The 57,302-nt window shown below is 49.1% G+C and carries 56 protein-coding genes, 4 tRNA genes, 1 pseudogene and 1 CRISPR repeat array (2 of these 62 only partly in view); of the genes and pseudogenes, 35 read left to right on the top strand and 26 right to left on the bottom strand.

The window, feature by feature from the left end; genetic code table 11:
- The 3 genes from NZM01_01370 to NZM01_01360 all read left to right on the top strand — a co-directional run.
- A protein-coding gene (locus NZM01_01370) for an ATP-dependent Clp protease ATP-binding subunit (protein ID MCS6958682.1) crosses the window boundary here: on the top strand, positions 1–311 show its final stretch. It extends 2,176 nt beyond the left edge of the window; the window shows 311 of its 2,487 coding nt (coding positions 2,177–2,487); its start codon lies off the left edge, out of view; its stop codon occupies positions 309–311.
- A gap of 96 nt (positions 312–407) precedes the next feature.
- Positions 408–971, top strand: coding sequence for a Uma2 family endonuclease (locus tag NZM01_01365; protein ID MCS6958681.1), 564 nt, complete (start codon positions 408–410; stop codon positions 969–971).
- 8 nt (positions 972–979) lie between these two features.
- Positions 980–1,561: a Uma2 family endonuclease gene (locus tag NZM01_01360; GenBank protein MCS6958680.1), complete on the top strand. Its 582-nt coding sequence runs from the start codon at positions 980–982 to the stop codon at positions 1,559–1,561.
- Between the two features lie 43 nt (positions 1,562–1,604).
- Here NZM01_01360 and NZM01_01355 read toward each other — a convergent pair whose 3' ends face one another.
- The gene (locus NZM01_01355) at positions 1,605–2,918 is read right to left on the bottom strand and encodes an EndoU domain-containing protein (protein ID MCS6958679.1); all 1,314 of its coding nucleotides are present in this window, start codon (positions 2,916–2,918) and stop codon (positions 1,605–1,607) included.
- Between the two features lie 399 nt (positions 2,919–3,317).
- The gene (gene purH / locus NZM01_01350; GenBank protein ID MCS6958678.1) at positions 3,318–4,829 is read right to left on the bottom strand and encodes a bifunctional phosphoribosylaminoimidazolecarboxamide formyltransferase/IMP cyclohydrolase; all 1,512 of its coding nucleotides are present in this window, start codon (positions 4,827–4,829) and stop codon (positions 3,318–3,320) included.
- Positions 4,830–4,950: 121 nt separating this feature from the next.
- Here purH and NZM01_01345 point away from each other — a divergent pair, with 121 nt between their 5' ends.
- The 9 genes from NZM01_01345 to aroF all read left to right on the top strand — a co-directional run bounded on the left by NZM01_01345 (position 4,951) and on the right by aroF (position 12,432).
- The gene (locus NZM01_01345; GenBank protein MCS6958677.1) at positions 4,951–6,204 is read left to right on the top strand and encodes a DUF1800 domain-containing protein; all 1,254 of its coding nucleotides are present in this window, start codon (positions 4,951–4,953) and stop codon (positions 6,202–6,204) included.
- A gap of 8 nt (positions 6,205–6,212) precedes the next feature.
- Positions 6,213–7,361: a DUF1501 domain-containing protein gene (locus NZM01_01340; protein MCS6958676.1), complete on the top strand. Its 1,149-nt coding sequence runs from the start codon at positions 6,213–6,215 to the stop codon at positions 7,359–7,361.
- A 75-nt stretch (positions 7,362–7,436) separates the two neighbouring features.
- Positions 7,437–8,087, top strand: coding sequence for a uracil phosphoribosyltransferase (gene upp / locus NZM01_01335; GenBank protein MCS6958675.1), 651 nt, complete (start codon positions 7,437–7,439; stop codon positions 8,085–8,087).
- 69 nt (positions 8,088–8,156) lie between these two features.
- Positions 8,157–8,822 carry a hypothetical protein gene (locus tag NZM01_01330; protein ID MCS6958674.1) on the top strand — a complete coding sequence of 222 codons (666 nt, stop codon included), beginning with the start codon at positions 8,157–8,159 and terminating at the stop codon, positions 8,820–8,822.
- Entirely contained in the window at positions 8,823–10,415 is a 1,593-nt protein-coding gene (locus tag NZM01_01325; protein MCS6958673.1) for an ammonium transporter, read from the top strand.
- An 81-nt stretch (positions 10,416–10,496) separates the two neighbouring features.
- The gene (locus tag NZM01_01320; GenBank protein MCS6958672.1) at positions 10,497–10,631 is read left to right on the top strand and encodes a hypothetical protein; all 135 of its coding nucleotides are present in this window, start codon (positions 10,497–10,499) and stop codon (positions 10,629–10,631) included.
- A gap of 43 nt (positions 10,632–10,674) precedes the next feature.
- The gene (gene rpsO, locus NZM01_01315) at positions 10,675–10,944 is read left to right on the top strand and encodes a 30S ribosomal protein S15 (GenBank protein ID MCS6958671.1); all 270 of its coding nucleotides are present in this window, start codon (positions 10,675–10,677) and stop codon (positions 10,942–10,944) included.
- A gap of 1 nt (position 10,945) precedes the next feature.
- A complete protein-coding gene (locus NZM01_01310; protein MCS6958670.1) occupies positions 10,946–11,377 on the top strand; it encodes a PAM68 family protein in 432 nt (143 codons plus the stop codon).
- A complete protein-coding gene (gene aroF / locus NZM01_01305) occupies positions 11,374–12,432 on the top strand; it encodes a 3-deoxy-7-phosphoheptulonate synthase (protein ID MCS6958669.1) in 1,059 nt (352 codons plus the stop codon). The genes NZM01_01310 and aroF overlap by 4 nt, the downstream gene beginning before the upstream one ends.
- On the opposite strand, the gene truB is transcribed toward aroF, so the two are convergent.
- The 7 genes from truB to NZM01_01270 form a co-directional block, all read right to left on the bottom strand.
- Entirely contained in the window at positions 12,421–13,299 is an 879-nt protein-coding gene (gene truB, locus NZM01_01300; GenBank protein ID MCS6958668.1) for a tRNA pseudouridine(55) synthase TruB, read from the bottom strand. The two genes, aroF and truB, sit on opposite strands and share 12 nt — an antisense overlap.
- Positions 13,300–13,301: 2 nt before the next feature.
- Entirely contained in the window at positions 13,302–16,307 is a 3,006-nt protein-coding gene (locus tag NZM01_01295) for a hypothetical protein (GenBank protein ID MCS6958667.1), read from the bottom strand.
- A gap of 86 nt (positions 16,308–16,393) precedes the next feature.
- Positions 16,394–17,518, bottom strand: coding sequence for a DUF4336 domain-containing protein (locus NZM01_01290; protein ID MCS6958666.1), 1,125 nt, complete (start codon positions 17,516–17,518; stop codon positions 16,394–16,396).
- Complete coding sequence (locus tag NZM01_01285; protein MCS6958665.1) at positions 17,519–17,986, bottom strand: low molecular weight phosphotyrosine protein phosphatase; 468 nt, start codon at positions 17,984–17,986, stop codon at positions 17,519–17,521.
- 4 nt (positions 17,987–17,990) lie between these two features.
- Positions 17,991–18,380 carry a hypothetical protein gene (locus tag NZM01_01280; protein MCS6958664.1) on the bottom strand — a complete coding sequence of 130 codons (390 nt, stop codon included), beginning with the start codon at positions 18,378–18,380 and terminating at the stop codon, positions 17,991–17,993.
- A gap of 34 nt (positions 18,381–18,414) precedes the next feature.
- Positions 18,415–18,618, bottom strand: coding sequence for a DUF751 family protein (locus tag NZM01_01275; protein MCS6958663.1), 204 nt, complete (start codon positions 18,616–18,618; stop codon positions 18,415–18,417).
- Positions 18,615–19,844 (bottom strand): diguanylate cyclase, encoded by a 1,230-nt coding sequence (locus NZM01_01270; GenBank protein ID MCS6958662.1) that lies wholly within the window; start codon positions 19,842–19,844, stop codon positions 18,615–18,617. Before NZM01_01270 ends, NZM01_01275 begins: the two co-directional genes overlap by 4 nt.
- A 70-nt stretch (positions 19,845–19,914) precedes the next feature.
- Between NZM01_01270 and NZM01_01265 the strand changes: the two genes are divergently transcribed.
- Together NZM01_01265 and NZM01_01260 are read left to right on the top strand one after the other, a co-directional pair.
- The gene (locus NZM01_01265; GenBank protein MCS6958661.1) at positions 19,915–21,390 is read left to right on the top strand and encodes an ABC transporter ATP-binding protein; all 1,476 of its coding nucleotides are present in this window, start codon (positions 19,915–19,917) and stop codon (positions 21,388–21,390) included.
- Positions 21,387–21,953: a DUF4126 domain-containing protein gene (locus tag NZM01_01260; protein MCS6958660.1), complete on the top strand. Its 567-nt coding sequence runs from the start codon at positions 21,387–21,389 to the stop codon at positions 21,951–21,953. Before NZM01_01265 ends, NZM01_01260 begins: the two co-directional genes overlap by 4 nt.
- A gap of 12 nt (positions 21,954–21,965) precedes the next feature.
- Here NZM01_01260 and NZM01_01255 read toward each other — a convergent pair.
- Positions 21,966–22,049 (bottom strand) — tRNA-Leu (locus NZM01_01255).
- Positions 22,050–22,092: 43 nt separating this feature from the next.
- Between NZM01_01255 and dusB the strand changes: the two genes are divergently transcribed.
- The 5 genes from dusB (at position 22,093) to NZM01_01230 (ending at position 28,096) form a co-directional block, all read left to right on the top strand.
- A complete protein-coding gene (gene dusB, locus NZM01_01250) occupies positions 22,093–23,082 on the top strand; it encodes a tRNA dihydrouridine synthase DusB (GenBank protein MCS6958659.1) in 990 nt (329 codons plus the stop codon).
- Positions 23,079–24,194 (top strand): LPS export ABC transporter periplasmic protein LptC, encoded by a 1,116-nt coding sequence (gene lptC / locus NZM01_01245; GenBank protein ID MCS6958658.1) that lies wholly within the window; start codon positions 23,079–23,081, stop codon positions 24,192–24,194. The genes dusB and lptC overlap by 4 nt, the downstream gene beginning before the upstream one ends.
- Before the next feature lie 563 nt (positions 24,195–24,757).
- On the top strand, positions 24,758–25,318 hold the full coding sequence (locus tag NZM01_01240; GenBank protein ID MCS6958657.1) for a hypothetical protein: 561 nt from the start codon (positions 24,758–24,760) through the stop codon (positions 25,316–25,318).
- A 294-nt stretch (positions 25,319–25,612) separates the two neighbouring features.
- A complete protein-coding gene (locus NZM01_01235; GenBank protein ID MCS6958656.1) occupies positions 25,613–27,571 on the top strand; it encodes an FG-GAP-like repeat-containing protein in 1,959 nt (652 codons plus the stop codon).
- 96 nt (positions 27,572–27,667) lie between these two features.
- Entirely contained in the window at positions 27,668–28,096 is a 429-nt protein-coding gene (locus NZM01_01230; protein ID MCS6958655.1) for a photosystem I reaction center subunit II, read from the top strand.
- A 16-nt stretch (positions 28,097–28,112) separates the two neighbouring features.
- On the opposite strand, the gene trmB is transcribed toward NZM01_01230, so the two are convergent.
- Genes trmB through thrC form a run of 4 tightly spaced genes read right to left on the bottom strand, consistent with a single transcriptional unit; the run spans position 28,113 to position 32,218 of the window.
- Entirely contained in the window at positions 28,113–28,781 is a 669-nt protein-coding gene (gene trmB / locus NZM01_01225) for a tRNA (guanosine(46)-N7)-methyltransferase TrmB (GenBank protein ID MCS6958654.1), read from the bottom strand.
- Complete coding sequence (locus tag NZM01_01220; protein ID MCS6958653.1) at positions 28,781–29,668, bottom strand: trypsin-like peptidase domain-containing protein; 888 nt, start codon at positions 29,666–29,668, stop codon at positions 28,781–28,783. Before NZM01_01220 ends, trmB begins: the two co-directional genes overlap by 1 nt.
- 54 nt (positions 29,669–29,722) lie before the next feature.
- Complete coding sequence (locus tag NZM01_01215; GenBank protein ID MCS6958652.1) at positions 29,723–30,883, bottom strand: 1-deoxy-D-xylulose-5-phosphate reductoisomerase; 1,161 nt, start codon at positions 30,881–30,883, stop codon at positions 29,723–29,725.
- A 42-nt stretch (positions 30,884–30,925) separates the two neighbouring features.
- Positions 30,926–32,218: a threonine synthase gene (gene thrC, locus NZM01_01210; GenBank protein MCS6958651.1), complete on the bottom strand. Its 1,293-nt coding sequence runs from the start codon at positions 32,216–32,218 to the stop codon at positions 30,926–30,928.
- A 192-nt stretch (positions 32,219–32,410) separates the two neighbouring features.
- Here thrC and NZM01_01205 point away from each other — a divergent pair, with 192 nt between their 5' ends.
- Together NZM01_01205 and NZM01_01200 are read left to right on the top strand one after the other, a co-directional pair.
- Entirely contained in the window at positions 32,411–33,070 is a 660-nt protein-coding gene (locus NZM01_01205) for a hypothetical protein (GenBank protein ID MCS6958650.1), read from the top strand.
- Between the two features lie 95 nt (positions 33,071–33,165).
- On the top strand, positions 33,166–33,471 hold the full coding sequence (locus NZM01_01200; GenBank protein ID MCS6958649.1) for a DUF3155 domain-containing protein: 306 nt from the start codon (positions 33,166–33,168) through the stop codon (positions 33,469–33,471).
- A 4-nt stretch (positions 33,472–33,475) separates the two neighbouring features.
- Here the strand turns inward: NZM01_01200 and metK are convergent, their stop codons facing one another.
- The 4 genes from metK to NZM01_01180 all read right to left on the bottom strand — a co-directional run bounded on the left by metK (position 33,476) and on the right by NZM01_01180 (position 37,299).
- A complete protein-coding gene (gene metK, locus NZM01_01195) occupies positions 33,476–34,696 on the bottom strand; it encodes a methionine adenosyltransferase (GenBank protein MCS6958648.1) in 1,221 nt (406 codons plus the stop codon).
- A gap of 45 nt (positions 34,697–34,741) precedes the next feature.
- Positions 34,742–34,909: a hypothetical protein gene (locus NZM01_01190; GenBank protein ID MCS6958647.1), complete on the bottom strand. Its 168-nt coding sequence runs from the start codon at positions 34,907–34,909 to the stop codon at positions 34,742–34,744.
- An 83-nt stretch (positions 34,910–34,992) separates the two neighbouring features.
- Complete coding sequence (locus NZM01_01185; protein MCS6958646.1) at positions 34,993–36,063, bottom strand: undecaprenyl/decaprenyl-phosphate alpha-N-acetylglucosaminyl 1-phosphate transferase; 1,071 nt, start codon at positions 36,061–36,063, stop codon at positions 34,993–34,995.
- 51 nt (positions 36,064–36,114) lie between these two features.
- The gene (locus NZM01_01180) at positions 36,115–37,299 is read right to left on the bottom strand and encodes a Coenzyme F420 hydrogenase/dehydrogenase, beta subunit C-terminal domain (GenBank protein ID MCS6958645.1); all 1,185 of its coding nucleotides are present in this window, start codon (positions 37,297–37,299) and stop codon (positions 36,115–36,117) included.
- Between the two features lie 171 nt (positions 37,300–37,470).
- Between NZM01_01180 and NZM01_01175 the strand changes: the two genes are divergently transcribed.
- The 4 genes and pseudogenes from NZM01_01175 to NZM01_01160 all read left to right on the top strand — a co-directional run bounded on the left by NZM01_01175 (position 37,471) and on the right by NZM01_01160 (position 40,968).
- Entirely contained in the window at positions 37,471–38,721 is a 1,251-nt protein-coding gene (locus tag NZM01_01175) for an efflux RND transporter periplasmic adaptor subunit (protein MCS6958644.1), read from the top strand.
- 82 nt (positions 38,722–38,803) lie between these two features.
- A pseudogene (locus NZM01_01170) lies at positions 38,804–39,118 on the top strand (calcium-binding protein).
- 156 nt (positions 39,119–39,274) lie between these two features.
- Positions 39,275–40,366, top strand: coding sequence for a glycerophosphodiester phosphodiesterase (locus NZM01_01165; GenBank protein ID MCS6958643.1), 1,092 nt, complete (start codon positions 39,275–39,277; stop codon positions 40,364–40,366).
- A 335-nt stretch (positions 40,367–40,701) separates the two neighbouring features.
- Positions 40,702–40,968, top strand: a complete 267-nt coding sequence (locus NZM01_01160; GenBank protein ID MCS6958642.1) for a TMEM165/GDT1 family protein — start codon at positions 40,702–40,704, stop codon at positions 40,966–40,968.
- Here the strand turns inward: NZM01_01160 and NZM01_01155 are convergent.
- Positions 40,965–43,196, bottom strand: coding sequence for a DUF1796 family putative cysteine peptidase (locus tag NZM01_01155; GenBank protein MCS6958641.1), 2,232 nt, complete (start codon positions 43,194–43,196; stop codon positions 40,965–40,967). The genes NZM01_01160 and NZM01_01155 overlap by 4 nt on opposite strands.
- 72 nt (positions 43,197–43,268) lie before the next feature.
- Positions 43,269–43,349 (bottom strand) — tRNA-Leu (locus NZM01_01150).
- A 68-nt stretch (positions 43,350–43,417) separates the two neighbouring features.
- Between NZM01_01150 and NZM01_01145 the strand changes: the two genes are divergently transcribed.
- Together NZM01_01145 and NZM01_01140 are read left to right on the top strand one after the other, a co-directional pair.
- A complete protein-coding gene (locus tag NZM01_01145; GenBank protein MCS6958640.1) occupies positions 43,418–43,819 on the top strand; it encodes a hypothetical protein in 402 nt (133 codons plus the stop codon).
- Position 43,820: 1 nt separating this feature from the next.
- Entirely contained in the window at positions 43,821–45,050 is a 1,230-nt protein-coding gene (locus NZM01_01140; GenBank protein MCS6958639.1) for an aldehyde dehydrogenase family protein, read from the top strand.
- Here the strand turns inward: NZM01_01140 and gatB are convergent.
- Positions 45,047–46,504 carry an Asp-tRNA(Asn)/Glu-tRNA(Gln) amidotransferase subunit GatB gene (gatB, locus tag NZM01_01135; GenBank protein ID MCS6958638.1) on the bottom strand — a complete coding sequence of 486 codons (1,458 nt, stop codon included), beginning with the start codon at positions 46,502–46,504 and terminating at the stop codon, positions 45,047–45,049. The genes NZM01_01140 and gatB overlap by 4 nt on opposite strands.
- Before the next feature lie 62 nt (positions 46,505–46,566).
- Between gatB and NZM01_01130 the strand changes: the two genes are divergently transcribed.
- The 5 genes from NZM01_01130 (at position 46,567) to NZM01_01110 (ending at position 51,049) form a co-directional block, all read left to right on the top strand.
- Positions 46,567–48,999: an AAA family ATPase gene (locus NZM01_01130; protein MCS6958637.1), complete on the top strand. Its 2,433-nt coding sequence runs from the start codon at positions 46,567–46,569 to the stop codon at positions 48,997–48,999.
- 46 nt (positions 49,000–49,045) lie between these two features.
- Positions 49,046–49,918 carry a lipoyl synthase gene (lipA, locus tag NZM01_01125; GenBank protein MCS6958636.1) on the top strand — a complete coding sequence of 291 codons (873 nt, stop codon included), beginning with the start codon at positions 49,046–49,048 and terminating at the stop codon, positions 49,916–49,918.
- 1 nt (position 49,919) lies between these two features.
- Complete coding sequence (locus NZM01_01120) at positions 49,920–50,546, top strand: HlyD family secretion protein (protein ID MCS6958635.1); 627 nt, start codon at positions 49,920–49,922, stop codon at positions 50,544–50,546.
- A 24-nt stretch (positions 50,547–50,570) separates the two neighbouring features.
- Positions 50,571–50,960 (top strand): 50S ribosomal protein L19, encoded by a 390-nt coding sequence (rplS, locus tag NZM01_01115; protein MCS6958634.1) that lies wholly within the window; start codon positions 50,571–50,573, stop codon positions 50,958–50,960.
- A gap of 16 nt (positions 50,961–50,976) precedes the next feature.
- A tRNA-Trp gene (locus NZM01_01110) sits at positions 50,977–51,049 on the top strand.
- Positions 51,050–51,721: 672 nt separating this feature from the next.
- On the opposite strand, the gene NZM01_01105 is transcribed toward NZM01_01110, so the two are convergent.
- Together NZM01_01105 and NZM01_01100 are read right to left on the bottom strand one after the other, a co-directional pair.
- Positions 51,722–52,012 carry a BolA family transcriptional regulator gene (locus tag NZM01_01105; protein ID MCS6958633.1) on the bottom strand — a complete coding sequence of 97 codons (291 nt, stop codon included), beginning with the start codon at positions 52,010–52,012 and terminating at the stop codon, positions 51,722–51,724.
- 15 nt (positions 52,013–52,027) lie between these two features.
- Positions 52,028–52,831 (bottom strand): ABC transporter permease, encoded by an 804-nt coding sequence (locus tag NZM01_01100; protein ID MCS6958632.1) that lies wholly within the window; start codon positions 52,829–52,831, stop codon positions 52,028–52,030.
- 55 nt (positions 52,832–52,886) lie between these two features.
- Here NZM01_01100 and NZM01_01095 point away from each other — a divergent pair.
- From NZM01_01095 to NZM01_01085, 3 genes are all read left to right on the top strand, one after another.
- Positions 52,887–52,978 (top strand) — tRNA-Ser (locus tag NZM01_01095).
- Between the two features lie 31 nt (positions 52,979–53,009).
- Positions 53,010–53,210: a DUF2555 domain-containing protein gene (locus NZM01_01090; GenBank protein MCS6958631.1), complete on the top strand. Its 201-nt coding sequence runs from the start codon at positions 53,010–53,012 to the stop codon at positions 53,208–53,210.
- Positions 53,211–53,243: 33 nt separating this feature from the next.
- Entirely contained in the window at positions 53,244–53,930 is a 687-nt protein-coding gene (locus NZM01_01085; protein MCS6958630.1) for a response regulator transcription factor, read from the top strand.
- Positions 53,931–54,357: 427 nt separating this feature from the next.
- A CRISPR array of direct repeats spans positions 54,358–55,644; the repeat unit is 36 nt; unit sequence GTTTCCAACAAGTCCGTGTTAGGCACACGGAAAGCC.
- Positions 55,645–55,824: 180 nt separating this feature from the next.
- On the opposite strand, the gene cas2 is transcribed toward NZM01_01085, so the two are convergent.
- The 3 genes in view from cas2 to csx18 are tightly spaced (at most 2 nt apart) and all read right to left on the bottom strand, a layout consistent with a single transcriptional unit that may run on beyond the window.
- Positions 55,825–56,097: a CRISPR-associated endonuclease Cas2 gene (cas2, locus tag NZM01_01080; protein ID MCS6958629.1), complete on the bottom strand. Its 273-nt coding sequence runs from the start codon at positions 56,095–56,097 to the stop codon at positions 55,825–55,827.
- A 2-nt stretch (positions 56,098–56,099) separates the two neighbouring features.
- A complete protein-coding gene (gene cas1, locus NZM01_01075; protein MCS6958628.1) occupies positions 56,100–57,068 on the bottom strand; it encodes a CRISPR-associated endonuclease Cas1 in 969 nt (322 codons plus the stop codon).
- Positions 57,065–57,302 carry the 3' portion of a CRISPR-associated protein Csx18 gene (gene csx18, locus NZM01_01070; protein ID MCS6958627.1) on the bottom strand. 65 nt of this gene lie beyond the right edge of the window, so only the last 238 of its 303 coding nucleotides appear in the window; its start codon lies off the right edge, out of view; its stop codon occupies positions 57,065–57,067. Before csx18 ends, cas1 begins: the two co-directional genes overlap by 4 nt.

Here is a 57,302-nt window from a genome sequence, read left to right as displayed (position 1 = left end):
TTGCCGAACTCATGCTCTCTGAGGTTTACAAGCGGATGGCAGAGAAGGGCATTACTCTCACAGTGACAGAGCGGTTTAAGGATTTACTGGTACGGGAAGGTTACAATCCCAGCTACGGTGCGCGTCCCTTGCGCCGTGCCATTATGCGCCTGCTAGAAGACTCTCTGGCAGAGGAAATTCTCACAGGTAAGGTGGTAGAAGGGGCAACTGTGGTTGTGGATGTGGATGACGATGGTAAGGTGTTTGTTACCAGCGAGAAAAAAACTGTAGAAGGTTCAGACAATAACCTGCAACTGCTTCCTTCTGCTTAGGTCTGTCTTCGTCTAGCTTCTCACCGATCGGTTATCTGCCGGTCGGTTTTTTCATTACAACCGCTATAGCCACTGAATTTATGAGACAGAAGCGATATGAGTGAACTTACAATCCGACAGTTATGGACGAGGGGAGATTTAGATTTACTGCCAGAAAACGGCAACCGCTATGAGATTGTAGAGGGAGAGTTGTTTGTGACGAGAGCACCCCATTGGCAGCATCAAACTACTTGCCTTAACTTTTGTCTGGCTCTGCAACAGTGGTCACAAGCTACGGGTTTAGGATATGTGGGCATGCATGTTGGTGTGATTTTTAGTGAAGAAAACGATGTGATCCCTGATGTAGTTTGGGTGACCAAAGAGAAATATCAGAGTTTGCTGGATGGGGCAGGACATCTGCGGGGAGCACCGGATTTGGTGATTGAGGTGCTATCGCCAGGGGCAGAAAATGCCAGACGCGATCGGCAGGTCAAATTGAAACTCTACTCTGTCTATGGAGTTTTGGAATATTGGTTAGCAGACTGGCAGGCTAGGCAGATAGAGGTCTACAGAAGGGAAGGGGGTGTCCTCAAACTAGCCATGACTTTGTATAACAACGACCTGCTTACTTCCCCTCTGCTACCCAACTTCACTTGCCCTGTGCAGGAAATTTTTGGTTAACTACAGTTATGACTACCAGCAAACTATCTAGCCCAAACCATGACCTGCGCCCTTGGGTAAGTGCCGACCTAGAGCTGTTGCCCCAGGACAGTAGCCGCTATGAAATTGTAGAGGGAGAGTTGTTTGTGACCAGAGCACCCCACTGGCAACATCAAACTACCTGCGGCAACTTTTACACCAAGTTAAAGTTGTGGTCTGAACGAACAAATTTGGGGTACGTTTGCCTAAATCCAGGCGTGATTTTTAGTGAGCAGAATGACGTGATTCCTGATGTAGTTTGGGTCAGCAAGCAAAAGTTTCAATCTCTAATCGATGAAGCCGGTCATCTACGGGGAGCGCCAGATTTAGTGATTGAAGTGCTATCGCCAGGGGCAGAAAATGTCAGACGCGATCGGCAGGTTAAGTTGAAGCTCTATTCTGTCTACGGGGTTTTAGAGTATTGGCTGGCAGATTGGCAGTCCAGGCAGATAGAGGTCTACAGAAGGGAAGGGGGCGTTCTCAAATTAGCCATGACTTTGTATAACAACGACCTCCTCACTTCTCCCTTACTCCCCAATTTCACCTGCGCCGTCCAAGAAATTTTTGACTAGGAAGGGGAGACCAAAGTGATCTCCCCGGGACTCTTAGGTCAAACTATGGTCTAACGTTGCAGGCAGGAAACTTGCCAGGTTCAGGGGTGGCATCAGGATAGAAAGTACGGATACCAGAGGCACGACGGAAGAACATGGTCTTAAAGTTCTTGCCATCATCGCTGACATCCAGAATACAACCATCACTACTAGCAGTGTTGCTGGAAGGGTTGTCCCGGAAGGCTTTGGTGACAAACTTCAGAATGTCTTCAGCACTGAGGGTATAGCCGTAGCCCTTGATAGCACTCTCGGAAATACCACCGCTGGCATTGCGCATCCGTACCCCGATCGTGTAAATCACTAGCGGCATAATTTCTTGCTTGCTACTATTATTCAAGAGACGACCGGCCAAACCCTTCTCCTGCAAGTCTAGGTAGCGACCGTGGAAGTGCAACCCTCCTACCTTACCCCCAGGCTCAGGTTCACCACAGAAGATGTGGTCAAAACCCTTAGTATTGGGGTCAAACCAGGCTTCTGCCAATTGGTCAAGGTATTGGTCAGGATTAGTGTATTGACTGGGACGATTACCAAAGACCCGATAACCCGTAAATTGCATGATGCGGTTGAGTTCCGCAGGATATTTTTTGAGGGCATTCTTGAAGGTGGTGGGGCTAACAGCAGTACCAGGAGCACCACAGATAGCAGCCATTTCCCGATCGAAGGCAGTCAAGGTAGGAGGGGGTGGGGTGGGGTCAGCATTACCGCCAAAAGCATTGTTTTCCGGATTATTCACCGTATCAAAGAACGGGCCGGTACCAGGAATGCCACTGCCACCTGGAGTAGGTGTTGGGGTAGGACTGGGAGAGGGACTACTAGAAGCAGCAACCCGAATGACATTGCCACAGCCACTAATAGCCGTCCAGTCCAAAACACCACTATTATTTAACTGCACATGGGTAGAAGCTTCGGGATTGGTTTGTTGATTGAAAGCAGTAATGGCATAGAATGCACCGTTTTGTAACCTTTTATTGCTGGTAGGAATACCTGCGATACTGCTAGCTACGCGGCAGGTGTTAGTGGATTGGAACACAGGCAAGTTGCCACAACCGCTGATGGCCACCCACATGAGCTGACCGTTGTATTCAATTCGTACATGGGTAGAGTCGTTGTAACTTCTGTTAATTTCACGGGCATTGTATTTGGAGTTGACAACCAGTCTTTGGGAGCTGGAGCTAATTCCGCTAATGGAACTAGCAACTTGACAATTGGAGGTAGCAGTAAATTGTGTACCAGTAGGTAGAGTCGTAGCAGCATAAGCTGGTAGGATGAGGCTGCCCAGGCACACAGGTAATGCCACCAAAGTAGTGTGTTTAAGCATAGGTCGCTGCAGAAAAAGACAATTACATAAGGATAATACCCAAGTCGCAACCTAGAAGTTAAGGTGTGTTTAAGTTTGTTGATCTCCAGTGTAAGCATAAGTCCCATCCCTAAATAAGGTACGGGTAGTATGCAGTTGACCTATTGAAGCGAAACAGACCTGCAATTCTGAAAAGCCCTGAGCCGTCATCCAAAGTACCTATAAGATTCCTACCTATCTGTCAGCAATAGACTCTAAGTATTCTAAGATTTTCACTAGTCAAGATGATTGAACAGCTACGTGTCTTTGAATTGAAGGGGATACCTCATAAGTATGCAGACAGAGGGAATTCCTTAGCCCCAAGTTGAAGGCTGCCTAAATTAAACACTGGCTAATTCAAAGCGGGCGATACATGGTTGGTCAATGCAAGAAGTGACGCACTTTCGTAAAGACCATGGCAATTCCTAGTTCATTAGCGGCTTTGATAGAATCCCGATCCCTAATGCTACCGCCTGGTTGCACGATCGCTGTAATTCCTGCTTGTGCCGCTGTTCGGACGGAGTCATCAAAGGGGAAGAAGCCATCACTGGCTAGAACCGCACCTTGGGCTTTTTCCCCTGCTTGTTTGAGAGCAATTTCTACAGCACCAACTCGATTCATCTGTCCTGCTCCAATCCCTACAGTGACACCAGCTTTGGCAATCACAATGGCATTGGATTTGACATGACGACAGACTTGCCACGCAAAGACTAAATCTGCCAAAGTGTGGGCAGAGGGAGCAATATCAGTAACTGTCTCCCATGCCTGGGTTGCAACAGGTATAGTGTCCGCTGTTTGTACTAGAAATCCACCACTGATGCACTTAATTAACTCCGACGGGCTTTGAGTGAAGTCAGATAAAAGGAGTACACGGAGATTGGGCTTTTGTTGCAAAATTGTCAATGCTGCTGGTTCTGCTCCTGGGGCAACTACACATTCCAAAAACGTGCGGGTCAATTCTTGCGCAGTAGGGACATCGATCGTTCTTGTCAACGCCACAATTCCCCCAAATGCTGATACAGGATCGGCAGCCAGCGCCCGCAAGTAACTATCCTGCAATGTTTCCCCCTGGGCCACACCACAGGGATTAGTGTGTTTGATGATGACCGTAGTGGGACGATCGTTAACAAATTCAGCAGCAAGGGCACGGGCAGCTTCTAAGTCTAACAAATTGTTGTAGCTGAGTTCTTTCCCCTGACATAGAATTGCAGATGACCAACCTTGATTACTCGTCTGATACCAAGTGGCTTGTTGATGAGGATTTTCACCGTAGCGTAGGGGTTGGGGGTTTGTTCCCCGCACTACAAAATCCTGGGTGCCAGAGAGATAGTTGCTGATAGCACGGTCATATGCCTGGGTGTGCTCAAACACTGCTATTGCCAGCTCCCTGCGAAATTCTAGGGTTGTGCCCCCCTGCTCTAAGTACTTAAGATAACGATTGTATTGACAGGGCTGACACAGGACGGTGACATAGTGGAAATTCTTCGCTGCTGCCCGCAACAGAGCTGGACCGCCAATGTCAATTTGCTCGATCGCTTCCGCCTCTGTCACACCCGCTTGGGCAATTGTTTGTTGGAAGGGGTAGAGATTGACAACCACCAAGTCAATGGGCGCAATACCCTCTTTTTGCAAATCCGCCACATCTTCTGCCAGGGCTAACCGTGCCAAAATACCGCCGTGAATTTTGGGGTGGAGTGTTTTCACTCTGCCGCCGAGAATCTCTGGTGCCCCTGTGTAATCCGAAACCCTGGTAACTGCTATGCCTGCTGCCTGGAGGACTTCCGCTGTGCCGCCACTGCTCAAAATTTGGTAGTGAAACCGATCGGTCAGGACTCTTGCCAACTCCACAATCCCTGTTTTGTCCGCTACACTGAGGAGAGCTAGTTTAGTCATTGCCACTGTGTTGAGAGTCTGTACTAGGTTAGTAGGGAAAAGCAAGACGGTCAATATGAGGCAGCTGCTACCTGGGTCTACAGCTAGGGGTATAGTCTAAACAGTAGCGTACTTGACTACTGTGAACCCCCAACAACAGAAAGCCCACTTTCTCCGCCGCAGTACAGGTGGTGGTACCCTGGAGGAGTTGAACAGCAACTGGTCTCCCATAGACTATCTAGAACGGTGGCTAAACGATGTCACCCCTGACCCAGTCCCCTCCTTACCTGGTTTACCCAGCAATGCCAATGACCCCCAATTACTTACGCAAGTCCGCCAGCAGTTTTTAGACTGGCTAACAAAACAGACATTCACTGCCACTAACCCCCTGCATGAGCGTATAGTTAGCTTCTGGCGCGATCACTTTGTCATCAGTCTACGCAAAACCAGCAACCCCTACATGTTATTGGACTACGAAAGGCGACTGCGCAACTATGCTTTGGGGGATTTTCAAGATTTATTGTGGCAAGTGACAACCAGCCCCGCCATGCTCCACTACCTCGATAGTAACCAAAATCGCAAAGGCAACATCAACGAAAACTACAGCCGCGAAGTGATGGAGCTATTCACAATTGGGATCGGCAACTACACGGAAACCGATGTGCAAGAAGGGGCACGGGCTTTGACAGGTTGGACAATACAAACTAACTTCCAGGAGGGTAGTTCTACAGCTATCTTTCGCCCTAGTCAACACGACAACGGGGTGAAAACTTTCCTAGGGAAAAGAGGTAATTTCCGTACAGAGGATATTGTTCAGATTCTTGCCAATCATCCCCAAACAGGTCGGCAATTGGGGGCAAAGCTCTGGCGTACCTTTGTGCATCCCCACCCTGAACCCCATATCGTAGAACGTCTAGGCAAAGTCTATCAAGAAAACGATCGTTCTATTGCCAAGGTGCTAGAGGCAATCTTTACTAGTGATGAGTTTTATAGCGATCGAGCCTATCGCAGTCAAATCCGCACACCCCAGGAGTTTATGGTGGCTGCTCTACGGCAATTGCAGGTGCAGGCTGACCCCAGACGTGTCAACAGCGCCTTACGATCGATGGGACAGGCTATGTATAATCCACCCACGGTCAAGGGCTGGGCAAATGACGAAGGATGGCTGACCGCTTCATCTTTACTCAGTCGGTTGAATATAGCTAGGCAAATAACTCTTACTAGCGGTGATATGGGGGGATTCAAGTTCGATCGGCAGAAGTTCTCCCAGTCAGACCTCATCTTTTTACTGTTAGACAACAACCCTGCAGGTGCAATTCCCCCATCTACGGATAACTTAGCTGTCCACGAATTTGCTGCTGTTTTGCTTTCTACCCCCCTTTATCAACTAGCTTGAGGTTTGCTATGAAAAGGCGTACATTTTTCACTCTCGCTGCTCTTACTACCTTTGCCAGTATTTGGCAAGCCCGTGCCCAGAATCTCTCTAGTAAGCAACGCACTCTGTTAGTCGTGCAACTAGTGGGCGGCAACGATGGTTTGAATACCTGCATACCCTATAGAGACCCTAACTATATCCGCCTGCGCCCTAGTTTAGCCATTAAAGACGGCATTCCCATCACTAGTCAAATCGCTCTCCATCCCAGTTTAGAGAAGCTAAAACCCTTGTTTGATGCCCAAAAACTAACGATCGTGCAAAACGTCAGCTATCCCAATCCTAGTCTGTCCCATTTTCGTTCCCAGGACATCTGGCAAAGTGGACAACTTACAGAAGGGAGCATCAGTGGTTGGTTAGCGCGGTATCTATCCACTATCAAAGCTGATACTGCGGATGCTGTTTTTATCGGCGACGAGTACCCCCTCGCTCTCCTGGGAGCAAAAGATGAACGGTATTTACAACTGTCTCCCAATCTGAGGCTGGCAACGGGGGACAAAGTTGGGCGGGCAGTCCAGGTTGCCTACAACGTCACCCAATCTCACCCCTTAGCAGAAGTTGTCCGCCAAGCGGTTTTAGCAGGTCAAGCAGCAGTGGATCAGTTCCAAAGCAAGGTTAATCAAAAGACAAATAGTGGTGACTATCCCCAGGACAATATCGGCAATCAATTTGCCTTTGCTTCTGTAGTATTGGAAGCTTTACCCCCGATCGTTTATCTGACAGTGGGGGGGTGGGATACCCATGTCAACCAACTACCCCAACATCAACGGTTGCTTAAAAGTGTAGGGGACAGTCTGGCAGCTCTGATGAATGACCTAAAAACCAGAGGCAGCGATGGCAATGTGTTGATCATGGTACAGACAGAATTTGGACGGCGAGTAGCGCAAAACGGCTCAGGGGGCACAGACCATGGCACAGCTACCCCTGTTTTCTTCCTGGGTAACAATCTCAAAGGCGGTATTTTGGGTGGGCAACCAAACCTAGACAGTTTAGTCAATGGCAACTTACCTTGGCAAATTGACTTTCGTAGTTTGTACGCAGAAACGATCGATCGGTGGTTGCACGGCAATTCTGTAGACATCCTAGGTGGCAGTTTTCCCTACGTAGAATTTCTGGCTTAGTAGGTCACTCGCTGGCAATCGCGGCTGGTTCCTGCAGGGGGTTAAAATTTGATTGTGAACAGTTCAATCTAGGTCATGGTTCTCCAGCTCAAGGTTTTCGTCCTGCCCCATCCCCTGATTCAACACTGGCTAACGGTGGCGAGGGATAAATACACCCCTTTTCCCCTGTTTCGCACTGCTTTGCAGGAATTGAGTCGCTGGCTGACCTATGAAGCAATTAGAGATTGGCTGCCCACTCAAACCATAGAGGTGGAGACACCTCTGGCTGTAACCACGGGCAAAATCATTCCCAGCCAGGTACCCCTTGCGATCGTGCCTATCCTTAGGGCTGGTTTAGCTTTGCTGGAACCCTGTCAGAGTCTTATTCCTGGGGCAAGGGTCTATCATTTGGGCATGGTCAGAGATGAGGAAACTCTTCTACCTTCCTGTTATCTCGATCGTCTTCCCTCTGTTATAGAGCCGACCACTCGCCTATTAATTTTAGAGCCGATGCTGGCCACAGGGGGGACAATTATGCAAGTGCTGGAGATGCTGACTGCACGGGGAGCTGACCCCCAACTAATGCGCATTATCAGTATTATCTGTGCGCCACCTGCTCTGCAAAAACTAAGCAATCGCTATCCCCATTTACAAGTCTTTGCCGCTGCTATTGATGAGAGCCTCAATGATAAAGGCTTTATTATACCAGGTTTGGGGGATGCAGGGGATCGCGCCTTCGGCACATAAATGTTACCCTTAATACAAACTTAATTTTCACATTCAGTTTTTAATAGAGTGAAAGTAGCTAATTCACCCATGAACTCTGATGTACCTACTGCCCTGATTGCATATTTACAAAACCCAGAGGGACTGCTGTGGCAAGCGATTCTGAAACTACAAGGGCTAGACGTGGTAGTGAAGACAGAATTAGACAATATCTATGTCTACCTGCGTGACACGAATCCCCATCTACTCCTGATAAACTATAGTGCTCAAAGGGAAAATACCCTTATCTGTGGTTCTGTCTGTCGGTGGGCGCAAGCACACTTGAAGGAGTTAAAAGTCTTCATAGTTAATCCCCTGCGCATTGAAGTAACTGAACTAGAAAGAAGGTGGGCGACAAGGCGGGGAGCGATCGATTTTTTACCCAAATTAACTACCCGCAGTGCCCTCGACTCTATTAGCAGAGTGTTAGCAGCGATCGGCAGAGAACCCAAGCAAGAGCTAACAACCACTATTCTTGGTCTAGTGGCAAAGTATAACCCCCTACCTGCTGCTGCTGAAGCAGCTACAGAGGCAGAGGAACAAAATGATAAAGCAACAGAGGACCAGGAGGAACAAGCAGTAGAATCTTGCCCTGAAGAAAAGACAGAGTATATTATCTATCGGGGTGTAAAAGTGCCGCGTTTTTCTGTGGCTGCTAATAAACATTCCCAAATAGTACATCCTAGTATTTCCTATGAACCGAAACAGGAAAAATAAATGAGAAAGAAACGATTTTGGCTCAAATCTTTCTTTGCTTTCTTATGTATTTTGTGCCTCAGTGGTGGAGGAATATATGTTTTAGCAGGTGACCCCAGCGGTACTGCTACAGGCAAGGCTGTTGATGTGCAGAATGCCCAGGGAGAAACAATCATTGCGCCAGAGGGTAGTCTCGAATTCTTCAGACAAAAGCAACAGGAACCGCTCGCTGTGCAACTGGCCGATGCCGTAGGGCAAAACCGCATAGCTATCAATCTAATGTGGGTACTTATTTCTGGATTCTTAGTGATGCTCATGCAAGCTGGGTTTGCTTTGGTAGAAACGGGCTTTACCCAAGCTAAGAATGCTGCCCACACCATGCTGATGAACTTTTTAATTTATGTAATTGGCATGACAGGTTTTTGGATAGCGGGTTTTGCCTTGATGTACGGCGGGACAAGTGTACCTACCTTGGGGGGAACAACACCTCTGGGGACAGCCCATGAGTTCACTATCAATATTTTAGGCAAGTCTTTTGGTCTATTTGCTACCAAGGGTTGGTTTTTGGGGGGCGACACTTACGACATAGGTGTTTATGCCATCTTTCTCTTCCAAATGGTGTTTATGGACACGGCAGCTACCATTCCGACGGGGGCAATGGCAGAGCGCTGGAGTCTCAAGTCCTTTGCTATCTATGGCTTGTTCATGTCTATGTTTTTGTATCCGCTGTTTGGCAACTGGGCTTGGGGGGGTGGCTGGCTAGCTAGTTTGGGTACTAACTTTGGTTTGGGTCATGGCTACGTGGACTTTGCGGGTTCGGGGGTAGTACACGCGATCGGGGGTATGTGCGCTTTGGCGGGGGCGCAACGTCTGGGACCGAGATTAGGCAAGTACAACCCTGACGGTTCAATCAATGCTCTACCTGGGCACAATATCCCCATGGGCATTTTAGGGGCGTTCATCCTTGCCTTTGGTTGGTTTGGTTTTAATGCGGGCAGTACACTAGGGGCAGCGGGAGGCGGTCTCCTACGGATTGGCGTGATTGCCACAGTGACTATGCTGGCTAGTGCAGGGGGGGCGCTATCAGCAGCTATTTACATGATTTGTCGCACAGGCAAACCTGACCCCACTATGATCGCCAATGGTCTCTTGGCGGGACTGGTAGCAGTTACGGCTGCCTCTGGCTTTATTGGCGCAACGGCGGGTTTTGTTATTGGCGTAATTGCTGGAGTGGTGGTGTGCTACTCCGTGGAAACGATCGATCGTTTAGGTATCGATGACCCCGTGGGGGCAATTTCTGTGCATGGCGTGTGTGGCATTTTGGGAGTGCTGTGTGTAGGGATTTTTGCCGATGGCACAGCAATTTATGGGGGCAGTTGGAATGGAGTAGAGGGAGCAGTACGCGGCTTGCTCTATGGGGACGTGGGGCAGTTTATCGCCCAGTTGATTGGGGCAATAGTGCTAATCATCTGGGGATATGCAGTATCGGCTGGGTTCTTCACTCTCCTTGATGAGTTTGTGGGTATGCGAGTGCCTGCCGCTGTGGAGGTAGAAGGGCTAGACATTGCCGAAACAGGGGTGATTGCTTACTCCAACCTCCAGACTAACCAGTAGAACTTAAAAGTTGTGTAAAGTTTCCCGTATATTTGCCTCTAGGTGACCTACAGTGATAAATGGCTTTGCGTATTAACGCCTATGGAAACCCTATTTGATTTCAAGACCTTGTTGTTAGTCCTGAGTGTTCTCTTCAGCGTAAGTTGCCTATTCTTTGGTACACAGAATGGTTTCTACGACACGGACAAGTACCACGGCAATGGGTCTGCCCACTAGAGTTGTGCTATGATCCTTAGATGTCTTTTTAGTATGTGTGCCCATGCCTCTGCTCCAAGAACGTAAACAAGAGATCATAAAAACTTTTCGCGCTCATCCCACGGATACGGGGTCTTCAGTGGTGCAAATTGCTCTACTCTCGGAGCGGGTCAACCAACTCACCAATCACCTCAAGGAGCACCCCAAGGATTTTTCTTCCCGGCGCTCTCTTCTGAAAATCATTGGTCAGCGGAAACGGCTGCTAGCCTACCTGAAACGGGAAAATCCTGCCCAGTACAAAGAGCTGGTTACTCGGCTGGGGATCAGGGGGTAAGATGAGCAAGCTACCCTTTGAGCCTGCCCGCCGCAGTAAAAAAAAGAAACCAGCCAAAGTTGCCCCTGCCGCAGCTAAGGTGGAACAGGATAAAGAGCCTACACCAAGGATGCCTGAGGTGGTTAGTCGGCGCATGGTAAGGCGGGTAGCTCTATTCTGTGGTGTGCCCACTTTGACTGGGTTTGCGGTACTGCTAATTAGTTATTGGATCGTCTCCCATCACCTCTTCCCGTTACCTAATGGGGCAGTAGTGGCGGTTAGTATGCTGTTTTTAGGCTTGGGGGTAGCGGGGCTGAGCTATGGCGCTCTGTCTGCTTCCTGGGATGCCGATCGGGTCGGTAGTTGGTGGGGGTGGTCAGAGTTTCAGAGGAATTTGGGCTATTTAACGGATGCCTGGAAAGCTATGCGCAGTAAAGGAGAGGTAAAACAATGATTGTGGTGATGAAGGTGGGTACGCCCCAGGAAGAAATTAACCGTATCAGTGCGGAGTTAGCCAGTTGGGGGTTGTCACCGGAGAAGATTGTCGGTAAACACAAGGTAGTAATCGGGCTGGTGGGGGAAACCCAGGAGTTAGACCCCTTCCGCATTGAGGAACTCAGCCCCTGGATAGAGTCGGTGTTGCGGGTAGAGAAGCCCTTTAAGCGCGCCAGCCTGGAGTACCGCCACAATGAGTATAGTGAAGTCGTAGTCCATACTCCCAGTGGGGAGGTAGTATTTGGGCAGCATCATCCCTTGGTGGTTACAGCGGGTCCTTGCTCAGTAGAGAATGAGGAGATGATTATTGCTACTGCCCTTAAGGTGAAAGCAGCGGGAGCGCAGTTTTTGCGGGGTGGAGCTTACAAGCCGCGTACTTCTCCCTATTCTTTCCAGGGACATGGGGAAAGTGCTCTGGAGTTACTGGCAGCGGCAAAGCAGGCATCGGGTCTAGGGGTAATTACAGAGGTCATGGATAGCCCTGATATTGACAAGGTGGCGGAGGTCGCTGATGTATTGCAGGTAGGGGCACGGAATATGCAGAATTTTGCCCTGTTAAAGCGCATCGGTCGGCAACCCAAACCTGTTTTGCTCAAGCGGGGGATGGCAGCCACGATCGATGATTGGTTGATGGCAGCGGAATACATCCTGGCAGCGGGTAACCCCAATGTAATTCTGTGCGAACGGGGGATTCGTACCTTTGATAGCAAGTACACGCGTAACACCCTAGATTTGGCTTGTATTCCTGTGTTGAAGAAGTTGACGCACCTGCCGGTGATGATTGACCCCAGTCATGGTACGGGTTGGTCGGATTATGTGCCGCCGATGGTGATGGCAGCGATCGTGGCAGGGGCAGATGCGATTATGGTAGAGGTGCACCCCAATCCCCAAAAGGCGCTTTCGGATGGTCCCCAGTCTCTCAATTTTGACCAGTTTGACCAGCTGATGCAGTCCATTAAGCCCTTTGTTAAATTGATGGGTCGGGAGAGACCAGAACCTGCCTTAGTTCGCTAACACTACGCGGGGGTAAATCGTGCCCCCTTTGGCTTTGCCTAGCCCTAGAAATTTGTCTGAGCTGCAGACCTGTACCATTCTCTCTCCTATTTCTATCTCCAGTTGAATTTTTTGTCCCTGTTGCCACTGGCGGATTTGCTGTGGGTCTAACTCTATTCTCTCTAAGTGGGAGAACACTTGTTTGGGGTCGACCAGGCTGTCGAGGGTTACCCGATCGGGAGGAGTGCTGTCTTGCAGGTGAAAGCCGTTGCTGCAAGTGCGCTCCAAGGCAGTCAACATGCCGCCACAACCTAGCAATTTACCCAAGTCGCGCGCGATCGATCGGATGTATGTCCCTGGGCTACAGGCGATGTGGAGGGTCAGCTGGGGGTAGTCCCCTGGTTGCCAGGCCAAAACCTCAATCTTGTCTATGGTGACGGTGCGGGGGCGTAGCTCAACTGAGAGACCCGATCGGGCTAAATCATACATTTTTTTCCCCTGGACTTTGATAGCGCTGTAGGCGGGGGGAATTTGCTCGATCGTGCCCACAAATTGGGGTAGAAGTTTCTCTACCTCGTCTAGGTGCAGATGGGGACAGGGTTGGTCCTGCATAACTTCTCCTTCTCTGTCGTCTGTAGTGGTAGCTAGACCAAACTTAATCACGGCGCGATAGGCTTTGCCCCCAGGAAGATAGGGCAGTAGACGGGTGGCTTGATTGAGAGCGATCGGTAATACTCCCGTTGCTAAGGGATCGAGAGTACCACTGTGCCCTGCCTTCTTAACTCCCAGAGCTTTCTTCACCTGTAGCAGACAATCATGGGAAGTGATCCCTAGGGGTTTATTGATATTGAGAAATCCACAGGTGCTAGCATCCCGCCGATTACCCATTTCTACCAACTGCCACCCCTGGAACCACCATAGTCCTGATCGTCAGAAGAGGAACTACTGCTTTCCCAGCTGCCGCCAGAAGAACCACCGTAATCGCTACTGGAACTGCTGTAATAACTTCTCTGCCTTTCATCTTCACGACGGGCTTCCTCGATCGCTCTTTCTGCTTCTTCTGTGATTCTGCGTAGGCTATGGGCTAGGCTTTCCGCGCGAGAGCGGGCCGATTCAAAGGCTTTGCTATTAAACGAACTACGAATTTCTCTCAGTTCATAGCTTTCATCATCTACGTTGTAACGATGGTAGTTCACTCTCGCGTAGGTAAAAGACGCACTTCTTGCCTGGGAAATGGCACTTTCAGCATAGGACAACTCCCTCTCTGCCTCCTCGATCGCTCTTTCAGCATCCCGCCAAGCCTCTTGGTCTTCATCTAACAAGCGACGGGCATCTGCCTGCGTTTGGCGAATTTGCAGGATTAACTCCTCCACACGATAGGGGTTTTGCGGCGTTAAAGTGATAATGTTGTTGACATCTCTTCTTTGGATTTCTAGACGACTGCAGAGGTTACGGGCTTGTTCGCGGGCATAGAACTCATGGCGCCGATCGAGGGTGTAGCGGATGTCATTCTCCATCTGCTGGATTGCCTGTCTGGCTTCCTGTTGTTTTTTCTGGAGGAGTTGTTCAGCGCGGGGGAGTTTTTCTAGCAAGACTTCTATTCCCTGTAACTTCTGTGTACCTGTCTGAATTAAATCTCGACTGGTCAGTAACCATCCCTGTTCATACCGATCGTTGGCTTCCTGCGTCAGCCTCTCCACTTCTTTTAGTTCTACATCTACTCTATCTAAGATGTTAGCCACAGTGGGTGGGCATTCTAATTCATTGGCAACTAAAGCCAGGGCATCGGGATGATAAGTCTGCTGCAACCGATCGGCAATGGGTCTGTAAGTCAGGGGAATTTTATCAGTGACAGACTTCTTGTAGTTTTTGATTTTGTTGCTTTCATTGGTGTAGTTATTGAGGAAAGTCAAACTGTCAGAACAAATGTCCCTAGCATCTTTTAGCAGTCCTTCTATCTTGTTGATACAAGTGGCAGCCCTTTGGACATCCCCCCGATCGAGACTCTCCTTGAGGGGGAGTAATTCCTGCTGCGCTTGGGTAACTCTGTGGCTGGGGTTACGGTCAGTTTCTACCAGAACTTGCTGTTCAGTGAAAGATATGCCTCGCTGCCGATAGATAGAACTAATCTCCTGTCTGCTATTGATGATAATGTTTTCTGTGTCCCGAATCTGTTGGGGTAGAATCACCCTTCGTTGTTCATCTTGGGCGATCGCTTGTTGCTGCTGTTCCCGAAAAGACACAATATCCTGTTCCAACTGAGCTAAGCCTTCACCACAGGGACTGTTGAGGGAGTTGACGGCAAAAGTTTCTAACCGATCGGAGAGTTGCCGCAGTATGTTAACCAGCCAGTTTGTAGTAATGCCATTACTCGCTAACATTTGTTCTGTTTGTTGTGTTTGCGGTATCAATACTGACTGCGCTTGCTGACAGATGGCAATCATTCTCTCTGCTTCTTGTAGCATCCGTTCTGCCGTCTTACCCTGCCTATTCCAGACACCGACGGGGTCTCTCTGCATCATCTGCCTCGCTTCGGCAATCAATCCTTGCTCCCCAATGACGTTAGGAATTAAAGTTTGCCACAATTGCCGCGCTGTAAATTCAGGGCTAGATGCCCTCTGCCAAGGTTGCACGATCGGTATTAGTCTCTTCCCTTTCTCCTCTATCTGGGTCAGAAATCCAGCAATCTCTGCGTCTTTTTGCATCACCTCTGTCAGCACCTGGTGGGATTGCCTCTGTTTTTGTACCAACTCCTCCATCAAATCGGGAAAAGATTTCTCCATCGTTGTCTCTCTGCTGTAGTTAGCTAATTGCTCTTGCCAACCTACTCCCGCCCCTGCCACCAAGGGACTTTCAGTGGGAGTGAATCTATACTGTGTGTTGCGGTCTGTCAGGAGTTTGATAGCTTTAGTAGCTGCGAAGGGATAAATCTGACTCAGGATGTCTTTGCGATCGATGATTGCTTTTGCCTCTGCCAGAATTTTTTTCCCCATCTCTAGCAACAACAAGCAGTCATTCAAATCATTTACTGCCTTCTGTACTATTGCTCCTGTCTCACCGGCGTAGTTAGCCACTACATTAAAATCAGCTGTCTGCATGAGTTCTAGCAGTTCTTCCGTCTTCTGCCGCAGTTTGCGTTCAATATCAGGAAAAAGCCCGATCGCTTCTTTTCTCTTCTTACCTGTATAACTGATCGACCAAGCATGACCACCCAGAAGGAGAATTCCTACCCCCACTCCTATTCCTAGTAGCAAACCACGGTTATTACGACCACCTGTGACTTGGGCGAAAATAGGCTGACTCTGTACTGCTGACCCTACTGCCTGTCTAATCCTGCCATTGATACGGCTGATTACTCTCTCGATCGCGGTGGCAATGTCCCCCCCAGACTGCACAGTGGCACGAAAAATTTCCAATAGTTCAGGATTGTTTTCTCCTACATTGAGCCGATCGGGTAGCTGGTCTGTTAAAAAGAAAACCCTACGTCCTTCATTACTACCAAAATAAACAGTGATTAGCACTCCCTCCCTTTCATTGGTGATCCGATTCCGAACAGACAAAAAACCAGGATGACGACTAACCGCCTCAGTAATAGCAGTTTGGTCTTGCGCCAAGTTGGAAGAATATTCCACCAAAACCAAGAATAAATTCGGGTGACGTTCCACTAACTGCTGTAACCGATCGATGTCTCTGGCACTGACAGGGTTACCTTGGATATAGATAGCAGTACTAGGACTAAAACGATTGATCACATCTCTGGGAGAACTAACTCTCACAACAGTGGCACGACGACTGACAGTAGCTTGACTAACAAACATCACATCAGATAGAACAGGACTAGCTAACAGAAAAGCGCAACCCAAAACCACACCAATTTTGCCAAAAACCTGTACCATAACTCATCCCCGCCAGAGCCTTGCCTTTATCCTAGCACTCGCCTATGCTGGATAGCACTGTGTTGCACAACACCAACCGCTGCCTCTTAAGACTTCGGTCTTGGTCTAGCAATCCCTTTTTCTACTAGAAACGCTTCCAATTCCATGACAAATTTAGTGTCAGAGTCTGGCAACTTGGTATTCTCAAAGGCTTGACGCAAATCTTGTGCAGTAGCAGGGATGGGTGCCTTTAAGTGACAGGGAATGATCTGGGTAAAATCCCACTGACATACCCGATCAAGCCAATTTTTCACAGCATAGGGAGCTTGGGGCAATATTAACTCTTGCAGAATAGGAGCCACGATCGGTCTGCCGCCCCCCCACAGGTGATAGAAAGACTCCTCCCAATTGTGTTGCCAGCGGAAAGGATAGAGACCAAAGTAGTTACGGGGAGAACGATCGGGGGAGCTAAGGGCTTGCTTGACAGTTGCCCACAGGGAGAGGGATTGTACAGCAGCGGGACGGAAATAGGTGGCAAACAAAGCAATCCGATGCCAACCCTTGCGGCGGTGTTCAGGGGTATCCGTAGGCATCTCAGCAGCAGTGTCACGGCTGTGGAACAGGAGAGGAAAAGGGTCAACCGTGAGAATTTCCGGTGGCTCCAGGCTAAAGGCAATCACCAAATCCGTCAGCAAGAGACTGCGCGTCGGTTTGTGATACAGGGCTATCTCCGCGAAATTGCCCTTACCCAAATCAATCTGCAAAATTGCATGGTCAAATTCTGTCCCCCAAGGTGTAACCCCCTCCCTAATCACTTCCCCTTGTATGCCCAACCAACTGCTGGGCAAATTGATGGGAAAACTCCACTGCCCTGGGGCTAACCATACCTGCGCCTGGGGAAAGCGGCGGCGAAAAGCGGGTAAATATACCTTGTGCTCTAACCCCGAAGTGGTAGGCAGTATGATGTGCTTGACGTCACCGTAACGATCGATCAAGGGCTGTAACAGGGACAGACATTCCTGGGTAGGAGCAACAGGGGCATAGACTAGCAAACCTCCCCCCCCCAACGCCACAACCGTCATGCGAATTGGCACCACCGCGTACAAAATTCCCTGCAACTGGTCGAACACCCAAACCCGATCGGGGACAATTTCCCGACAGAGAGTGGGGCGTTGACTATAGGGGTAGAGGGGTAATAAAAACCAATACCCCCAAAAACGGGATAAGTGCATCTACTTAGTTAACGACTCCAATAAGCCCTCACAGGCATCCAACAGCAAATCCAGGACATAATTAAAACCCTCCTCCCCACCATAGTAGGGGTCTGGCACTTCCCTCACCTTGTACTGGCGGCAATAACTACACATCATCCTTACCTTATCGTGATACTTGCCCTGGGGGTCAAGACTGAGAATATCGCGATAGTTACTGTAATCCATCGCCAAAATTAAATCATATTCCCGCAAATCCATTGGTTCTAACTGCCTAGCTGACCCCACCATCTCAATTCCCCTTGCCCTAGCCGCTTTCTGCATCCGCCGATCGGGAGGTGCACCGATGTGGTAACCCGCTGTCCCCGCTGAGTCACAAATGATTTCCCCTTCCAGTCCCCGCTGTTTTATGAGGAAATTCATGATATTCTCGGCTGCAGGCGATCGGCAAATATTGCCGAGGCAGACAAACAGTAATTTCTTAGGCATGGGACTAGTTATTGCGGGACTGGCGCAGTTCTTCCAGCAGGTCGCGGATGGTTGCCTGGTTGTTCTTAGCTAAATCCGATGCCACCTCCGTCATGCGCAGTAGTTCTCGGGAAGATTCCATAGCATCCCGCATTGTCCGCGACAGCTCCAAAATAGCACAGGCTTGCTCATTAAAGGTCTTGTAGGTGGTGTTGAGGGATTCCTGCTGGGAGATGGATATGTGCAACAATCGTTCCATGTTATGGGATTGGGTGATAATTACCTCTGTAATCTTATCGAGGCGCGCGCCCTGGGCTTGAGCTAATTCCATATAAACTCCCGTATATTGGGTTAGTTTTTCCACCACCGTCACCAGTTGCTTTAGCCGTTGATCAATGTCCTCCAGTACCGACATAACTTCTCCTTCTCACTACTCCTAGGATAACAAGTTAGAGACTATCTAGCCCCAACATGGCCCGTAAAATTAGGACTAGACAAATTGTGGCACTAATGGTAGCACTGATGAGGGCAATTGCGGTCACAGGTTTTCGCAGTAGGGGAGCGAGGGGCTGGAGGGCAAACCAAATCACCCCCAACATGATGGAAATTAGGTAGCGGGGGTAACGACTGACGTTGACAAAAAAGTCCTTCATGGCACTAGGGTCAATGACTGATGTACTACTCTATTTCTACCACCTTGCTTGGCACGGTAGAGGGATTCATCCGCTTTTTGTAGCAGTTGGGTGGGCTGCATATCCATGCTGGGTATAGTCGTGGCAATCCCCACACTGACAGTGACATGGTCAGCAACACTGGAGGTGCGGTGGGGAATTTTTAAGCTACTGACCTGCTGTAAAATTTTTTCGGCTACGTGTAATGCTCCCGCTGCCCCAGTTTCAGGCAAAATGACGGCAAATTCTTCCCCCCCGTACCTAGCAACAACATCGGCGGGGCGTCTGACAGCCAGTTGAATCGCCTTTGCCACTTCCTTGAGGCAGGCATCCCCTGCCAGGTGCCCGTAGGTATCATTGTACTTTTTGAAGTAATCCACATCACAGAGAATTATGGACAGAGGACTTTCCGATCGGCTGAGTCTGCGCCATTCCTGCTCCAATTTTTCGTCAAACAGACGGCGGTTGGACACCTGGGTCAAGCCATCAATCATAGCTAGGCGTTGCAATTGTTCGTTAGCATTGCGCAGTTCTTGCGCTTGTTGTTCAATTTTTTTACGGCTGCGAAAATCCCGCAGTTGGGAGTCCAGTAACAATCGATTAAATAACCAAGCTGCTCCTGTTACCACAATGCCCGAGAGCCAAGCGTTAGTTAAGTAAATGGGTTTATTCATGGTGGCTTGACTGGGAATAAAAGTAATGCAGATGAAGTAGAAGAGAGCATTGAGACTAAAAATTAAAAACCCCGATCGGTTGGGGTAGTAGAAGAAAACAGCAAAAATAAAAATACCAATGATGTAAGCAGTGACAAAGCCCGTTTGTATCCAGTTCAACAGAAACATGACATTGGTATAAAACAGTAGGGCAATGCCATAGCTATACCAGAGTTTTTCATGGCGAGCTTGTAATTCCGGAACAGTAAGAGCATCTTCAACGGAGGATAGGTACAAAAACGCTGAGGAGCTAAATACCAGAAATACCTGCAGCCAAATGACAAACCCCGCCAAACTGAACTCTAGGATAGGTAAGCGCTTGGTAATATAGACAACACCGACACAAATTCCTACTGCTAAGATAAAGGTAAACCAAACTAAGACCTTCGATCGGGCATAATTCCTAAAGGTGACTTCCCTGATGAAGTCTTTACGCCCCTCAGGAGGGATGCTGGTCTCGCCACTGAGAAGACTGAGAAACTGGAGAAGGCGCATAGTCTTGATTGATTCCCTCCTATATCATAGATTTCTGTCATCCTAAAATCTATAAACTTTCCCAGGACGATTGTTACAGCTGCAGGAGTTATCGGTGTCCTATCGGGCGGGGGGTAAAGTCCTCGATCGGGTGAGCCTGACATTGGCGGAGGGGGAGGTATTAGGTTTGGTGGGGGAAAGTGGTTGCGGCAAGTCCACATTGGCACGGGCAGTGGTGGGGATTCTGCCCCAAGGAACAATGGTTACGGGGGAAATACGCCTAGGGGGAGAGTCCTGGTCACCCAACTGGCGGGGGCGGAAGGTAGGCTTAATTTTGCAAGACCCCATGACTAGGTTTAATCCTTTTATGACAGTCATAGCCCATGCCAGGGAAATGCTGGTTGCCCATGGGATCAGTGCAAGGGAGGTCAAGTCCCGCCTAGAGAAGGCGTTGCTACAAGTGCAAATTGATCCCCGCTATGCCTACAGCTATGCCCATGAGTTAAGTGGGGGGATGCGCCAACGGGTGATGATTGCTTTAACACTCCTGCTCCAACCCCAACTGTTGATTGCCGATGAACCTACCACCAGCTTGGACGGGCAAACTGCTCGATCGGTTTTACACCTGATGACCTCTCTCTGTCGCCAGCAGGAGAAGGGGTTACTACTGATCAGCCACGATTTGGAGTTGGTCAGGCGCTATTGCGATCGTGTAGCAGTCATGGCAGCAGGGAAAATAGTGGAAGTTGCCAGTCCCGATCGGTTGCTCAAAGTGCCCCAGCATCCCTATACCCGCCAGTTAGTGGAGAGTTGTCGTCCCTATGCCAGACAATCTTTGGTAAATAGCGATGGGCCCGTTCTAGTGGCAAGGGAGTTGACGAAAAAATACGGGCAATTTAAGGCAGTAGATAATGTTAGTTTTGTGCTGTACCCCCAGGAGGTGTTAGGCATAATTGGTGCTAGTGGTAGTGGCAAGAGTACCACCGCTAGAATGGTGGCTGATTTAATTAAACCCGACGGGGGCAACGTCCTGATTCACAACCAAAAATTATCTGGCAAAAAACTAGCTCGCTTAGTACAGATGATTTTCCAAGACCCTAGGGCTTCCCTCAATCCCAAAATGACGATCGGGCAAGCCATTGCTGACCCCCTTATGATTCACAACATTGACTGTGACCGTTACCAATCTGTGCGTAACTTATTGGAACAGGTGGGTTTATCTGCCCAATTCATGCATCGTTATCCCCAGGAACTGTCAGGGGGGCAACTGCAACGCGTAGCGATCGCTAGGGCATTAATTTTACAGCCCCAAATTCTCATCTGTGATGAACCTGTCAGTATGCTAGACGCAAATTGGCAATGGCAGATTTTACAACTGTTAGCAGACTTGCAAAAACAATACCATCTTTCCCTCCTATTTATTACCCATGACTTGAACTTGGCACGACACTTCTGCGATCGTCTATTAGTTATGTATAGGGGGCAAATTGTAGAAACTGGTACAGCGGCACAAATTATGACTAATCCTCAACACCCTTACACCCAGGAGCTAGTCAAACAAGTATGAACACTCTGGGACAAATAGCACTCGGTCTTTGTCTTGCCAGTGCCGCGGGACTGAGGGTGTTTGTGGCTTTACTGGTATGGGCAATAACTAGCAAAATGGGCTTAATTATCATTGATCAGAGTTGGTCAATCTCCCTCCAACTGCTCAGTATTTTCACGATCGGGGCTGTGGTAGAAGTTATGCTTTTTTTCCGTCCTCGCTGGGACAATTTACTGGATGCCGTAGCCCTTCCCCTCTCTGCTGTAGTTGGGAGTCTGACCATGGCAAGTGTACTGTATAACTTCCCTAACTGGGGGCAGTGGTTGATTGCCATACTTCTAGGGGGGGGAGTCGCCCTTCTGTTAAAAATAACCACTACGCTGCTGAGGGCAGATATTACCAAGAGAACAGGGGGAATTAATAACGGGTTATTCGCGACGATGGAGTTGGGTGGCTGTTTGGGATTACTACTTCTGGCTTTGCTAGAACCCCATCTGGGGGCTTGCAGTGCTTTGGGTTTGGCAGGGGTAGCCTTGCGTTATTCATGGCTGGAGCTACCAAAGTGGGTTACAAAGAACAAGTGAATTTTGTGTCTATGGGCAGAGAGAGACTCGAACTCTCATGGTGTTGCCACCGGCAGATTTTGAGTCTGCTGCGTCTACCAGTTTCGCCATCCGCCCAGGACTTTTTATAATAGCAGAGAAATCGCAAAAGCGCTACCCTATGGTGGATGTCAAACAGCCCCTTAAAATTGGCAACCTCACTCTCTACAGCCGTGTGTTTCAGTCCCCCCTGTCGGGAGTAACAGACATGGTGTTTCGGCGCTTTGTCCGACGGTTTGCCCCCCGGTCGCTGATGTACACAGAAATGGTCAACGCTACGGGACTGCACTATGTCAAAGGTTTACCCCAGATCATGGAGGTGGACAGGGAGGCAGAAACACCCATTGCCATCCAGTTATTTGACTGTCGACCGGATTTTTTAGCAGAGGCAGCAGAGAAGGCGGTGGCAGAGGGGGCAGACTTGGTGGACATTAATATGGGTTGTCCTGTGAATAAGATTACGCGCAATGGGGGGGGGTCTTCTCTGCTCAGGCAACCACGGCTTGCCCAAGAAATTGTGCGGCGAGTGGCAGCAGCGGTTCCTGTACCTGTCACGGTTAAAACCCGCATTGGTTGGTCAGACCAAGAGATTAACATTGTGGAATTTGCCCAGCGGATGGAGGATGCAGGAGCGCAATTGATCACTGTCCACGCTCGCACCCGTGCCCAGGGCTATAATGGCAGTGCCAGGTGGGAGTGGATTCGGCGGGTGAAAGAGGTAGTCAGGATTCCCGTGATTGCTAATGGGGATATTTTTTCCCTGGAAGCAGCGATCGCTTGCCTGGAGCAGACGGGGGCAGATGGGGTGATGTGTTCACGCGGGACAATGGGGTATCCCTATTTGGTGGGAGAGATTGACTACTTTTTCCAAACGGGTCAGAGAAAAGCTCCTCCCACTATCCAGGAGAAGCTGCTGTTGGCGCGAGAACATTTACAAGCTCTCTACGAATACAAGGGCACTAGCGGGCTGAGACAAGCGCGTAAACACATGACTTGGTACGCTAAGGGGTTTCCCGGTGCTGCCACCCTGCGGGATCAACTCTGTCGCTTTGACACTCTGCAGGAGGGTTTAGACCTCATCGATCGAGCGATCGAGGCAGCCAGCCCATGAGACCTTTACCCCTGGCTTTAACTCTAACGACAGTGGGAGTTGCCATAGGAGCGGGGCTATGGGTGTACTTGAACCCCATCACAGAGCAAAAAGTTACGCCTGTCCCTCCCCCTGGTTCTACCCTCGGCAATGTCACTCTGACAGAATTTGATAGTCAGGGCAACTTAATCTGGGAAATCAAAGCTAGTAAAGCAGACTATAACGAAGAAAATTTCACCGCTACAATTGTCACCGTCTCAGGTAAGTTCTATCGCCAGGGCAAGGTTTTAATTGAGGCAGAGGGTAAGGCGGGTTCGGTCAATCAAAAGGAGCGCAAAATCACTATTGATGGGGACATTAAAGCCCGCCTCCTGGATGAAAATGTTGAACTAAAAGCCGATCGTTTAGTTTGGCAAGCAGATGAGGACCTCCTCACAGCTACAGGCAATATCAAAATTCAACAACCCGATCGGAAAATTACTCTTGTGGGCAAATCTCTGCGTGCTACTCCTAGTAAAAGTCATTTCACTTTAGCGGAGGCAGTACAAATTAGCAGTGCACAACCCCCTATCTCTATCAAAGCACCTGCTTTAACTTGGGCAGCACCTGAGCAGATAGTCCGCATTGATGTACCTTTCCAAGCTACTTACCAAAAGGAAGATTTAACGCTTAAGGCGCAAAAAGGTGTTTGGCAAATTCAGAAGCAAATTTTGCAACTCCCCCAATCTGCCAGACTTGTAGCGACTAAAAGGGGATGGGAACTGAATTCCCGTAATCTAGAGTGGCATATTAAAGAAAGTCTAGTGAAACTCCCCCAACCTGTGGAAATTAAAAGTCCCTCCCGCGGTTACCTGGTCTCTAGTCAACAAGGTGTAGTTAATCTGGCACAACAGATTATTCAGCTCTCTGGCAACGTTAAGGCTATTTCTACCTTTGACCAATCTCAGGTCAACGCCGATCGGGCAACCTGGAATATCCCCCAACAACTAGTCACTGCCGAGGGCAATGTTTTTTATCAGCAGGCTCGCAGTGACCTTCAGGTTAGGGGCGATCGAGCAGTGGCAGATTTAGCAAGACAAACGATCGAAGTTTCTAGTGCTAAGGCAGTAGAGACTCTAGTTATACCCCCTTAGTACCTCAAGATGAGGTTTTCATGAAAAATCAATAGACGAAAGTGATGATTACGTCTGGGACAAGAGAGACAAGGTTGACTCATAAGTCAGAGTTTTTTTAACAAAATAAGCTATATCATTAGAAAGTCGAAACTCCCAGTTAAGTAAAAACAAAGGGTGATAATAGTTGTACTATTTCCAGGAGAATTTGAGCTAGGGTCGTTTCCCTTTTCAGTGTTTTAGTTTGCAGCTGCTTGCATGAAAGAGTCAAAACAGGGAAAGCAGGGTTCAATCACATCCGCCCCTGCCTGCTTCAATCAGTTAGTCACTGGCAGTAATAAAAAGAATAAAGAATAATCGGACACTGAGATTAGCTCTTTGGACGGAGGACTGCTGCCCAGTTTCAGGGGCATTAGTGAGCAACGGGGCTGACCTACCACTGTATGACTGGGAGTGACAACAAAATAACTTAGTGATTTGGATAACTGATGGAGAATGATCGATCACACTGTCATATCGGAGTACTCCCGACACAATACTGACTAAGGAAGTATTCCTGAATCATGTATCCACAGAGGTTCACAATGATGACGCGCCAACTGACCGCAGCCCTACTGACAGCATTGACTGCCGTCGGATGTCCCGTTGTAGCTCAGACTCCCATTCGTCCTGAGACCGTTGAACAGCTAAAACAGCATATACGCCCGATTACCAATCCCGCCCAAGTATTAGCATGCCCTGATTTGGCGGCACAAGGGATCAATTTCACCCTCCTCAGCCGCACCAATGCCTTTCAGGGGCGGGTACGGATTACTGGCGTAATTCGCAACCAGGGGACAACCGCTTACTTATCCAATGCCAACCAGCAGATGGTTTATTTGTATGAACAAAATCCTGGTGGACAGCCCCGCCTTCTGGCCCAACAGCCTTTCCAAAACCTTGGTCTTGGTCAGGAAGTTAGGGTGGTTTTTGAGCGCAATTGGCATCGCTCCTCTCCAGCTGAAGGAGAATTTCCCCCCAGCTATATTGTAGAGGTGGGCTATGACCCAGACATTCGTATAGACAACAACCCCCACAATGACGACTGTCGCTTGGACAATAATCGCCTCGAACGCAGTGGCAGTGCCATCAACGCTCTATTTTGATTTGTTACGGAGCTGCTCCCCAAAGGCTTAAACCCCGCTATAGCAGCTGTCCATACTAACTATGTTGGTTGCCGGAGCAGTGGGTTTCAAGCTAGTAATGATGACCTCGAATTACGCAGTATGTATATTGATGTTGCCATTCACCCTTAGTTGGACATCTGACATCTGCCAGGACTTAAAAATTATTTTGAGTTTGGGTTAATCATTGACTGCTTTAAGCTTTGCAGAGCTTGCATGTTTTATGCCTTTTTCATTTGAGGTTCGGCTGTCATTCAACACTATTGGAGAGTAAGTATGTTTAATCCTGTGACCTTGAGTACTCCCTTCAGCCCTAGTCAACTGACCGGTTACAATGGACTAGAGTTTTTCTTCGGTAGCGACCCCAGAAAGGCTCTCTGGATTGAACCGATCGGTGATTTAGACAACGACGGCTATGGTGACCTTCTCATAAATACTAATGGTACAGACAAGTACATTGTCTACGGTCATGCTCCAGGTAAACCACCCAAAAATTCCCCTAACTCCTCTCCTTTCGCGGCGGCTGTGCCTGTTGATCTCGATCGTCCCGCTCCTCTCCTTGTCAATAATAAGCCCCTTTTTCAGTCCTACGACAGTAGAGGTCGATCGTTTCGGTTGGGGCAGGATGTCAATGGCGATGGTCTCAAAGAACTGGTGGTTTTTAATAGTGACTTACCTTCTGACAGACGAAGTTACATTTTATTTGGCAAAAAGGAGGGTTTTACTCTCAATGAGATTTTGCTTGACCCAGGAGAACTAGATGGCAAGAGAGGATTTTATCTTGCTACTGGTGTTCATAATGATTTTTATCTTGCCACTGGTGTTTATAGTGATTTTGATGGGGATGTCAACGGAGATGGGATTGTTGATCTGGCTGGTCCTGGTTTTGTTTTCTTTGGTACAAGAGGGGACTTTCCGCCAGTTCTACACCATGGCTTAATTGACGGCAGCAATGGCTTTCTGATCAAAAACGGTAACAATACTGTGTTCATTAGAAATGCCAAGGATGTAAATGGAGACGGACGGAGTGATCTGATTGTTGCTCCTAATCGCATCTTGCTCTCCTCGAGTAATTATCCGCCTGTGTTTGATCTAACTGTCCCCAACCCTAGTTTGTTGATAGAAATGCCACCGTCAACCCCCTTGGCATTGGCACGAATTCGCCCCTTGGGAGATGTAAACCGGGATGGCTTTGCTGACTTTGCCTACGTGATAAATCTCCCATGGTCTACTGAAGCTGGTACAACTACTCTGTATTTCGGTAGTGCTAATCCCAGTCAGATTACTGCCAAGGATTCTAGCCTCTCCTTTCCCCCTGGTTATGGTGTTTACGATGCTGCTGACTTCAACAATGATGGGTTTGTTGATTTGTTAATGGCTACCCATAGTAGTCCTCCCGCCTTTAGACAGTCTGGGTCCCCCGCCACCTATATTGCCTTCGGGGGATTACAGGGGTTTTCACAACCGCAAGGGATTGCTATCCAGACAAAAAATATTGGTGATTTTAATGGTGATGGCATAACTGACCTCTATGCCCACGACAAGATTTTGTTTGGTGGTACATTAATTCGACGGTTAGAGGATGCAGAAGTAGACGGTAAAAACGGCATTTTCATTGGTACAGGCTTTACACCAGTAGGAGATTTTAATGGTGATGGTAGGGTGGATTTGGCAAAAGGTGGTCTGGTCATTTTGGGTACCGATCGTATCAACAATTCCCGTACATACCTGAGTGTGACGGGCGGTGTTTATCATCACTTTTCCTTTCCCCAATTGGGATATACGAATGCCGATAGTCTAGTCTTTTATGCCTCTAATAACGGTCCCGACTGGGTGTATGGCGGTTGGGGGAATGATACCTTAGTCGGAGAATCTGGACACATGGATCAATTTAGCGGCGGACCGGGGAATGATGCGTTTGTTTTGAAAGATCAGTATGGTCTGCAAATCGGTAAAAGTTTTGCCGTCATTTGGGATTTTGAAAAAGGTCAGGATAAAGTGGTTGTGCACGGGACTGCCAACGACTACTTCTTTGTGGAGGACAATAACGCCTGGCTGGATAACAAGAATGCTCCTTTTCTGAAACACCGATCGACAGATACTAGTGCCATTCCCAATACCATCTTGGCAAGACGGTGTAATTGCCCCTTTGGTGCAGTCATGATTGCCGCTTTTTCTGATGTGCAATTAGACTTGTCCGACCTCGTCTTTGTCCCCAACACCAGAGTGGTCTAGCCCCTACTGCCAATGTAAAGGAAAGTTAAGTTGTCTTGGAGAGAAGGGATCGGGAAATGTTATCTTTAATCCTAATTCTTTTACGGAGACGACGCTATGTCTGAAGAAACCCAAAAGCCTACGGGCAAGGTGCCCATTTGGGGTGGGAGTACGGGGGGCTTACTCTCTGCCGCCTTCACGGAGGAAAAGTACCTGATCACCTGGAACAGCCCTAAGCAGCAATACTTTGAAATGCCGACCGGTGGTGCCGCCATCATGCACGAAGGCGATAACATGCTTTACTTTGCTAAGAAGGAACAGGCCCTGGCTCTGGGACGGCAACTGCGCAATTTCAAGATCACCAACTACAAAATCTGGCGGGAGTTCCCCAACGGTGACCAGGTGTACCTCCATCCTGCCGATGGCGTGTTCCCAGAAAAAGTCAACCAAGGTCGTGTAGCTGTGGGCAGCGTGCCCCGCAAGATCGGTGACAATCCCAGTCCCGGCAGTATCAAGTTTTCTGGGAAGGAACCCTACGACCCCTAGTTTTGTGGAGAAGTGATTAGGAGAGGGGAGGAATGCCTCCCTTTTTTTCACTGTCTAACTGGAACACCATGCGATAGATAGGTCGGTTTCGGCGGACTGCCCAGAGTTCCCGCGCCGTAGGAATGTGGTCAGGGTAGTGGTCGCTAAATTGCCCTGCGCCTGCCAGGTTTATGAAATCGGGGTGAGCTTCAAATTGCTGTAAAATACTGCGGGCTATATCCCAAACATCTGACTGTACTAGTACCTGTCCTGTGGGACACAGAATTTGCGCTAAAGTATTGACTAATTCCCTATTGACAAGACGGCGTTTGTGTTGGCGACGCTTGAACCAAGGGTCAGGGAAGTGAATAGTGACTTCCTTCACCTTTTTGTCAGCAGGTAAGAGATAGGGCAAGGTTTGATTGATGTTGCAAAAGAGAAAGTAAACGTTGGTTAAACCCAGTTCTGCTCGACGATCGTTGCTGTATTCTACCAGGGGCTGGCGTATTTCTAAGCCTAAAAAATTCCGATCGGGATATTTCTGTGCCATTTGGAGTAAATATTCCCCCTGTCCTGAACCCAAATCCAAACTTAAGGGCAGTGACCAGTCCTGATAGACCGCTGACCAGTCAGGGGGCGGTGTTGGTTTTTGGTATTGAATTGCCAGGGGATTGACGTGTTCCCGTACTCTTACTAGACGCGCCATCAAAACTCAATCAGAATTTTACCGATTCTCCGCTCGCGGGCTATTGTCAGTACTAGGATTTTGGGATTCTGATCCAATACAGCCAGCAATTCCTGGACATCCCGTAGAGGCTGATTGTTGATAGCTAAAATTCTATCCCCCGGTCGTAACCCCACACGGCTGGCAATGGAGTTGGGATTGATCTCTTGAATGGTAAAAGTTTGGGTATCGATCGTTACCCCTAATCTTTGCCCTCTGCTTTCTGGTGGGGGAGTGGGACGGTTAGCCGTTTGATGGATGAAATTGCGGGCAGCAATCGCGCTAGTGGCAAAACCTATCCCCTGACCATTGCCGACAATGGCTTTGTTAATCCCAATCAGTTCCCCCTTGGAATTAAGGAGCGGTCCACCGGAATTCCCAGGATTGATCGCGGCATCGGTCTGTAAATCGCCATTAGGGGCAATGCGGCTCAAAATCCCTGTTGTCAACGTGCCTGCTAAGCCAAAGGGAGCACCAATGGCAAATACCCGCTGCCCCACCTGAATACCACTGGAATCTGCTAAGCGGAGAAAGGGAAAGCGCTCATTACTGCGCACACGCACTAGGGCAAGGTCGTTACGCCGATCGGTGGCAATTACATCGCCGATGAATCTACGTCCATCCTGGGTACGAACTTCTACCTGACTAGCTCTGCCAACTACATGTTCGTTGGTGAGTATCAACCCATCAGCGCTAATGAAACTGCCTGAACCTGTGCTACCACCTCCCCTTAGTGTCACTACTGCTGGCGCAGCTAATTTGTAGACATTGATTGTAATTTGTTCGTCGTTGGTAAAGGCAAAAGTATGGGGAGGAATTCCCAAAGACAAAGTAGTGGTTAATAGACCGATCGCTAGTAACTTTCTCATAGCCCACGACTTCCTGAGCACTATTTTAGACGGAAATTGCCGCTACCAGTTTCCTTACACCCTCAGTAGTTGAGCTTGCACAAAGTTGCGCGCCCACCGATCGGCTTCTAGGATGTCCTCTAGTCTGGGTTGGGAGATACAGCTATGGGCTTGGCAGGTAGCTTCAATCAGTTTGGGAATGTCCATAAAAGCAATTCTGCCACTCAGGAAGAGAGAAACCGCCTCTTCATTAGCTGCGTTTAGTACTGCGGTCATTGTCCCGCCGATTCTGCCTGCGTTGTAAGCTAATTCCATGCAGGGATATTTGCGATGGTCAGGGGCACGGAATGTCAAACTAGCACATTTGACCAGGTCTAAGCGTTCCCAGTTAGTGGTCACCCGATCGGGATAGGACAGGGCATACAACAAGGGCAACCGCATATCCGGCAAACCTAGCTGGGCTAGCACAGAAGTGTCCTGCAATTCAATCAAAGAATGGATAATGCTCTGGGGATGGATAACAATCTCGATGTGGTCATAGTCTAAGCCAAATAGGTAGTGAGCCTCAATTACCTCTAACCCCTTGTTCATCAGGGTGGCAGAATCGATCGTGATTTTTTTGCCCATACTCCAGTTGGGATGTTTGAGGGCATCGGCGACAGTGACATGGGCTAGGGCTTCCACGGGCAAATCCCTAAAGGCTCCCCCGGAAGCAGTGAGAATAATTCTGGCTAGCCCCCCCGCCGGCACTCCCTGGAGGCATTGAAAGATGGCTGAATGTTCGGAATCAGCCGGCAGTAACTTAACGCCATACTCTGCCACTAGGGGATTGATGACTGGACCACCAGCAATCAGAGTCTCCTTGTTAGCCAGGGCTATGTTTTTCCCTGCTTTGATGGCAGCGATCGTGGGCAACAATCCCGCACAACCCACTATACCTGTAACTACTGTTTCCGCCGCCCCATAGCTGGCTACCACTTGTAAACCCTCCCCCCCTGCTACCACAATCGGCATGGGGTCAACCCCTGTGAGTGCCTCCCGCAACTCCTCCAGTTTCTCTTCCCTGGCAATCCCCACTATTTCTGGCTGGAAACGCCGTACCTGATGGGCTAGTAACTCTACATTGCTACCCGCCGCTAACCCCACTATAGAAAACCGATCGGGATATTGCGCCACTATGTCAAGGGTCTGGGTGCCGATCGACCCCGTCGAACCAAGGAGAGTGATGGGCTTCATAATTTCTTTAGGTTTTCTTCTAGTCTAACCCCTACCAGCGGTTTAGACCAGAGCAGTTTGCCACTCCAGGCGATCGAGGGTCTGGGAACGTTCGTAGGCGCGTACGAAGCTGTCCAACTTAGCTTCAATTTGGAAAGGCTCGCCCACATAACCCTGTACCGCCTCCTGGGTTTTCAAACCATTGCCCGTGATGTAAACAACTGTTGTTTCCTCTGGTTCAATCTTGCCCAGTTCCACTAACTTTTTCAGGACAGCAACTGTGGTACCCCCTGCGGTTTCCGTAAAAATACCCTCTGTTTCCGCTAGGAGCTTGATGGCTTCTACAATCTCCCCATCAGTGACTGACTCAATTTCCCCTCCCGTCTGGCGGGCAACTTCTAGGGCATAGATACCATCCGCCGGATTGCCAATGGCAATACTCTTAGCAATGGTCTTGGGTTTAACCGGGGCAATAAAGTCCCGCCCTTCCTTAAATGCCTGGGCAATAGGGGAACATCCTTCTGCCTGTGCCCCACTAAATCTCACGGCTTTCTCCCCTACCAGCCCCACCTTGATAAATTCTTGGAAGCCTTTGTAAATCTTGGTAAAGAGAGAACCTGAAGCCAGAGGAGCCACAATCCGATCGGGTAATTCCCATCCCAACTGCTCTACCACCTCAAACCCCAGGGTCTTGGAACCTTCCGAGTAATAGGGGCGGAGATTGATGTTGACAAAGCCCCAACCATAGGTATTTGCCACCTCCGAGCAAAGGCGATTCACCTGGTCATAGTTGCCGTGCACAGCAAACACCTTGGGGGCATAGACCACCGTACCTAAAATCTTACCCGCTTCTAAATCGGCAGGAATAAATACACAACAGTCCAACCCCGCATGGGCAGCGATCGCTGCTGTCGAATTAGCTAAATTGCCGGTACTGGCACAAGCCACGGTAGTAAAGCCCAACTCTCGTGCCCGACTCAGGGCTACTGAGACAACCCTATCCTTAAAGCTCAAAGTCGGCATATTCACCGCATCGTTCTTGATGTAAAGACGCTTTAGCCCTAGCCTTTTCGCCAACCGTGATGCCCGCAGCAGGGGAGTCATGCCCGTCCCCACGTCAATATAATCCTCCGTCTCCACTGGCAGGAAATCCCGATACCGCCAAATCGAATGGGGCCCTGCCTCAATGCCAGACCGCGTTACCCTCGCCCCGATCGCCTCATAGTTGTAAACCACCTCCAAAGGACCAAAACACTTTTCGCACACATGCATTGCTTTGGGTTGATAGGTAGCACCACACTCCTTACAGCGGAGCAAGCTAAAGGTCTTCTCTGTACGGGTTAGGGTCGCAGTCATGGCTATTTCTATCAAGGTCAAGCCTCAGTTTACCACAACTACAACTACCCCCCAAGTAATCCCGACTAAAATAGTCTGAATTCAAGAATCAGGCTTTTTCTGTCAATATCTGGTACAAGGGAACAGTTAACTCCTTGTCAGGGAATTGGAGGGATGGGAGTATGCTTCTAGTAGGAGTTGTGAGGATTGAGTATGGGTAATCGGTGGTTAGGTTGCGGTTTGAGCTGCTTATTGCTTAGTTATGGGGTGATAGCAGCGCCTTTAGAGTATCAGACCCAAGGCAAGCCCCAGACGGCACCCCTGTCCCAGCAATTACAGGGTAAGTTTCAACTGCCCCAGTACCTGCCGACAACTCCCATTCTGACAACGGCTGACCTAGAAGCCTTAGATGCCATGGAAGCCCTCAACAAGCTACTGGAAACAGAATTTTCCCTATTTGAATACGGGTTAGCCCTGCAGAAAGCGCGGGCAGCGATCGGGACTGCTCTCCTTGACCCTAGTGCAGTTGGTATTCCCCCTTTGCAAAATGCCCTAGCTGCCCACACTCTTGCCTATGATTTCTGGCAGACCTGCTATCTCAAACCTGATGACTTCCTCTGTGATGAAAATCGCCCCGCAGTAGCGGCTGTGCTGCGCCTCTATGCCAAGCCACGTATGGCAGAGAAAATTGCCTCCCCCGCCGAAATTGCTGTCAAATTCCCCCAACCCTGGGTCAATACCCGTGTCCATGTCTCCCTGCGGGAAACCGTGGAATACATCCCCGCGGTGGAACAAAAGCGGGTGTTGCGCCTGCTGTGGACGAGGGCTTTACAGGAGACGGAAAAAGCTCGCATTGCTTTAGGCAGACTGTAGTGGCGAAAATTTGTAAAGAAAAGTTGAAATATCCCTCTTTTGGCGTAATAATTAAGGGGTGTGATTCCAAATTGCTGTGACGAGGAGGTAGTAAGTTGGCAAGAAGACGTAAGCGCAAAAGTAAGCGTCGCCAAGAAGGGAGAAAGATTCTGGAGAATGTACCTCAATTTTGCCTCGACAGTGGTGATGATAAACCCGTAACGGCTGCGCGCAAGTTCATTCAAGCCTTTAACATTGTCCCCCCTGCTCTGTTGCTGGTGCGTCGCAATGAACACACCACCGATCGTTATTTTTGGGCAGAGAAGGGCTTGTTTGGTGCCCAGTATGTAGAGGAGAACCACTTCCTATTTCCCAGTCTGCGCTGTTCGGCAGAAAAAGTAGGAGTAGCTCAATCCTCTTAACTTCTTAAGAACTGGCTAGGCTGGCAGCCCGATCGGTTTTTTCCCAGGGTAGGTCTAGGTCAGTTCTGCCAAAGTGACCATAGGCAGCCACATCTTGATAGAAGCGCCCCTGGCGTTTGCTGGGCAGGTCGGTTAGACCAAAGTTCTTGATGATGGCAGCGGGTCGGAGGTCAAATTCCGCTTTGACCAACTCTAGGAGCTTGGCATCGTCTAGTTTGCCTGTACCGAAGGTCTCGATCGTGAGACTGGTAGGGCGGGCAACACCGATGGCATAACTCACTTGTAATTCACATTTGCGGGCAAGTCCCGCTTTCACAATGTTCTTGGCAACATAGCGACAGGCATAGGCAGCGGAACGGTCAACTTTGGTGGGGTCTTTGCCAGAGAAGGCACCGCCGCCATGGCGAGCATAACCGCCATAGGTATCAACAATGATTTTGCGCCCCGTGAGACCGGAGTCCCCTTGGGGTCCGCCGATGACAAATTTGCCCGTGGGGTTGACCAAAAAGCGGGTGTGGGAGCTAGGTTTTACTTCTAGGTCAGCAAAGACGGGTTCTACTACTTGTTCCCACACGTCTTGGCGAATGCGGGCTTGTACCTTGGTATTGTCTGTGATACCGTCGATGGCGGGGGCGTGCTGGGTGGACACTAGGATTGTGTCTATGCCTACAACTTTGCCCTGGTCGTAGACGACAGTCACTTGGGTTTTGCCATCGGGACGGAGGTAGGGGAGCTGCCCCGATTTACGACAGTAGCTGAGTTGGCGGGCAATGCGGTGGGCGAGAGCAATGGGCATCGGCATCAGTTCCGGCGTTTCATCACAGGCAAAGCCGAACATGATTCCCTGGTCGCCGGCTCCGATCGCTTCTAGTAGGTCATCTTCGCTACCCTGGCGCACCTCTAAAGCCCGATCGACTCCCTGAGCAATATCAGGGGACTGCTCATCGAGGGCAACCATGACTGCGCAACTATGGGCAGCAAAACCGTTTTCCGCATGGATGTAACCAATTTCGGCAATTTTCTTTCTCGCCAGCTCTACATAATTTACCTGTGCCTTGGAGGTAATTTCCCCTGTAATTAACACTAACCCCGTATTTACCACCACTTCTGCCGCCACGCGGGATTGGGGGTCTTGGGCCAGCAGGGCATCCACGATCGCATCGGAAATTTGGTCGCAGATTTTATCTGGATGTCCTTCTGTGACGGATTCAGATGTGAAGAGCAAGGCTTGACCTCCTAGTTTGGGTAGATTTTAACCTAACATTTTCCGCTAGATTTTGATAAACATCACCAGTGCTCCTAAAGTAAGGAAGCAAAAGATGAGAGTAATGATAACAAAGACCCGATCGTTGCCAGCGTAGACCCGATTAGGCAAGGAAGCAGCCAACACTAAAACGGTGAGGAGCACTAAAGTAGTTATGAACAGCGGTAGACTCATTGCCTACTAGCTAACTCAGCTAAGTCATGTTACCCAAGAAGGGTTAAGCAATTGTTTAACTTTTGTAGAACTTTACAGAACCGTTAGGTAGCGTTATTGTTACGGCGAATCCGCTGCCAGGTACGCCAGCCCGCATAGACCATAATCCCTGTCCCGATCGCAGCGTAGGTTCCCCCGGCCGTCATCCCTGAAATAGCCAGGGCTAAACTCCCAACCCAAAGGGTCAAGGCATAGATGAACAAAACCGTATGGCGCTTGGACACTCCTGCAGCTACCAAACGATGGTGTAGGTGCCTTTTATCGGCTACAAAAGGTGATTGTCCTCTATAAAGCCGTGTCAAGATTACTGTTAAGGCATCAAATAGAGGTACAGCCAGAATGAGGTAGGGTAAAACTACTGCCATCGTTGCCACTGTCTTTGCCACACCAATCACACTGATGCCAGCCAAGGTGAAGCCTAAATAGTAGGCTCCCCCATCCCCCATAAAGATTTCCGCCGGACGATCGGGCTTGAAGTTGTAGCGTAGGAATGCTACACATCCTCCTGAGAGGGCAGCGGCAATCAAACCCGCCCCTGATTGCTTCATAAACAGACTGGTGATCAACAAAATCAGTGCCGCGATCGCTGACACCCCTGCCGCTAAGCCATCCAACCCATCAATCCAATTCACCGCATTGGCAATTCCTGCCAGCCACAGCACTGTCACAGGAAAACTCAGTACGCCCAACTGTACTAGCCCGACAAAGGGCAAGGTGATAAACTCAATGCGCACACCTACCCACCATGCTAACCCCGCCACCAACAATTGCCCGACCAAGCGGGACAGAGCAGGCAAGTCCAGGAAGTCATCCGCTAGACCAATAGCAAAAAACAACAATCCCCCGATCGTTACGCCCCAAATCTCGTATTCCTTAGGTGTGGGCAACACGCCAAACCACCCCGCCCACCAGCAAAACAATAAAGCCGTAGCTGTCCCCAAAAATATAGATACCCCCCCGATCCTAGCTACAGGTTCTTTGTGCATCTTGCGGCTGCTTGGTTTATCAACGATACCTAGGCGCAGACCAATGGTACGCACCAAGGGAGTAGTTACCCACACAACTACTGCCGACAGACCAAATGCCACAAGAAAGGGTAAGGGTTCCCGCACCATGGAGTCTTAAGAGATCATAAGACCTATGATAGGTGGGGTAGGCAGGATAGTCTAGTCGGCGGGTAGCTGATATTGACTGATGATGCGGCGGGCAAATTCAGGCACATGGCTCAGGAGTTTGTGGGGATAGCGGCGTTTGACATACAAAAAGTTGCGAATGAAATGGGAATCAATGGAAAAGCGCCCATATTCTAAACCCTTGGGACCAATGCGATTGATGATAAACCCCAACAGCCACCCTAACCACAGGGGCAGAGTGACAGCCCGGTCATAGGCTGCGATCGATTGTTGGACTGCTGCTTTGCGATTGCCCTGGGAAATAACAGGTTGGAACGTCAACACCTCTTTCGCTATTTCTAGCATCTCCCGCCCCCGCTCGTTGCGCACAACGATCCACTGCCAACCAAAGGTAGCCCCCATATAGCCCACTACTAAATCCGCTAAACTGTTGACATAATCAAAACAAGTCATACAGGAAGGAGCAAACACATCTTTTAGTTCTTTCGTATTGAGAGCAAAGAAGGGGACTTTCTCCACGGAACCATCTTCATGTTTGAAGTGCACATTAAAATCCTGCATGAATTCATAGTGGACAACTGTATGGGGCGACCGACTGGTAGTTTCTAAAAACTTCTGCAAGCCTGCTCTGGTCACATTATCGACACAGGGCGTCCCCAAAACGTAGAGCTTGTCCAAACCTAGATGTTTTTCCACTGCCCGCAAAGCCTGAATCTGACAGCCCACACCAATTACTAGCAGTTTCTTCATCCCCGATCGTTCCACCTGTTCCAGCAGGGATAAATTGGGGGAAAGGGTAGGTTTGTTCACTCTGGCTTTGTAGATTTCCGCGGGGGTGGTAGCCAGAATAGGCTTGGGTTGAAACCGATCGGTGGGGTCGGACTGCACACAGATTACCCCTTCCACCTTGCCCTGGGTGAGCATGGCAGTAGCGATCGTAGTGACGATGCCTGTCCACTGTGCGCCTGGGATGGGGTCTATCTTTTTTGCCATCCACATTTCCTGGTGCACACCGAAGTATAGTTCCTGGTCATTGGCTAAATCCCTTGGTCTACCGTGGGTATTTGCTTCCAAATGATCAAATTGTTGATGTAAGAATGCACAAGCCTCTTTCACATAGTGGATGTAGTATGTATCACAAAGACCACATTCACTGCACAGCTCTTTTGCAGGGCGGCGGTTACTGTTTGTCTGCCCTTTAGCTTTCCAATGCTTCATAAAAATAATTTGTTATGACTAATGTTTATTGTAATCCCGCAGAGATAGTTAAACAATTGTTTAAGTTTCCTACAGTTGTTATTAACCGAGGGAAAATATAAACTTTATGGGTATTGGGTTGCTGCTAGAAACAAATGTTAATATAAAGTAGCCCTACATTGGGGAACACTCATGGCAGTCACTATTTCTAAGGGTAGAACTCCTTACTGGCTATGGTGGCTAGGGGGTAGCGTCGTTTGTTTAGGAGCAATAGCCCTTCTGTCTTTGCGCCCCAATCGAGAACCGGCGGTCAGTTTAGCAAAAACAGCAGTGGTGGAGCGGATTACCCTGCCAGTCACCCTTGGTGCCAGTGGCAAAGTTGTCCCTAGTCAGACGGTCAATCTCAGTCCCAAAGTGGGGGGAAAGCTAGTTGAACTCTTGGTAGACCAGGGAGACAGGGTTGTAGAAGGGCAAATTGTGGCCAGGATGGACAGCAGTAGTATTGAACCGCAACTGCAGCAGGCAGCCGCCCTAGTTGCCAGTGCCCAAGCTAATTTAGCGCGCTTGCGAAATGGTGCCCGCCCGGAGGAAATTAATGCCGCCAAAGCGCAAGTGGCAGCTGCCCAGGCTAGAGCGGAGTTAGCGCAAAAAAGACTCGATCGGTTTGTCGCCCTTGCCAAAGAGGGAGTGATTCCTACCGATCGGATGGATGAAATTATTGCGGAAGCCAACAGTGCCCAGGCGAATTTGCGGGATAGACAGAAGCAGTTGGAAAGGTTGCTCAATGGTGCGCGTCCAGAAGAAATCGCCCAAGCGGAAGCCCAACTACAGGAAGCCCAAGCTCGCCTGGCGGCAGTGAAAGTGCAGCTGGAAGATACTATCATTCGTGCTCCCTTTGCTGGCATTATCACTCAGAAATACGCCAATGTTGGTGCGTTTGTCACTCCTACGACTACGGCAACTCTTACCTCTTCTGCGACATCCACCTCGATCGTTGCCCTTGCTAGGGGTTTAGAAATTCTGGCAGAAATCCCGGAAGTTGATATTAGCCAGGTGCAAGTGGGTCAAGCCGTAGAGATCATTGCTGATGCCTATCCCGATCGGGTCTATCAAGGTAAAGTCCGTCTGATTGCTCCTGAAGCGGTTGTCCAGCAAAATGTCACTTCCTTCCAGGTGCGCATCGACTTACTCACGGGGCAGGACCAACTCCGATCGGGTATGAACGTGGAACTAAAACTCAAGGGCAGGGAGATTCCCCAAGCGATCGTTGTGCCCACCGTCGCCATTGTCACAGAAGGGGGACAAACGGGAGTGTATGTCGATCAAGGCGGCAAGCCAGAGTTTAGACCAGTGACGATCGGGAGTACCTTTAATCAACAAACCCAAATTCTCAGCGGCTTGACGGGAGGAGAACGCATCTATTTAGAACTACCCCGCCGGTAGGGTAACCCCTTGTTAACCTACCCTAAATCTTGCCTTAACCTCAGTGTGGGAAATTGGGTTTATTGTCTGCATTGGGTCTCGTATGACAATTAACAATCCCTTCTTTCCCCTCGACAACGGCAACAACAGCTTTACTATTCAACCTACCACTCTCTCTGGTAAATTCGGCGGACTAATTGCCCTCGATGGCAATGACACAATCACGGGCAGCGCTGCCAACGATCGGGTCAACGGCAACCAAGGCAATGACTCCATTTCTGGTTTAGGCGGTAATGATACCCTCTTCGGCGGCAAGGGGGATGACATCTTAATCGGTGGGGAGGGAGACGACTGGTTGAGTGGTGACTTGGGCAACGACACCCTCACTGGTGGTCCTGGGAGAGATACCTTTGTCCTCAGACGCGAAACTGCCAGTAATGACATCATCACCGATTTCACCCCCGGTACCGATAAATTTGCCCTAGGCAAAGGTCTCACTTTTGCTGATTTAACAATCACCACAACGGGTAACAACACTACCATCGCGATCAGAGGCGGTGCGGTCTTGGCGACGGTGCAAAATGCTGTGCCTACTGCCAATGATTTCTTTGTCATTCCCCCCAGACCGATCGTGATTGCCCACCGGGGTGCTAGCGGTCAACGACCGGAGCATACCTTGGCAGCCTATGAATTAGCGATCGATTTGGGTGCGGACTATGTGGAGCCAGACTTGGTGGTGACGAAAGATGGGGTGCTGGTAGCTCGCCATGAGCCGTTCTTGGGCACAACTACAGATGTGGCTCGCCGTCCAGAATTTGCCAATCGCCGTACGACCAAAGTGATTGACGGTGTGACAGTGGCAAATGAATGGTTCGTGGAAGATTTTACCCTAGCAGAATTGAAAACCCTGCGGGCAATTGAACCCCGTGCCGATCGGAGTAAGGCCTTCGATGGACTGTTTCAGGTGCCCACCCTGCAGGAAATTATCGACTTGGTGAAACGTAAGAGTGCCGAGACAGGCAGAACGATCGGTATTTACCCCGAAACCAAGCATCCCACTTACTTTCGCAATTTGGGTTTGGCGATGGAGCAGAGATTGGTGGATGTTCTCAGTCGCAATGGCTATACCCGTCGCACTGACCCTGTGTTCATTCAATCTTTTGAAGTGGGCATCCTCAAAGAACTCAATCGTCTAACCGAGCTGCCGCTAGTACAACTGATTGGCGTGGGTACCACCTTACCTGACGGACGGGTAGTGGGAGACCGTCCCTTTGACTTTGTTGTCAGTGGCGATCGACGTACCTATGCTGATTTACTCACGCCCCAGGGCTTAGCCGAAATTGCCACCTATGCTGATGGCATTGGACCCTCGAAGCGTTTGATTGTCGGAGCGGCGGATAATCGGGGTCTGCCGCCTACCAATGTCATTGCTGATGCCCACCGTGCTGGGCTATTGGTACATCCCTACACCTTCCGCAACGAGGCAAGCACCCTCCTAGAAGACTATAACCGTGACCCCCAGCTGGAGTATGTCCAATTTTACGGTTTGGGAGTAGATGGCTTGTTCACCGATTACCCTGGCACTGCCCTGGATGTAGTTAATATTCTTTATCCTTTCTCTCCTGTAGCTCCCTTGGCTGGTATTGGGCAACTGTCTGGGCGCTAATTAATTTAATGGATGCAGAGGCGGGTTTCTTTTTGGCTGACCAGGAAAAGCCCCGCCCTTCAGTGTCCCTCGGAGGTTGGAGAGTTTTCCCAAACCGTGGTGTACTTCCGGCGGGTAGTGCAATAGTGCAGGCGCTACTGTGCCATCCTTCTTTGCCGACTGCTGCATATTCGGTGTAGCTCACGTGATCACCTGAGAAAAAATTCTTGGGCTTCAACCCAGCGAGCATGTCAAAAACTGCTGTTCCCAAAATACTTGCCAGTCTTGCTACAGGCTGCCATGGCTGTGTATAGTAATTCTTGGATCAGCGACAGAATTTTAGACATTTATTTTTGATGAACTGGGAATTATTTTTCGCCTGTTTTATCACTATCTTCATTTCAGAATTGGGGGACAAAAGTCAGTTGGTGACGTTCACCATGACTAGTAATTCTCGCTTTCCCTGGTATATCTTCCTTGGTTCTGCCAGTGCCTTGCTGCTAACCAGTGGCTTAGGTGTTCTTCTAGGGGATGGGGTCGCCTACCTCCTACCAGACCGTCCGTTAAAAGCTCTTGCCGCCCTCATTTTTGCTTTCCTTGCCGTTCGCACTCTGGCACGTTAATCTTCTTTGGGCACTTTGGGGGGACACCAGAACAGATTTTTGCTGGAAACTCCGATCGATTCTAAAATGCTCCCCATGGTCTTAGCGCATTCCCGCCAGTAGTGCTCGTCGTTGTACATCCGATCGGGATTGAAGTCAAAGCAATAATGCAAAACGTGAGGAATATCAACTATATCCCTGGCATCCTGGAGAGAGATGAGCATAAAGCGGAAGGGTTTATTTTGACAGATTTGTTCTAGTTTTTGCACCATGTCTATAACACTATTGCGATCGGCTACCCCTGTGCGAATGAACAACAACTCGTTAGCGTGTTTGATAGTGTACCAGAAGCGAGCAGCGCGGCTAGAATAGCGCATCTTCATCCGTTCAAAGACAGGGTACATATTTTGGTCATTCTCTTCCACTTCATGGGCAAAGGACAGACCCGACCATTTCGTGTGATAGATTCTCTTTTCGTGGGGGTTATAGCGCAGATAGTCGGGGTTCCACATATTTTCAAACCGATTGGCAATAATATCTGCCACATCACTCAAAATTGTTGTCCGTGTCAGGTCAAAGGGATAGGCAGGACCGTCCCACTCCAGTTTGTACAACAACATCCGCACGGCGCATCTGTCCCCCAAGGGAATAATTCCCACCCGCGAGATAGCAGATAAAGGCGATCGGTATTCATAGACGATGGAAGACTTGGGTCTAGCTTTGATGCGACTTTCTAAGCCATCTTTACCGATCATCATAGTACGGAACTGGGCTTCCGGCTCGAGCGTATCTTTATAGACACCAGGGGGCATGGCTTTGAGGGCGCTGCGCACTTCCTGCCACATGGGATGGATGTTATATTCGTGGTCTGTTTCGTTGAGGATACGCAGGCGTTGATCACTCTCTTTCAGTAAGCCCAATTGTCCATCGTAGTAGAGAATTTGACAGGCTTTGGGGGCAAAGAGATGGAAAGTTGCTGTATATTCACTGTCACTGCCGGGGGGAATTTCCAAAACAGTCTCGATCGTTCTATCCACTTTGACAAAGAAAGACAAAGGAGTATTGCCTTTGGGGTGGTTGAGGGTGTAAATCCCTGGTAAGAGATTAGCTTTTGTGCGCACTGCCTCCTGTAACTCTCGCCAACTAGGGGAAACGATGTAGGGATAGCGAGTAGCGTTGATAAGGCGGAGGGCTTTAGTCTGGGGATTGACCATAATGTGGAAGCCCTGTTCATCCGAGAAAACTGGCACTTTGTCCGGCAGTTGTAGCTGTTTTTGTTTGTCTTGCAACTGTTGGCGATTGAGGTCAAATAGCTCTAAAGGGATAGCAGCAAACATCAAGCGATGACCTTCACTGTTGGGGTGGGCGTGATCAAAGCAGATACCTGGCTTCCAACGTCCCTGACCATTATCTAAAGCGCTGAGCCAGTTAAACACAGGTACTTCCCAACAGAGCATGCGATGGTGAGTTTCCAACAAAATGTTGTAGTGATCCTGGTTATAGTGGCCGTTGGGATAAACACCCCCTAACATCGGCAAAGCTCCGATCGCTCTAGTCATATCCAGCAACTTCTGCAAGCCACTCTCAAACCGCCTTTGGATAGCTTTGTATTCATAGTTAGGCGCGCTAGCTAAACCTTCATTCCCCAAAGATAGAGCAATGATGACGATGTCCGGACGGTGATTAGCCACCAAGTCGGGAAACCAGTCAATAATATTCGTAACGTTTGCCCCTAACTTGGCGTGTAGTAAGACCTGATGCCCAAACCGCCTGTGTAATTCCTGTTGTAATAGCCATGCCCATCCCCGCAACTTCCAAGCACTGCAGCCCGCTGCCACCGAGCTACCCACAATCACAATCCTCAGACTCCCTTCCCTTTGGGGCAAAATTACAGGGGCAGTGCCATACTCGTAATAGCTATAGGCGTAGGGCTCGATCGTGCCCCAATAGCCGTTATCAATCACCAGCATCTCAGGCGTAGGCTCGATGGGCACAGCGCGATTTTTTAACTTTGATTCCCATTCCACCTTAGTTGGGGATTTGACATGGAGATATTGGTACTCGAGGCGATTTTCTGCGTGGACAAGGTGCGCGGGGTCAAGTTCGATCTGCCAGAGGGGGTATATATCAGGATTAGTGGCGAGGGGAAGGGCTTGGGCAGGTGACCACATACCTAGCTTGGGTACAGAACCGACTATGGCAATATACTCCCCTGGTTGAGTATGGGCGCGCACTTGAAACCGATACATAGCTAGCTCCCCTGAATCAGGCTAGGTTCATAGTAGCATCAAGGGTATTAGGATTTGCCTCCCCCCCTAGGATGCGGACGAAGAGACTCGAACTCTTACGTCAAAGACACTGGAACCTAAATCCAGCGCGTCTACCAATTCCGCCACGTCCGCTTAACAGAGTTTTTATTATAGTCCATTTTAGCAGTGTTAGAATAACCAAAGATAGAGTTAATGCTGCTGTGCCTCCCCAGAAGATTGACCTACAACAATCCTATCCCTGTGTTTGTCCCCGCAAAGGCAGACTAAATCCCATCATGCTCACTGATGCCCTCGGTTGCGATAAGTGTGCTTCCATTTTTACGGTGGCAGAGGATGGCAATAGTTTAGTGCAGTTGGATGCCATTGACCCCTTTCAAGGCTGTTGGCACTGGGATGGCAAATGTTGGCGGGCGCAGCGGGTTAAAGGGGGAAAAGGGGGGCTGAGATTTTACACAGCGGGGAAGATTGCCTTGGCTATGGCGTTGTTGTTTGTTATCCTCCTCCTGCCTATCGCCCCCAAGTTGACCCCGATTGTTGTAGCGATGATGATGCTCATGGTATTTGTTCTGTTTACCTACATGCTGGCACAGGTGCGCTGGTAATATGGTGGACTTAGCTTCTTGTCTGGCAAGTGCCTATAACAGTGTGCAAGAATTCACCAAGTTTACTAACCATGTCCAGTTGCTCCGATCGGCAGCGGATGCCCTTAAAAAATATCGCCTTGACATCCTGGAAGCTAACACTCTTGATTTAGAAGCCAGCCGTGAAATGTCGGTCCCTGAGCTGATTACGGGATGGCTGAAACTCACACCCGAGCGGCTGCAAGCTGCGATCGACTGCCTCTACGAATTGGCGGATTTGCCCAGTCCGATTTCCCAACGATCGAGTCCTTCCGGCTATCGCCGTATTCCCGTAGGTACAGTGGCTTTGGTCTATGAAGCGATTCCGGAATTGAGTATTGTGGCGGCGGGAATGTGCTGGAAGGTGGGCAATGCTCTCCTCCTGCGGGGTGGCAGTGAAGTGTCTCAGACGCAGCAAGCAGTGGTGAGTATTTTGCAGGAAGTCTTGCCTAAGTACGAATTGCCGACAGCTGTACTGCAGGAAGTACCCAAGGGAACAGCGCTCAAAGATTTTCTCACCCAGGATAAGTATCTGCGCTTGGTGATCCCCTATGGTCGCCCTAGTTATGTCCAGCAGATTATGAAACAGGCAACCGTGGCGGTACTGCCTGCCGCTATGGGGAACTGCTATCTCTATATCGCCCCCACTGGCAATCTCAATAAAGCCATAAGCATCATCCTAGACAGTCGGGTGCGTTGCCCAGACCCCGTCAGTGCTATTGAAAAAGTGATAGTACACCGATCGTGGTTGGGCAATCAAGACTTTTTCAGGTTCCTGTTGCAGCTACATCATAAGGGCATTGCTCTACGGGGCTGTGAAATTGTACGGGCGGCGACCTGGAATTTGGGTGACCCCTTTGACAATTTGATCAAGGAAGAAACCAAGTGGCATGAAGCCTATCTGGACAATACTCTGGCGATTAAGGTGGTGGATGAACTAGAAGAAGCGATCGCTTGGATTAACTTAAACAGTAGCGGGCACTGTGATTGCATCTTGACGGATTCCCTCAAAGAAAGCCAAGTATTTGCCAGTCAGGTCAACAGCGGCATTGTCTATATCAACCATTTCATTCCTTTCCAGCGCTCCCACCAAAACGCTTACTTCTCTGTAGCTTTGGGCATGAGTAGTATTAAAGCAAGGGGTGGCTCCCGTTCCCCTGGATTGATCGATGTGGAAGCTCTCACCCTCACTAAACGAGTGTTTGTGGATTAGTTTTCTAACTTAGCTTTGATGAGGTCATTGGTGGTTTGGGGTTCTGCCTTGCCCTGGGTGCGCTTCATCACCTGACCCACAAAGAAACCCAGTAATTTCGTTTTACCCGCCCGATATTGCTCTACCTCCTTGGGATGACTGTTGATCACCTCCGTCACGATCGCTTCTAATTCTGCCCCTGTCATTACCTTTAGTCCCTTAGCTGCTACCAAATCCTTCACTGTTCCCTGCAGTGGCTGACTCAGAAGTTCAGGCAAGAGGTCCTTGGCAATCTTAGTGCTAATCGTCTGGTCGGCAATCAGTTGGATCATCTCCCCGAGGGCAGCGGGGGTGAGGGGAATATCAGTGATCTTGCGCTTGTTTTCATTGAGGTAGGCGGTGATGTCCCCCATAATCCAGTTAAAAGCTGGTTTGGGTTCCGCTCCCGTGGCCACTACTGCTTCAAAAAATTCCGCCACCGCCCGATCGTCAGCAATTAAGTTGGCTTCGTAGGCACTGAGGCCGTACTCTAGTTGGTAGCGTTGGCGTTTTTGGCGGGGCAGTTCAGGGAGAGAAGCGCGGTATTCCGCAATTTGGTCAGCGGTCACAACAATGGGGGGTAGGTCCGGTTCGGGGAAATAACGGTAGTCACTTGACCCCTCCTTGACGCGCATGGTGATAGTGCGTTGGCTGTTTTCCTCCCACAGGCGTGTTTCCTGCACAATTCTCTCTCCTGCCTCGATCGCTGCCACTTGGCGGTCGATTTCATAGTCAATTGCTCTTTGGATGGCATTAAAGGAATTCATATTTTTAATTTCCACCTTTGTCCCCAATTTGGTACTGCCCTTGGGACGCACAGAGACATTGACATCACAGCGCAGGGACCCTTCCTGCATGTTGCCATCACAAACTCCCAAGTAGCGCAAAATTCGCCGCAGTTCCTGGGCATAGGCAGCCGCTTCCGCCCCCGATCGCATATCCGGTTCAGAGACGATTTCACAGAGCGGCACACCAGCGCGGTTATAATCCACCAGGGAGTAACTAGAGCCTGCCAGGCGGTCTGAGCCAGCATGAACTAACTTCCCAGCATCCTCTTCCATGTGCAACCTGGTAATACCGATACGCTTTTCCCCCCCTTCCTCCGTGTAGATGGTCAGCCAGCCATTAGTAGCTAGGGGCAGGTCATACTGGGAAATTTGGTAGTTTTTCGGTAGGTCGGGATAGAAATACTGTTTGCGGTCGAACTTGCTAAAGGGAGCGATCGTGCAGTTGAGGGCTAGAGCTGCCTTGATCGCATATTCCAGGGCTTTGCCATTGAGGACAGGTAGCACTCCCGGCATGCCCAAGCACACGGGACAGACATTTTGGTTGGGGTGGGCACCGAAAGTATTGGGGCAGTTACAAAAGATTTTCGTCGCCGTTGTCAGTTGGCAGTGAATTTCCAGACCGATTACCGCTTCGTACTTTTCGCGCACACCCTTGCCTTGAATTCGCCACAGTCCCTATATTATAAGCCACAGGTTGCCGTTAGCACCAAGTGACATTAGTTACACAAATGGAGAGTAGTTTCCTCGTAATTGATACCGAAGGGCATCCCCATCTCACTGATATTGCCATTGTCAACGATCGGGGGGAAGTCATTTACAACAAACAAGTGGGTAGCCCCAATGGGCTAGGGCAAATTTTACAGGAAGTCAGCGCCATCATTAGGAATCAGCTGTTAGTGTTTCACTCCGCTGAGCACGATTTGCAAGTTTTACGGCGGAGTTTTCAATTTTGGCAATTGCCCTATCCTCCTCACCAAACTGCTTGTACCCGTGCCAAAGCCAAAAATTTATTACCCTATCTGCCGGATTTTTCGCTAGAGTATTTGAGCAAGCATCTCAACCTCAAAGTCAACGGTCGTTATTTTAATCCCCAACTAGCCCACACTGCTAAGTATGATGCCCTATTCACCTATCAACTTTACACCCATTTGTTGTCTATGATTGCGATCAATCCTTTTAGTAGCACCAGGGTCGATAATCCCTTCCAACAACACGCTGACCTCAGTGCAGTTTATGCTACTGAATTCCAGCAGTTGGCTAATCTATTGCAGGCAGTGCGGTCGGATAGTAACCAACAGAGTCGGGGGGTAGTTGTTGTTGGGGAAGCGGGTTCGGGTAAAACCCACTTGATGATGCGCCTTGCCCAGACCTACATTAAAACAAATCGTCTATTGTTTATTCCCCAGCCCAACAACCACGAGACAATTTTTTATCACATTTACTGCTGTACATTGGAATCGCTGTTTCGCAAAGTTTTGGACACCAACTATACCCAGATAGAATATCTGTTGGCAAATGCTTTCATTCACATTGTGGCAGCTTCAGAAAAGAATAAGCAGACCAAAGTAGGACAGTCTATTCTACAAGAACTACTCCATGACCCCCTCAGTATGTATAGCAAAATTTCGCGGGATACAGTGCAAAATGCTAGAACTTGGCAATACATCGAGACCAAAACCCTAAATTGGTGGAGTGAGACCTATGGAGCAGGGGGATTTGGTTTAAGTATTTTGCGCGGTATTGTCAAATTCTGTCGCTATCGGGACGTACAAAAACGGGAGGTAGTTAGACGTTGGTTGTCGGGACAAGTGATGTTGCCGGAGGAATTAACAGATGTGGACTTACCTAATTGGGAAGAGGAACTCAGTCAAGAAAGTTTTGCTACTCAGGCTCTCCAGGTGATTGGACGTTTGTCCATATTAGATGAACCCCTCATTTTTGTCTTTGACCAGTTAGAAGGTTTGTGGCTCAGTCATCATCAAGCTTTACTCCTCTCTTTTGGGCATGTCATTAAGGAATTTCTCACCCAGGTGCCTAACTGTTTAGTGATTCTCAATTTATTCCCCGATCGCTGGCAGTCCTTCCAACACAAGTTTGACCCTTCAGTTACGGAGAGAATTACCGATACAGTGATACTCAATCGTCCCTCGGATGAACAAATGTGGGCAATTTTACAACTGCGCAATCAGGGAACGGGCATTAACCTAGAAGAACTATTTACACCTGGGGAGCGCGCAGAAATCCTCAGCCAAAAGTCCATCCGATCGGTGTTAAAACGGGCTTCTCAGTATTTTCAACACAAAGTTCACCAATTACCTTTACCCCCCCTAGAGGTTACTTTTACCCAGGGGATTGATACAGAACCATCTAGTAAGTTAGCAGAAATTGAAGAACGACTGACGAACCTAGAAAATACTGTCAGAGAGATGCAAGCAAATTTGCCCCTAGTGATACCTGATGATGAAGAAGAGCCGCTGGATAAGATATTTACACCCCAGGTCCGTACAGCAGTAGATGAAGGAGATACAGAAAACATCATTATTTCCCCTCCACCTGTAGCAGCAACCAAAGATATAGAAATAGAAATCAAGGAATTTCTGCAGGATTTAGAGCAAAAATTAGAAGCAAACTACAATCCCCATGCTATTATTACTGAGGCAAATGATATTGGTAGACTACGCACGATCGCTGAAACTTTCCAGGAGCAATCTGGTTTTACTATTTCCGTTCTACCTATCCGCAAGAAAAGTCTGCCTGAAAATATTTTGCTGCAGTGGGAGCAGAAAGCATATGCCATTGGTTTTCTCTATGGCAATGTCAGTAATTTCACCAACCGCATCAAGAACTGGAACCAATTGTTACCTGAATTTCCCAATACTCAATTTATCCTAATCCGTGATGTGCGGGAACCCCAAATCAGACAGACAGCTAAGGTAGGACGGGCAGAAATTACTAAGCTCAACCAAAGTAACCAGGGTAAATTTATTGTTATGGACCGCCAAGACCGCGTGCGGTTTGACCTGTGCTATGAATTGATTGTGGCAGTGCAGAACCGAGACCTGGAAGTACCCATGGCGAAAGCGATCGATGCCCTCCTCAGCTACATGCCCTCCTACTGGCTCTTGCAAATCTTGGCAGGCTAGAGATGTTTGGGTTAAAATTTGTAAATAATTAAGTTAATTTACCTAAATGTCCACTGTTAAGCCAGACTGGTTACGGGTAAAAGCTCCCCAACGAGAGCGAGTAGGAGCAGTCAAAGAGATTCTGCGGGATTTGCACCTCAATACAGTCTGCGAAGAGGCTTCTTGCCCCAACATCGGGGAGTGCTTCCACGCTGGCACTGCTACTTTTTTGATCATGGGTCCTGCCTGTACCCGCGCTTGCCCCTACTGCGACATTGAATTTGATAAGACTCCCAGAGGACTTGACCCCACAGAGCCCGATCGTCTAGCTGAGGCAGTTTACCGTCTCAATTTGCGCCATGTGGTGATTACTTCCGTCAATCGGGATGACCTGCCCGACGGTGGAGCTAGTCAGTTTGTCAAATGTATCCAAGCTATTCGCCAGAGGATGCCTCAAACCACTATTGAAGTCTTGATCCCAGACTTCTGTGGCAATATGGATGCCCTAGGAGCTGTTGTTGCTGCCCAGCCCGAGGTTCTTAATCATAACACAGAAACAGTACCGCGTTTGTATCGTAAAGTGCGCCCACAGGGGAACTACCAGCGATCCTTAAATTTGCTTAAAACTGCACGGGAAATGGCACCCAAACTCTATACTAAGTCTGGGCTTATGGTGGGTTTAGGTGAAACCGAATCAGAAATTATAGCGGTTATGGCTGATCTTAGAAGTGTAAGTTGTGATATTCTCACGATCGGGCAGTATCTCCAACCTTCCCCTAAACATCTAGCGGTAGTGGAATTTATCCCGCCGTCTCGGTTCGATCGGTGGCGTGCAATCGGGGAGTCGCTGGGGTTTCTACAAGTGGTGGCTTCCCCCCTGACCCGCAGTTCCTATCATGCCGCTGAAGTGCAACATCTTATGTCTACACACCCCCGTTAGTATGGTCAAACTAAGCTGGCAGACATCGATCGTGTTGGGACTGGTAGGACTGGGTAGCCTTGCTCTCTCTATTGAACAGCCCTCGCCTGCTAACTCCAACAACATTCCTATCATTCGCAAAAGTACCAAGAACGTCAGTGCTCCAGGGGAAATTCGCAGTAGCGGCAAAACCGTTACTCTCGTCCCCCCTACTGATATTAGTCGTACCCTAGTGCGAGTAGGGGATCAGGTAGAAGCGGGGCAAGTAATTTTTTTGAGGGAGAAGTACCAGCAGCTAATGGCAGAACTACAGGCAGCACCACATCGGTGGGAACAGATTAGTCCCCAGTTACCGCAAACAAAAGTTCGAGCACCGATCGGGGGACAAATTCTCCGTCTCAACTCCGTAGTAGAAATTGGAAATATAAATGACCTGCAAGTGATTGCTTTCCTCAACCCCGCTGAGGTAAAAGTTGGTCAAACTGTACTCATTTTGTCTCAAAGCCAGGAAATGCAGGGGACAGTAGTGGGTACAGCGGCTGACTATGTGATTATAGAATTGGCTGAACCCAACAAAATACTGGCACTCCTAGACCACAGTTTCAAAGTAAAGGTGGTTGACAGTGGTTCTCTGGTTTCCTACAATTAAGGATTGTCGCTTATTTTCACGGTTATGGATGCCGCCACAATTATCAGGCAGATAGAAGCAAAATATCTCAAGTCAGATGTACCCCAGATATATGTGGGGGATACAGTGAAGGTAGGGGTAAAAATTATTGAAGGGGGAAAGGAAAGGGTCCAGCCCTATGAGGGAGTGGTGATTGCTAAGCGGCATTCAGGGGTCAATGCCACAATTACCGTCAGAAAAGTATTCCAGGGTATAGGAGTTGAGCGGGTATTTTTACTCCATTCCCCTAAGGTGGCTTATATCAATGTTCTCAAGCGAGGTAAGGTAAGACGGGCTAAGTTATTCTATCTGCGCAAACGAGTGGGTAAAGCAACCAGAATCAAGCAGCGCTTCGATCGTCCCATAGAAAGTAGTGGCAAAGGTACCAAGCAGTGATAAGATAAAGGTATGAGCGTCCTTAGTTCAGTTGGTAGAACGTCGGTCTCCAAAACCGGATGTCGGGGGTTCGAGTCCTCCAGGGCGCGTACAAAAGTCAACTGATACTTGAAAAAGCACCAAAATCTTAACTTATCTCAAAGCTCATTTATCTCACCCTTGTCGTGCTGTTACTATACTCTAGCCCTTGTAGCCTCAAATTTATGACCGTGATAATGGGAGACCCGTTGACGGGGAAGTGGGAGGTTGTGATAGTCAACCTCTCAAGAGAATGATGAAGCGACTATCTCGATGGGAAGTGACATGCTCACCAGAAGTGGAAAAACACCCTGAAGCTCATCCTGTCCACACAAAAGTGGAGACAAAGAGGATAACCATCATTGGTTTGGGAGGTTCGGACGGAAGAGCAAGGTAGTATCAAAGAGTAAGGAAATGGCGGAGTTAACTATGGGGTTATTTGCAAATTCAGATTACCTGAAACTCTCAAAACAAGTAATCATAAAAGTAAGAATAATATTTACTCTTTTTGCTTTTTGCAACCTTGGCGAATCTTGACTACCTTCTCTGCTAATAGGTAAAGAGAAAGTAGGGGCAAAGTTACCAGAAGTAATGTCCATGTAAATCTGGGTACCCCCCTGTGAGGCACTTGTAACTGGGTCTAATTATTGGACAGCCCAAGAGTAACGTTTGCAAATACATGAAACGACTCTCTGTAAAGGCGATGCTAACCTGGACTAATTTGAGTTCTGGTCTAAGACGAGTTAAGACATATTCCCTACCCGATCGGTTTTCTCCCTGTTTTCCCACTCCTCTGGAGTGTAGGCACGAATAGCGAGGGCATGAATTACTGTCCCCAACTCTGATCCCAGGGATTCATACACTAAACGATGTTTTTGTAGGAGGGTTTTGCCACGAAAGAGAGGAGAAACGATCGTTACTGCATAGTGCCCACTACCCCCTTCTGGATGATGACGGTGTTGCTGACTTTGATCTTGTATATGAATGTAGGTAGCTTCTAGCTTTTGTTGCAGTATCTGTTCCCAGTTATGCATACTTTCGCCCTCCCCCTAGAGAACATCAGCAAAAGCAGGACGCAAATGGCGGTATAACCGCACTCCTCCATACAGGGCTGTCACAGACAATAAAGTCGCCACTAGCCATTCTCCTCCATGTAGTACCTTTCCTACCAAGATAATGTCACGGTAGACCTCCACGATCGTTGCTAGAGGATTTAGCCACAAAATCCACTGCTGAAATTCTACTGGTACCTTAGCAACGGGGTAAACGATGGGAGTCAAGTAAAACCACAAGTTCAACACTACCGACACCGTTTGGGGAATATCTCGTAAAAACACAGTCAAACCAGCGACGAAATAAGCAATCCCGACGGTTAACGCCAGCTGGGTTAGCCACACAAAAGGCAGTAAAAGCAGAGCACCATGCACCACTGACGTAGTGAAGATCGTCGCCACCCAGAGAAGCGCTAACCCTAACAGACTTTCCAAGAAGGCTGCTAAGACTGGTACCAGGGGGAGCAACATTAAGGGGAATACCACTTTTTTGACTAAGTTAGGCTGATTGACTACAGAACCCGCTGCTTGCACTATGCCCGTCGTAAATGCCGTCCAGGGCACTAAACCCGCAAATAACCACAAACCAAAGGTGAATCGATTTTCTGGCAATGTCGGCAAATTCAACTTGACTTGCAGCACTACCGAAAACACATACGTAAAAATAAGTAGTTGAGATAAATGGTTCAGCAGAGACCACAAATTCCCTAACACTGCCCCCTGATACTTCACCGCCAAATCACGGCTGACCAGAGTCCACAGTAAATCCCAGTAAGCGTAGAGCCTGCGCATGCTAATCATCCTAACAAAAATTTTCCTCCTCTAAAAAATCTGCTATGATAAAAGTCCTGGATAGGGAGAGGTGGCTGAGTGGTCGAAAGCGGCAGATTGCTAATCTGTTGTACGGTTCGAAAGTCCGTACCGAGGGTTCGAATCCCTCTCTCTCCGCTCCTAAGTAGCTAGAAGGGCATAGCGTGCTATGAAGAAAGCTGTGGACATCTCTAAAATCACAGCCAGGGATGTAGCAGAGCTTGCCGCCCGGCTAGAACGGGATGAGTACGACAACCCGTTTGAGAGTTTGCAAGACTGGCACCTCCTGCGGGCAATTTTCCTCCAGCGTCCTGAACTGGTAGAGCCATACGTCTATTTGTTAGATAATGAACCCTACGATGAATGTTAGGTAGTATACTAGTCTAAAGCTAGTTTTGTGGCTATGAGTCCCATTCGTGTAGTTCTAATCGAAGACCACGACCTGACCCGCGTCGGTATGAAAATTACGTTGCAACAGCAGGGGATTGAGGTTATTGGTGAAGCCACTACCGCCGCGGAAGGTGTCAGTTTAGTAGAGTCCCTCCAACCCGATGTAGTAATTGTTGATCTGGGTCTGCCCGATGCTGATGGTGTGGAAGTAACTAGGCGTCTTAAGGGGTTACCGCCAGAAAAGGTTCCTAGAGTACTGATCTTGACCCTGACGGATACAGAGGAGACAGTACTAGCAGCCTTTGCAGCGGGGGCAGATTCCTACTGTATTAAGGATACCAGTTCAGAGAACCTCCTCCAAGCAATTAGACTGACAGCAGAGGGTAATTCCTGGGTCGATCCTGCTATTGCTAAGATTGTCCTCAATCAGGTTCGTAAGGTAGCGGATGTAAAAACTGTTCAGATCGAGGCTTCTGACCCCGAATATAAGCAAATCTTAGCCTCTACCCCCCTTACAGAAAGAGAACTGGAGGTTTTAACGGAAATTGTCAACGGTTATAGCAATGCTCAGATTGCTGAACGTCTCTACATTACCGTCGGCACAGTGAAGACTCATGTACGTAATATTCTCAACAAGCTCTGTGCGGATGACCGTACCCAAGCGGCTGTCAGAGCGCTCCGATCGGGTTTAGTTAAGTAGCTACAGTGGGGGTAAGGGGACTTGAACCCCTATTGCTCCCGCCGACTATATACGTTGACAAAAATTATGCCAAAAATCAGGCGTAGAAAATAACAGTAGTTGCTTTTATCAACGAGGGAGTACTATTGAATCTGCAACCTATTGCGCAAGTTAGTGTCTTAGTCTTATTTGAAATGAAATAGGTACAGGTAGACAGAGAGCCAGCGCAACTGTTGTTTGTGGTTTTCAACGAGTCCGTGTTAGGCACACTGAGAGCCGAGAATTATTGATGCTGTGGGTAGTTGCTTATAGCGACAGAGATACCCAATCCCACTTCCTAGTTGGGTAAGAAGTGGTGTTACTACCCATCTTTGAGCTGCTCTCCTCATTGCACGGCCCAACCCCTGCACGGGATAAAAGTCAGCTAAAGACAGGTAGTCCCTATTGGGTTTCCAACAAGTCCGTGTTAGGCACACGGAAAGCCAAAATTGACTGGAAGTCCATCGAGGAGGGCCGCCGTAGTGTTTCCAACAAGTCCGTGTTAGGCACACGGAAAGCCCCAGAACCACACGGGAAAACAAGGCCGCTCGTTTGAAAGTTTCCAACAAGTCCGTGTTAGGCACACGGAAAGCCCAGAAAGTCTCACCAAAGCGGCTAAGGTCGAAGCCGCCAGTTTCCAACAAGTCCGTGTTAGGCACACGGAAAGCCGAAAGTATGGAAACACTAGAGAAATTAAAAAGAAAGGTGTTTCCAACAAGTCCGTGTTAGGCACACGGAAAGCCAGTTGGGGAGGGCATTGAGCAAGTAGTTGGTCATAGTAGTTTCCAACAAGTCCGTGTTAGGCACACGGAAAGCCCTGCAGATAGTCCAAGAGGTACTAACCTCCCGAAAAGTTTCCAACAAGTCCGTGTTAGGCACACGGAAAGCCCGACTCGTAGCTACTCTCTAACTAAAGAGAGCTCCAAAAGTTTCCAACAAGTCCGTGTTAGGCACACGGAAAGCCAGGCGCCGAGCCGCCTCCCGGAGGTTCCACGGCTTTCCGGTTTCCAACAAGTCCGTGTTAGGCACACGGAAAGCCGTAGAAATAGGGGATTCCACCGCCAGCAGCCCAGGGTTTCCAACAAGTCCGTGTTAGGCACACGGAAAGCCCGTTCGATCGTCAGCCCATACTCCAGGGCGCGATCGTGTTTCCAACAAGTCCGTGTTAGGCACACGGAAAGCCGAGACCCCAGGAGGAAGAGCATGAGAAAGAAACCAGGTTTCCAACAAGTCCGTGTTAGGCACACGGAAAGCCTCTACGCGGAGGAGATAGCTGCCACCCACCTGGTGGGTTTCCAACAAGTCCGTGTTAGGCACACGGAAAGCCGCTAAGAAATAACAGCCCAATAGGGAAGGCAACTGCGTAGTTTCCAACAAGTCCGTGTTAGGCACACGGAAAGCCGCGGCTAGATTCAATCATGCTAGAGAAAATCATTGGTTTCCAACAAGTCCGTGTTAGGCACACGGAAAGCCCCAGAAGAGGACAGCTCCCTAGAGGGGAGTATGAAGTTTCCAACAAGTCCGTGTTAGGCACACGGAAAGCCCGACCCCAACCGTCCACGGACCGGGCGGCGTGGCCCCAGTTTCCAACAAGTCCGTGTTAGGCACACGGAAAGCCTTTCCTAAATCGCCCTGAGCAGTGCCAATGCCGCGCGGTAGGGTTTCCAACAAGTCCGTGTTAGGCACACGGAAAGCCTCCTCCTTGTGGGAGCAGCTTTTAGTATAGCTTCCAGGGACTGATCCCGAACACCTCTTGGTAAGTAAAGTTTCCCCGATCGTTTTTAGGTTCTTCCTACCCCTGAAACCCTGATGCCAGGGACAACCGAGCACTGCCAAGAGAAAAACAGGATTTTGGGGTTTCCCCAGGGGCGATCGGTTAGACAATAAATGATCCTGGGGCAGTAAACACATCCACCCCGTTCCACACTTCAATTCTCTGGCGAGCATAAGCGGAGATAGGGTAAATACGAACACTATCTTGTTGGTTGATGCGACGACTTAGGCGCTTTTTGAGAGCCTCTAACTGCTTTTCCGAGAGGTCACATTCAAAAACACTATACTGCACCCTCTGTCCGTATCCCTCTAGTAATTCCGCTACCTTGCGACGACGCTTATCACAAGGAATGTCGTAGGAGACAACATAGAGCATATTCAATCTATGCGGTAGGGGTGATAGACTCCTGTCTGGAGAGCTTCACGATAAAGCTTTACCTGACGATGGATTAGTGCCCAACGGGGTTGGTCTTGCTCGTCTAATTTTAGTCTACCTTCCATGCGGCTAACAAAATGTTGTAGAAATTTCTTTTTCCCAGCTTGATTGAGGTAGCACCCCCCATCCCGATACTCAAAGTGGTTGGCAGGCTGCATAACCCGATTGTTGACCAGCCAAATTACTAATGAATCTATGATGGGAGCACGAAATTCCTCTAGTAAATCAGAAGCCAGAGCCGCATGCCCATGGTGAGAGGAATGCAAACATCCATAGAAGGGGTTGAGCTGTTGCAGTTCTATAGCAAACAGTAGATGATTCCACAAAACTTGGTAGCCAAAACTGAGCATGGCATTAACTGGGTTAGTAGGAGGGCGGCGAGAGCGCGCTATGAAAATAAAGTCAGGATTAGTTAGCAAGTGTTCCCAAGCAGAAAAATAAACAGATGCCCCTGCCCCCTCTAACCCCATCAGCTGGGCGTTGGAAGTAGCAAATCGGGTTTGGCCCACAAAATGCCCCAGAGAGTCAATAGCCAGCGCCAGGTCAGGGACATTGCGCTTACGTTGTTGCCTTTGCAGGAGCACACGACCGTTGGCTATCTTGGCAGCTACCATCTGACGGGCTATGTTCAGTAGTACTTCCTCACTGACAGCTTGCTGGTGGGCGCTTACTCGCCAATCGTACCAACCCAGAGGTAAGGTCCTGCCATAACAAAAACCCGATCGGGACAAATAGGCAATGGGAATACCCCGCTCTAAGCAAGCCCGTACCACCTGCGTAGTAATTTGGACAATCCCGAAGACCAAGATGCATTCCAAATAGGGAAGGGGAATGGCCTCGTCTTTTACATACAGATTCTCCCCCCGCAGCAACACTGTCGTCCCCTGCTCAATCAGGTAGAGAGTCCTCACACACCCCGATCGCGTTCTATTTCTCGGACATCTTCCTGCCTGTAGAGGGACGCGCTGTCTCTGCTAGAGTGCAAACCCTTCGGGGGAGATTGCAACCAGGTAAAAATTCTGTCAAACATCACACTTACTCCGTAGGTGGCAACCATAATTAAAAACGTGTTGGTAATTACAGCCGCTAGACCCAGTGGAGCAATCAGCAATATGACTAGACTGACAGCCCCGTTACAAATAGCA

Source organism: Pseudanabaenaceae cyanobacterium SKYG29, from assembly GCA_025055675.1.
Lineage (GTDB): Bacteria > Cyanobacteriota > Cyanobacteriia > Pseudanabaenales > Pseudanabaenaceae > M5B4.
Note: the sequence above shows the minus strand (reverse complement) of the source record. Positions and strands in the feature narration are given on the sequence as shown.

Bases quoted from the DNA above. Each gene is read 5' to 3' on its own strand.
- NZM01_01365 (MCS6958681.1), top strand. From the start codon at position 408: ATGAGTGAACTTACAATCCGACAGTTATGGACGAGGGGAGATTTAGAT.
- NZM01_01360 (MCS6958680.1), top strand. From the start codon at position 980: ATGACTACCAGCAAACTATCTAGCCCAAACCATGACCTGCGCCCTTGG.
- NZM01_01355 (MCS6958679.1), bottom strand. From the start codon at position 2,918: ATGCTTAAACACACTACTTTGGTGGCATTACCTGTGTGCCTGGGCAGC.
- purH (MCS6958678.1), bottom strand. From the start codon at position 4,829: ATGACTAAACTAGCTCTCCTCAGTGTAGCGGACAAAACAGGGATTGTG.
- NZM01_01340 (MCS6958676.1), top strand. From the start codon at position 6,213: ATGAAAAGGCGTACATTTTTCACTCTCGCTGCTCTTACTACCTTTGCC.
- upp (MCS6958675.1), top strand. From the start codon at position 7,437: ATGGTTCTCCAGCTCAAGGTTTTCGTCCTGCCCCATCCCCTGATTCAA.
- NZM01_01330 (MCS6958674.1), top strand. From the start codon at position 8,157: ATGAACTCTGATGTACCTACTGCCCTGATTGCATATTTACAAAACCCA.
- NZM01_01325 (MCS6958673.1), top strand. From the start codon at position 8,823: ATGAGAAAGAAACGATTTTGGCTCAAATCTTTCTTTGCTTTCTTATGT.
- NZM01_01320 (MCS6958672.1), top strand. From the start codon at position 10,497: ATGGAAACCCTATTTGATTTCAAGACCTTGTTGTTAGTCCTGAGTGTT.
- rpsO (MCS6958671.1), top strand. From the start codon at position 10,675: ATGCCTCTGCTCCAAGAACGTAAACAAGAGATCATAAAAACTTTTCGC.
- NZM01_01310 (MCS6958670.1), top strand. From the start codon at position 10,946: ATGAGCAAGCTACCCTTTGAGCCTGCCCGCCGCAGTAAAAAAAAGAAA.
- aroF (MCS6958669.1), top strand. From the start codon at position 11,374: ATGATTGTGGTGATGAAGGTGGGTACGCCCCAGGAAGAAATTAACCGT.
- truB (MCS6958668.1), bottom strand. From the start codon at position 13,299: ATGGGTAATCGGCGGGATGCTAGCACCTGTGGATTTCTCAATATCAAT.
- NZM01_01295 (MCS6958667.1), bottom strand. From the start codon at position 16,307: ATGGTACAGGTTTTTGGCAAAATTGGTGTGGTTTTGGGTTGCGCTTTT.
- NZM01_01290 (MCS6958666.1), bottom strand. From the start codon at position 17,518: ATGCACTTATCCCGTTTTTGGGGGTATTGGTTTTTATTACCCCTCTAC.
- NZM01_01285 (MCS6958665.1), bottom strand. From the start codon at position 17,986: ATGCCTAAGAAATTACTGTTTGTCTGCCTCGGCAATATTTGCCGATCG.
- NZM01_01280 (MCS6958664.1), bottom strand. From the start codon at position 18,380: ATGTCGGTACTGGAGGACATTGATCAACGGCTAAAGCAACTGGTGACG.
- NZM01_01275 (MCS6958663.1), bottom strand. From the start codon at position 18,618: ATGAAGGACTTTTTTGTCAACGTCAGTCGTTACCCCCGCTACCTAATT.
- NZM01_01270 (MCS6958662.1), bottom strand. From the start codon at position 19,844: ATGCGCCTTCTCCAGTTTCTCAGTCTTCTCAGTGGCGAGACCAGCATC.
- NZM01_01260 (MCS6958660.1), top strand. From the start codon at position 21,387: ATGAACACTCTGGGACAAATAGCACTCGGTCTTTGTCTTGCCAGTGCC.
- dusB (MCS6958659.1), top strand. From the start codon at position 22,093: ATGGTGGATGTCAAACAGCCCCTTAAAATTGGCAACCTCACTCTCTAC.
- lptC (MCS6958658.1), top strand. From the start codon at position 23,079: ATGAGACCTTTACCCCTGGCTTTAACTCTAACGACAGTGGGAGTTGCC.
- NZM01_01240 (MCS6958657.1), top strand. From the start codon at position 24,758: ATGATGACGCGCCAACTGACCGCAGCCCTACTGACAGCATTGACTGCC.
- NZM01_01235 (MCS6958656.1), top strand. From the start codon at position 25,613: ATGTTTAATCCTGTGACCTTGAGTACTCCCTTCAGCCCTAGTCAACTG.
- NZM01_01230 (MCS6958655.1), top strand. From the start codon at position 27,668: ATGTCTGAAGAAACCCAAAAGCCTACGGGCAAGGTGCCCATTTGGGGT.
- trmB (MCS6958654.1), bottom strand. From the start codon at position 28,781: ATGGCGCGTCTAGTAAGAGTACGGGAACACGTCAATCCCCTGGCAATT.
- NZM01_01220 (MCS6958653.1), bottom strand. From the start codon at position 29,668: ATGAGAAAGTTACTAGCGATCGGTCTATTAACCACTACTTTGTCTTTG.
- NZM01_01215 (MCS6958652.1), bottom strand. From the start codon at position 30,883: ATGAAGCCCATCACTCTCCTTGGTTCGACGGGGTCGATCGGCACCCAG.
- thrC (MCS6958651.1), bottom strand. From the start codon at position 32,218: ATGACTGCGACCCTAACCCGTACAGAGAAGACCTTTAGCTTGCTCCGC.
- NZM01_01205 (MCS6958650.1), top strand. From the start codon at position 32,411: ATGGGTAATCGGTGGTTAGGTTGCGGTTTGAGCTGCTTATTGCTTAGT.
- NZM01_01190 (MCS6958647.1), bottom strand. From the start codon at position 34,909: ATGAGTCTACCGCTGTTCATAACTACTTTAGTGCTCCTCACCGTTTTA.
- NZM01_01185 (MCS6958646.1), bottom strand. From the start codon at position 36,063: ATGGTGCGGGAACCCTTACCCTTTCTTGTGGCATTTGGTCTGTCGGCA.
- NZM01_01180 (MCS6958645.1), bottom strand. From the start codon at position 37,299: ATGAAGCATTGGAAAGCTAAAGGGCAGACAAACAGTAACCGCCGCCCT.
- NZM01_01175 (MCS6958644.1), top strand. From the start codon at position 37,471: ATGGCAGTCACTATTTCTAAGGGTAGAACTCCTTACTGGCTATGGTGG.
- NZM01_01160 (MCS6958642.1), top strand. From the start codon at position 40,702: ATGAACTGGGAATTATTTTTCGCCTGTTTTATCACTATCTTCATTTCA.
- NZM01_01155 (MCS6958641.1), bottom strand. From the start codon at position 43,196: ATGTATCGGTTTCAAGTGCGCGCCCATACTCAACCAGGGGAGTATATT.
- NZM01_01140 (MCS6958639.1), top strand. From the start codon at position 43,821: ATGGTGGACTTAGCTTCTTGTCTGGCAAGTGCCTATAACAGTGTGCAA.
- lipA (MCS6958636.1), top strand. From the start codon at position 49,046: ATGTCCACTGTTAAGCCAGACTGGTTACGGGTAAAAGCTCCCCAACGA.
- NZM01_01120 (MCS6958635.1), top strand. From the start codon at position 49,920: ATGGTCAAACTAAGCTGGCAGACATCGATCGTGTTGGGACTGGTAGGA.
- rplS (MCS6958634.1), top strand. From the start codon at position 50,571: ATGGATGCCGCCACAATTATCAGGCAGATAGAAGCAAAATATCTCAAG.
- NZM01_01105 (MCS6958633.1), bottom strand. From the start codon at position 52,012: ATGCATAACTGGGAACAGATACTGCAACAAAAGCTAGAAGCTACCTAC.
- NZM01_01100 (MCS6958632.1), bottom strand. From the start codon at position 52,831: ATGATTAGCATGCGCAGGCTCTACGCTTACTGGGATTTACTGTGGACT.
- NZM01_01090 (MCS6958631.1), top strand. From the start codon at position 53,010: ATGAAGAAAGCTGTGGACATCTCTAAAATCACAGCCAGGGATGTAGCA.
- NZM01_01085 (MCS6958630.1), top strand. From the start codon at position 53,244: ATGAGTCCCATTCGTGTAGTTCTAATCGAAGACCACGACCTGACCCGC.
- cas2 (MCS6958629.1), bottom strand. From the start codon at position 56,097: ATGCTCTATGTTGTCTCCTACGACATTCCTTGTGATAAGCGTCGTCGC.